The following is a 51,459-nucleotide window of genomic DNA, read 5'->3' on the forward strand; positions in this document are numbered from 1 at the left end:
TTTTACTTTAATTGGTATAACCCCAATATATTTTAAGTCTGAAACTAAAAAAGCAGCCTAAGTGGCTGCTTTTTCGTTTAATAACTTTATAGCGGTTTAGCTGGCAAGCCGTTTAGTTCGCTAACTGATTAATTAGAAAGCTTAGCCTCGACTTGCCCAAGTGCGCGTTGGTACATAAACCAAGCACATGTACCGGCAAGCACATTACCCACCATGGCACCCCAGAACAGGCCTTCAATACCAGCAAGCTGCGAACCAACCCACAAGCAAGGCAAGAAGAAGGCGAACAGGCGCAGTGCTGATATCGTTAAGGCAGTATAAGACTTACCAAGCGCATTCGAGATAGAAACCATCAGCATACAGATACCCAACGGCCCTAAACTGATAGGAACGATAAGTAAGTGGTAGTTCAAAATGGTCGAGACTTCGTCTTCGCTGGTCATGAGATTTGCCAACCCGCTAGAGAACACCCAAGTTACCAGTGCGATCACCAATTGGAATCCTAATACAAACATCACGGCAATCTTCACAAGACTACGTATGTTCCCTAGGTTCTTTTCTCCCAACATTCGGCCAATCATAGGTGGCATCGACATAGTCAGAGCAAGCACTGCAACAATCGAAAAGAACTCAAAACGTGAACCTAGCGCCCAAGCTGCAACGGCTGCTGTGCCGTAGCCTGCAAGCAGTTTGGTGGCGAGCATCGAAGAGACTGGTGGCAGTAGCTGACTGATCATCGCAGGCCCCATGATGTTTCCTATAGAACGAATACTCTTGCCGATATCAAGATCGTGCCAGTCGAATGTCATCCAATGCTTCTTAGTTACCTTAGGAGCAACGATAAAGATACCCGCACCGAACGCCAAGATGGTCGCAATCGCGGCTCCGTTGATGCCCATGTCGAGCGTGAATATGAAAATCGGGTCCAATATCAAGTTGATGATGCTGGTCGCGATCATCATCGAACCGGGCAGCATGGTATTACCATTGGCACGACACACACTGTAGAAAAAGTAGAGCAGTGCGCCTGTCCAAGAGCTTACCAGCCAATAGATCCAGTAATAATCAATGATCGGCAGTACCGTCGGTGGTGCATCGAGGAGTTGTAAAATAGGACCACGCAACAGATAGATGATGACCGAGAACAGCGCGACACTCACACTGCCCATCGCAACGACTAATCCGCCGAGCTGTTTGGCATAGCGTATCTCGTTAGCCCCAATAGCTCTCGCGATCACAGCCGTTGTCGCGATGCCTAGTCCGACTTGAATCCCGATAATGATCATCTGAATTGGTAGCGTGAAGCCTTGAACCGCGAGCGGCAGTACGCCTAACTGGCCAATAAAAGCACTGTCTACAAGTTGGAAGCTCATCAGGGAGAGCACCCCAAACAGCATTGGCCATGTCATTGTATAGAGTTGTCGCCCAAGAGAAGGCGAGGGAGTTGCGGTCGTAGAATTCATAACACTCTTATCAGTCTTGAAGGTAGGTTTGTCGTAGTGACAATCCACTCAATGAAGAATTGCGTAAAGGATAACGTAACGTTAGCTCGATACCAATAAATGTCATTAAATCTATCGATATTACCTTTGCACAGTTTCATCGGTATGTGAGCATTGTGCAATGCAACTTTATGCGTTCGCTTATTGAAATTTAAGGTGTCGTATCTTGTTTCTGAGTTTTATATTAGCGGATTGGGTCTAAAGGTTTTCCATTCGACTATTTCTAATGTTTCGCTTTATCCCGATAACTTGGTGGCGTGACTCCAACCCAACCTTTGAATGCACGATTGAAATTACTCAAGTCGCTGTAACCCACTTGCCAACTGATGTCTTGAACAGAAAGGTTGGTCTCTTCAAGTAGCTGTTTTGCTTTAGCTTCCCGAACTTGTTCTTTGGCTTGTTTAAAGAGAATGTTTTTGCTCTTCAGGTTTCTCTGCAGCGTTCGTTTTGTCATGCCGAGCATGGTCGCAAACCACTCAATATTGAACCAAGGTAGAGTCGCATAGGTGTCTATTAATATCTCGACAGCGTGATGCCAATCTTGGGTACTATTTCGTTCTGAAATGGCACGATAATCATCGGGCAGCGGAATCGAGAACGCACCGTATTGCTCTTCAAACTGAATATCAGAATCAAAGAAATGCTTAGGTAATTTACGTGCGCTGTTGTGCTTAGAGACCAACTTGGCGTGTGATGGTTGCCAGCGACTGTCAATGAACTTACGGCATAGGCTAATCACGGTCAGGGCGCGAAACCATTCTGCTTGTTCAAAACCTGAGGTCGATGGGTGATAGCAACTTCGATGACAAAGCCACCACAATCCATCGCTTTTTTCCGTCCATATGGTGACGTGATTACTTAAGGTCGATATTTCAGTAATCAAGCAGCGTACCGCTTGCTCGAGAGAAGTGCATTGTTCAATTTTTCGGTCTAGCTCAGGTGACAATTGCTCTAGAGAGGCCTTACGTCCAACCTCAATCCCTATCGAATCGCCAAACTTACGCTCAAGGCCATGAATGAAGCGAATCACGTCTTGTGTAGGAAGCCATTGATTGGATTGGGTCAGTTCAATGGGTAGACCGCACGCAACGGCGACGGTGCGCCAATCCAGTCTATGTTTGTCACAATACTGAATATATGGAGCAATGTTACTGGTCGAAGTGAGCAGTATGCTGGTGGTGTTCGATGATGCTTTCATTGTTTTGTGCCTACCATTAAATGTCATCAAGTGACCTAATTAAGTGTAGCGCATCTCCCTATACTTTTCCTAACCCAAACAGGAGAACAATTATGAAACTTAAACACATTGCCGTTCTAGTATCGTTAGCGACCCCATCATCATTTGCTCTTGCAGCAAACCCAGTTGAAGAAGCTCTGAAAGTTGAAGGTGCTCAAGTTACCTTGACCGTGAAAGAGGCGAGCACAGCATTTACCCCAAGTTTTACTGACTCAGCTCGTGAGTTATTCAATAACTTTCATTGGCAGATGGGCGGCGACCACAGCGTTTACTACAACATGCACATGAGTGAGTTTCTACCAACGGCACTGGCGGCTCCAAACGAAGAGTACAAGCCTTTAGTCAAAAATATCGACCCACGACTCGCTGCACTGAAAGTTGATACTGAAAGCAAAGGTCAGTTGACAATGGATGAGTACTTGGCGGATGAACAGTTCCGTACCCAAGGCTTTATGTTGATTCACAAAGGGGAGATCGTTTACGAAGCTTACCCAGGTATGAAGCCGACAGATACGCACGTTTGGGCATCTACAGCAAAAACGACGGTTGGCACAGTGATCGCAATGTTAGTGGAAGAGGGCAAAGTCGACCCTGAAAAAGAGATCGCTGAGTATGTTTCTGAATTGAAAGGAACGAACTGGGATGGCATCACAGTACACCAAGTTCTGAACATGTCGACCGCGCTAGACAATGAAGAGACATTAGAGTCTATCTTGAACCCAGACTCTGATGTGGTGCGTTTCTTTGCGGCATCGTTTAACTCACCTCGTGCAAAAACGGGTGAAATGGAAACTTGGATGGAAGTGGCTCAAGGTGCACAGAAACTGGAAGGTGAAAAAGCCGGTGACCATTTCCGTTACGCATCTATCAACACCATGGTGCTGACTAAGTTAGTTGAAAACGTTGAGAACAAAACTTGGACTCAAGTATTCGAAGATCGTGTTTGGTCAAAAGTGCACGCACGTCAACCAATGCAATTCAACTTGACGCCAGATGGCATGGCGATCGCGGTTGGCTTGGTTTCATCAACGGTAGAAGATATGGCTCGCTGGGGAACACTATTTACACCTAGCTGGAAAGCGGTGGCTGATGAGCCAGTGGTGTCACAAGCTGTGATTGATCGTATCCGCAACGGCGGTGATCCAAAAGCATTCGTAGGTACTAGCAAAGAGAGCAGTTCACTGCACGCATACAACGAAAAAGCAGACTACAACGCATACCAGTTTGATTTCATTTTCAACGATGGTGCGATGTCGAAAAGCGGCAACCTAGGCCAATTTATTTACATCGATCCGGCGCGTGACTTTGTGGGTGTGATGTTCTCAACCAACCCATACCACTCAGGTTTTGGTGAGAATAAAGGCCCTGCACTAATGCGTTCGGCAGCAAAACTACTTGCTGACAAGTAATCTATTTATTACCTAACAGGATGTTCCAGGCTTCAAGGAGGAAGCAAACGACTTTCGAGAGATATAATGAAAAAGTTTGCTCTATTAATCCCGTTGAGTTTAGGTCTAGCCCTTCCTGCACATGCCGATTCAGATTCCGAACGTGTTATCGATCCTGCTGATGTCACTAAAGTTTATACTCAAGCTGCATTGATGCTGAATGGTAGTTCAGATATCCAATTTCAAGGGCAAGTTTCTGGCGGTTTAGAAAACGGTCAGCAGTTTGCCCTACTGGCCGAAGGGACGTTTGTCGATGAAAGCAACACAGCGCTTCGCGATCCAGACAAATTCGGTACAGAGTACAGCAACTCTAGAATTCAGTACTTCCACGTCTTTGAAACAGGGACGAAAGCTACGCCTAAAGTGGGTCTTTCATTAGATTATATTAATACGCGCAACAGTATTAAAAATGACTTATTGTCGGTTGGCGGTGTTGTTGCGATTAATCCAGCTTATACCGGTGGATTCCTGGTATTTCCAAGAGCAGGACTGATGACTGGTAGTATGGAGATCCCTGGCGTCACTTCATCTAAAGATGATTTAACGGGATACTCGCTTGGTTTGATTACCGCGAAGCATCTCGGTGACTCTGGCGCTTATGTGTCTTTGGTTCCTGAGTGGCAAGATCTTTCTGGTGATGATATCGACATGCAAAACTTCTCATTTAAAACATCGTTAAATGTGCCGATGAACACTGCAAGAACTTGGTGGTTGAATACGCGCTATGACATTACCAAAGCGGATGTTGATGTGAAAGGTGTGTCAATGCCGAATGGTTGGCAAACCGAAGCTTGGGTTGGTGTGAGATACTACTTCTAGCGCTCTAGCCAGCTAATTTGCAAAGAACCTAAAAAAGCCAGTCAATGTGACTGGCTTTTGTCGTTTAGGTACTGCGTAAAACGTTACTTATTTATTAGCAACGTTACCTAGCTTCAACCACGTATCGATAACCGTATCCGGGTTTAGTGAAACAGAGCTGATGCCTTGCTCCATTAACCACTCTGCTAGGTCGTCATGGTCAGATGGGCCTTGGCCACAAATGCCCACGTATTTACCCGCTTTGGTTGCTGCATCGATCGCCATTTTCAGCATTGCTTTCACGGCTGGGTTACGCTCATCGAATAGGTGTGCCACGTCACCTGAATCTCGGTCTAGGCCAAGCGTCAGCTGTGTCATGTCGTTTGAGCCGATAGAGAAGCCATCGAAGTACTTCAAGAACTCATCAGCCAAGATTGCGTTCGATGGTAGCTCACACATCATGATCACTTTCAGACCTTGGTCGCCACGGCGAAGGTCGAATTTAGCCAGAATGTCGATAACCGATGCCGCTTCGCTTGGAGTGCGAACGAATGGGATCATGATTTCAACGTTCTTAAGGCCCATTTCGTTGCGAACGCGTTTGATCGCTTGAGTTTCTAGCTCGAAACAGTCTTCGAATACTGGTGAGATGTAACGAGATGCACCACGGAAGCCCAGCATTGGGTTCTCTTCATGCGGTTCAAACGTTTTACCGCCGACTAGGTTGCTGTACTCGTTCGACTTAAAGTCAGACATACGTACGATCACACGCTTAGGCCAGAATGCAGAAGCGATAGTCGCGATGCCTTCTGTTAATTTGCTTACGTAGAAATCGATAGGATCTTTGTAGCCACGAATACGTTCGTTGATTTCCGCTTTTAGCTCATCCGTTTGTGCATCGAAGTTAAGCAGCGCTTTAGGGTGAATACCGATCATCTTGTTGATGATGAATTCTAGACGAGCAAGGCCAACACCTTCGTTCGGGATTTGTGCAAAGTCGAAGGCACGATCTGGGTTACCCACGTTCATCATCACTTTAGTCGGTAGCATTGGTAGCTCATCAACCTCAGAACGTTTGATTTCAAAGTCGAGTTCGCCGTTGTAAACGTAGCCTGTTTCGCCTTCTGAACATGACACTGTCACGGTATCGCCATCGTTTAGGCTGCTTGTTGCGCTGCCACAACCAACGATTGCTGGAATGCCTAGCTCACGAGCAATGATCGCAGCGTGACAAGTACGGCCGCCACGGTTAGTGACAATCGCAGATGCTTTCTTCATAACAGGTTCCCAATCAGGGTCTGTCATGTCTGTTACCAGTACGTCGCCTTCTTGAACCAGTGACATTTGGTCTAGTGAATCAACCAAACGAACTGGGCCAGAACCGATACGTTGACCGATTGCGCGGCCTTCAACCAAGACATCCGCCTTATTGTTTAGCTCGTAACGCTCGATAACGTTTTGATCGCTTTGAGAACATACGGTTTCTGGGCGAGCCTGAACGATGTAAAGCTTGCCGTCGATGCCATCTTTCGCCCACTCAATGTCCATTGGACGTTGGTAGTGCTTCTCGATGATCATCGCTTGTTTTGCTAGCTCTTTGATCTCTTCATCGTTGAGTGAGAACTTGTTACGCTCTTGAGTGTCGGTGTCGATGATATCGACTTGCTTGCCGATTTCTTGATTGGTCGAGTAGATCATCTTGATCAACTTAGAACCAAACGTCTTTTTAACGATTGGGTAGTGACCCGCTTCTAACATTGGCTTGTGAACGTAGAACTCGTCTGGGTTCACTGCGCCCTGTACAACCATTTCACCCAAGCCCCAAGAAGAGGTGATGAATACCACTTGGTCGAAGCCAGACTCAGTATCAAGCGTGAACATCACACCTGAAGAGGCTTTGTCTGAGCGAACCATGCGCTGGATACCCGCAGACAATGAAATGCCACGGTGGTCAAAGCCTTGGTGTACACGGTAAGAGATAGCGCGGTCGTTAAACAGTGACGCGTAAACGTGCTTGGTTGCTTCGAGTACCGCGTCGATGCCTTTCACGTTAAGGAAGGTTTCTTGCTGGCCTGCGAAAGAAGCATCTGGAAGATCTTCTGCGGTTGCCGATGAACGAACCGCTACAGACAATTCTTCGTTGTCTTCAATTAGCTCACGGTAGTTCTCACGGATGTCTTGCTCTAGTGATTCTGGGAAGGGTGCATCTAGAACCCATTGTCGAATCGTTGCACCTGTCTTACGCAGGGCGTCAACGTCTTCAACATCAAGTTCATCAAGTAGTTGGTGAATGCGCTCATCAAGACCTTTGTAATCAAGAAAGTCGTTAAACGCATAAGAGGTGGTAGCAAAACCATTAGGTACAGAAACACCAGCATTGGACAGGTTAGAAACCATCTCGCCCAGTGAGGCGTTCTTACCGCCGACTTTGTCGACATCTTCCATGGATAGGCCATTGAACCATAGGGTATTATTTTGCATTTATTTCTCCAGAAACATAGCAAGCATTGTAGGGATTTAAAGGCAAACGATTACGTGTCAGTTTAAAAAAATGTAAATTATTTTTTAAAGCTGTGGGGGACGTAATAGTCAGCAGGGTTTCGTTATATATATTATGGTTCCCATCCTACTCAAAATAATTTTAAACATTAAATAAAAAATGCAAATTGATATCCAAAGTCGTGATGTATTCTATGTTTCTGATGGAACGGCCATAACATGTGAGACTTTAGGGCATGTTGTTCTAGGTCAATTCCCTTTTAAAGCCAATGAAAAAACCTTTCCGTTTGTGGAAAGTGAGGACAAACTTTCTGATTTATTAAAAGAGATTGAAATTTCGTATCGTGATACCGGATTAGAACCGCTAGTGTTCTTTTCGATTGTGATACCTGATATCAAAACCAAATTGCTAGAAGCGCCCGCGCACTGTTATGACGTGTTAGAGAGCATCGTGCAGAAAGTACAGGATGACATTCAGATGGCGCCTGTTCCTAAGTTGCAGCGCTCACGCAGTGTAAACAAGGACTCGGTGAAGTATTTCGACCGTATTGCTGCGATTGAGTACACGCTCGCGCATGATGATGGCATCACGCTAAAAGGGCTGGAAGAAGCCGACATCATCTTGTTGGGTGTTTCTCGAAGTGGCAAAACACCAACAAGTTTGTATATGGCGATGCAGTTTGGCTTACGCGTAGCAAACTACCCATTTATCCACGATGACTTGGCACGCTTAAAGCTGTTGCCAGAGTTTGAGATTTACCGACATAAGCTGTTTGGTTTGACCATTGATGCAGAAAGGCTCACTGAAATTCGTGAGAACCGCTTAGCAGGCAGCGAATACGCCAGTGACTCACAATGTTTGTATGAATTGCAAACGGTAGAGGCGATGTTCCGTCGAGAAGCGATACCTTACATCAACACCTCTTCACTATCGGTTGAAGAAATTTCGACACGAATCTTGGAGCGAACAGGTTTGAGAAGGCGTCTGCTGTAAGACAAAGCCTTAGAGAAATAGAATGGCCAGATAAAAGAAAATCGAAGCTCGCAGTTTACACCTGAGAGCTTCGATTTTTTGTTTGTGCTCGTTGTAGTCGCTTGCGAGTCAGAGCTTGCTTTCTTAATCGAGATAGCTTTCTAGCGAAGTAAAGACAGCTTTAGCGTTTCGCTTTTCTTTTCTAACCAGCGTTCAAGTGCTGGTGGCCAACTGATGCTTGGTTCTACGCAAAAGCCACGAAGCATCGAGAAATACACCGCTTGATCGATTAGAGGCAGTGATGACTCACCATTCTCTAGATCCAGTAAGAGTTCGGCATCTTTCAGTAATGGGTTAATCAGTTGAACGAACTGAGGCGTCTTTTCTAACAGTTCTTCAAAGTTAAAACCTTCGGTCTCTTTACTGGCACGCCAAGCTTCTTTGGCTCCAGAAGAGCGATATTCAGCCAAGTCGAGGTTCCACCAACGTGGGCGTCCAATCTGTTGAGTAAGAGGGAATGCGCGAGTTTGGAACACAGTCACTTGCTCAGATGGCACACGCTGCTCATCGCTTGATTTCAAGTCCATGAAGTACGCGATGATATCTAGGCTCTCTGCCATGATAGAGCCATCGTCTTTTTGTAAGACGGGCACCATCTTTTTACCGATCAGATCGATAAGGGTTTGGGCATCATCATAATCGACAGAAACAAGCTCAATGTTCAAGCCTAGCGATTGAGCAATGTAGGAGACTCTTGCACAGAAAGGGCAGTGGCCGTAAATGTAAAGCTTCATAGCTTCCCTCATTCGGGTCTTTCTTAGTATAAGATGATGCTAATGTACCAGAAACTTTCGCAGACAATAAGCCTTTGTTAACAAGAACTATTCACTGCGATTAAGTGCTCGGGGATATCAAGAGAACGATGGGAATAAGCACTTAGTGTAGAAACTCGTTGCCTAATTCTATTGTCAGTTGAGTGCGGTTTTATTGTAACGAGTAAGCGAATGAGAAAGCTAGTGGGTAAATTACAGGCATAAAAAAGGCTCTGGCTGCTTACTCTAATGCAGAAGAGTGAAGTCAGCCAAAGCCTCAATTTTGTTACCTTTAGTAGAGTGACTACTAAAAGGGCAGAGTGGTTAAACTATGCTTTTTTAAGATCTTGCGCTGGGTAAGTAAGCGTCATTGCGCCTTCTACCGTTGTAACGTGAACGTAGCCGCCACCAGCACTTAGGCCAGTTACTACCATTTCACCTAGTTCAACACCTTTTGTTGCTACAACGCGATCATCAACTGAAAACACTTTACACACCTTCAATAAATTAAATAAATACGATAGATATCGAACGCGGATTTAAACAGATGGGACCTCAATCAACTAATCCGGTTATTTGTCGTAAAGATTAAATTCAGTTATGTATAAATAATTATGTATTAAAAATCAGTTTGTTAACTTACGCTGTGACGTTATTTATCCGCTGGATACACTACACCAACTTGTTGGCGCATCTCTGTAATTAACTTCGCAACCGTTAAAGCGCGCAGTTGGGCCTGCGCTTGTGTTGCGTTGTCGCCAGCAATGCAGCTAGCAAAGGCCTGCGCTTCGTAACTCATGGAGTTTTCGCTTTGTGCTTGAGTAAGGTTTTCTACCGTGCCATCGCGGTAGCGGATCTTAACGTCAGTACATTCAGCGATGTGATCGATGATGATCGCCCCTAATTCACCTTGGATCTCGCTTGGCGCATAAGAGTCGCTGACTTTGGAGTGCGCAAGGGTCACATCAAACTCAGGGTATTGGAAGATCGCACAGCCATGAGCATCGACACCTGAATCAAGTAGCTTTGCAGAAGCCTGTGCGTTTTCAGGTTTGCCAAATAGCGCGACTGTCGCGGCAACACAGTAAAAGCCAATATCGACCAATGAGCCGTTAGAAAAAGCTGGGTTGAAGGTATTTGGGTTCTCGCCGTTTAGGTATTTTTGGTAGCGCGATGAATACTGGCAGTAGTTGATGTGTGCTTTATGTACCTTGCCAATCTTTTCTAACCCAAGTTGAACTTGCTTAAAGTTCGGTAGGAATTGAGATTTATACGCCTCAAACAGCACCACACCGTTTTTCTCAGCGACTTCGAACATGCGTGTTGCTTCATCAATATTTGATGCAACCGGCTTTTCACAGATAACATGCTTGCCGTGTTCCATCATGAAGATAGATTGCTCGCAATGCAGTGAGTTAGGGGAAGCGATGTACACGGCTTCTACAGTGTTGTCATTGGCCAATGCGTCGAGTGAGTCATACGTGGTTTCAACGTCAAATTCTTGGGCGAACTGTGCCGCGCTGTCTAGATTTCGAGAGTAAACCGCAGCAAGTTGCATCGATTGAGATTCGTGCGCAGCTTGAACAAACTTTTGTGTAATCCAATTGGTTCCAATTACAGCAAACTTAATCATATAGGTATCCAGTCGTTAGTCGTCGTTAGTATATTGATTCTGCAGAGATAGTAGCACTCAACGGCTGGCAATGTGCCTGAGATTTACGGAACAATTTCCCTAAACATAGTGCCTAATATTAATGTTCAGCCTTTACAGAGCGTCTGAGTTGACCAGTGTAACGGTGCACAACTAAGCCATTTTTGCTAAGGTGCTATTGAATTCAAACAAGGTGATGATATGCAAATCCGGACGGCCAAGGTAACTGATATTAACGCGATCTTAGCGCTCTCTGAGCAGATAAACCGTCAACATCATCTTGGTGCGCCTATGGTATTTGCACCAGCGTCACAAGGCTTGGCCGACAGTGAAGAGTATTGGTTAGGTTTGATGCTTGACCCACTTGGCGCTTTCTTGGTTGCAGTAGACGACAAGCAAGTCGTTGGCTTTTTAGCGGGTAAGGTAACGCAGAACAAAGGCGTCAGTTTTATTCAGCCGCACAAGGTGGCAAGGGTCAATACGATTGTGGTGAACGATCAGGTTCAGAGCAAAGGTGCTGGTCGAGCGTTAATGAAGTCTTTTAATCAATGGGCGCAGGCGAGAGGAGCGATAGAACTTAGGTTGGAGGTAATGGAGTTTAACCAACAAGCTCAGGGTTTCTATGAGTCGTTAGGAATGGAAACTCAGTCACGAACCATGTCCATGCGTTTTGAGGAGATCTAAAGGTGCGTCTGTTTCTGCCTTTATCACTGTGTTTACTGTTTGTGGCTTCGAACGCGAATGCTGAGCAAGTCGTGGTCGAGAAAATAGTCTCTGACGCGACCGCTATCGAAACCATCGTATTCGAGTCTGCACCGGCTCATTCTCAACGTGTCTCAACGTCTTCATCTAACTCAACCTCTTCCACGAGCTCAAACTCCGAGCATGTGATTATTGTGGATGATGTTCTTAACAGTAGCCCTGATGAAAAGGTAGCTCAGTTTTCTCAAGGGTCATCGAAACGTCCACCTCAAAGTTCCTCTCGACAGTTTTACAACGTACCGGATAGCGCATCTGAGATAGATTCGCTGTCGCAAGTGGTTACGTTAGTTAAAGTCGATAAATCGAAACGTAGGATGTATCTGCTAAAAGGTGAAGAGGTGATTCAGGAGTTTCGTATTGCGCTAGGCAAACAACCGAAAGGGCATAAACGCTTTGAAGGGGACAACCGAACGACGGAAGGGGAATACCAGCTCGATTATGTGATGGAAGAGTCGGACTTTTATCGCTCAGTACATATTAACTATCCGCAACCTTCGGATATGCAATGGGCAGAGCAAAATGATGTAGATCCTGGAGGAAACATCAAAATCCATGGCATCAAAAACGGCGAGCGTCGTTCGCCGAGCTTTATTCAAAGTTTTGATTGGACGGATGGCTGTATCGCGTTAACCAATCAAGATATGGATGAGTTTCTCCAACTTGTAAAAATGGGTACCCCTATCCATATCGAATGGTAGTCATTGGTACCCAGTTTTCTTAATCACTTTCCGCAGTCAATTAGCGCAATCAATTCGCGAAACCAATTCGTAAAAGCAACGTCCAAAATTAAACGCTAAAGCCGTTACAGTAAGACTCGACCTGCACTGAATATTGCAATCACAATCAGCAATGCAATGGTGACTGGCTTAAACTTCGCTCCACCAAACCTCTCAAACAATTTTGAACCGACATAGCCGCCAAACATGCTGCTTGGTAAGAGTGCTAGAGTAAGCCAGACCACATCACGATCGACTAACCCTGCGATAGAGGCCGTAACAAAGGCGCTGGAATCAGCTAGTACAAAGAACGCAATCAGGCCGGCTCTGGCAATGTGTGGTGCGACAGGACCTGCCAATGCATGCGTGCCAACCGGAGGGCCTGACATTGAAGCTGCGCCATTCATAACCCCCGCAAGACTGCCTAGAATATAGGGAGCAAATCTAGGTTCGCTTTTGTATTGGAACCCTTTGTAGATCATGATTGCTGACGCAAAAATGAAGGCACTGATGATCAAGATGATCGTGTTTTGGCTAACGGATTTAAGCAACAGCAAGCCGATGGGCGTGAAGGCCAAACAAGGGATAAATACCTTTGAAACCCATCGCCAATTTACGTGATGTTTAACCTTCGGCAGCAATTGGATATTGCCTAACAGGTCGATCAGCATGAAAACAGGAACCAGTTCAATAACAGGTACGAATAACGCACTCAATGGCAATGCCACTAAGGTGAAACCAAAACCTGAGAAGCCACGAACAATAGCGGCGAAAATGAAGATTGCACCCAAAATTGGGAAGGTTGGACTAAAAATGAGATCCATAAATTAAGTAACCAATGAAGCTGTCTAAATAGAGCGAGCTAATGAAACCAAGTGAGTAGCGGAATGTACTCCTACTCACTTGTGTTTGCTACCTAATTTTAAGGTTTCCCGAGAGTTAATTTTAAAGTCTCTCGGGGTTGTTTTTGCGGTATTTGTTTGGTCAATTTATAGAGGTAAATTGATTCGGAAAATCAGTGAATACGGCATCTACTTTTGAGATGAATTTGAAGTGAGACGGATCGTTTACTGTGTAGCACCATGTTTGGATGTTTGCTTCACTGAGTGTATCAAGATCGCTCTGATTCACATGCTCGTAGTTCATGTGACAGCTGAACGCTTTAACCTCGTCAATCAACATCAAGTCGGCTTGAGTCAGTTGCTCTGTGATCACACCTACGCGGTATCTCGGCAGGTGACGAGCCATTTCAGAAACGACTTGATGGCTGAAACTTGAAAGCAGCACTCTGTCGGTGTCTAGATTTGAACGAATCAACTCGGTATGCAGCAAATCAACGACATGAGGCGCTTGATGTCGACTGTCGACTTTGATCTCTAAATTCACGCTGAGATCATGCTGTTCAGCAAGCGCGAGCAACTCTTCCAACGTTAATATTCTTTCACCTGCGAACTGCTCAGACTTCCAACTGCCAAAATCAAGCTGACGCAGTTCTGCAAGGGTGTGTTCGTCGACACGCCCCTTGCCATCGCTGCAACGCTCAAGGGTGTGGTCGTGACAAACCACAAGTTGATCATCCTGAGTTGGCTGAATATCTACTTCAATCCATTTCAAGCCGAGTTTAGCGGCTTGTTCAATGCTTGCTTTGGTATTTTCTGGGTGAGTACCTGCTACACCCCGATGACCTACGATGATAGACGACATAATTAATCCTTCTTAAAGACGCACCGTAAAAACGCATTAAATATCAGTGTACTCGATTAAGCGAGAGCCGTCGTTATGCTTGTCGTCTCTTCGCGTGACTCTTGTGAAGTAAAGTTATTCGGCTGAATACGCTTCCCACGACTGTCAAAAATATGCAGGTTGGATTTATTAATGCTTACTCCGAGCGGCAGTACTTGGCATAGTGTCGTTTCTGGCGTGACGGCGATAAAGGGTTGGTCGTTCACCAGGCCATGAACCAATTGATTCGGCCCCAATGGCTCAACCACACTGATACGCAGTTCGAGAGGCAAGGTGTTCATTTTTAATTCGGAACAAACCTCAGAGTGTTCAGGGCGAATGCCAAGCGTGATAGTCGCGTTCTTAACGTGCGCGTACTCTGGCAGGTACATTTGTTGATCACCGATTTCAAGATAGCCATCATCGAGCGTGGCAGTTAGGAAGTTCATCGCGGGGCTGCCAATAAAGCTTGCCACAAAGGTACTGGCAGGCTGGTGGTAAACTTCTCTTGGTGTGCCGACTTGTTCTATCTGACCTTTGTTGAGAACCACGATTCTATCTGCCAGTGTCATGGCTTCGACTTGGTCATGAGTCACGTAAACACTGGTTACGCCTAGCTCGCGTTGTAGCTTTTTGATTTCTAACCTCATGTGAGCGCGCAATGAGGCATCTAGGTTAGACAAAGGTTCGTCAAACAAGAACAGCTGTGGGTCGCGAACGATCGCTCGCCCCATAGCAACACGTTGACGTTGACCACCAGAAAGTTTGGCTGGCTTGCGGTCTAGATATTCTTCGATCTTCAGTGTTTTGGCGACTTTCTCAATTTTATCTTCAATAAGGTGCTGACTGACACCTCGGTTCTTTAAGCCATAAGCGAGGTTCTTATACACCGTCATGTGAGGGTAGAGCGCGTAATTTTGAAAGACCATTGCGATATCTCGTTGAGCTGGCTTTTCGTTATCAACACGGCGGCCGCCCAAGTGAATCTCACCGCCAGAGATGCTTTCCAACCCCGCTATTGAACGTAGGATAGAAGACTTGCCGCAACCCGATGGGCCAACCAACACAAGAAATTCACCCTTTTCGATATCAAGCGAGACATCTTTCACTGCACGATGACCGTTCTCATAAGTCTTTACCAAGTTTTTGATGCCTAACATGGTAGGTGCTTTGTGCGTATGGTTGTGAGTGGCTTGGGTGTGCCCTAACGTTTGTTTTAACTTTGGCATCGGGGTGTCCTCTGTATTTTTGTGGATAGCTTGGTGAGAATGCAGGTGAGACATCTTGTACTCAGCGAGTGATTGAATGCGGTTATCGTTCATTTGATTTTTGTCGTTATTATTTTTCACTTTCTACTAGCCCTTTTACAAACCAACGTTGAAATACAACCACCACTAAAACGGGTGGCAACATAGCTAAAATCACCATGGCAAAAACATAGTCGTAGCGCGGTAAACTGGTTTCATTGATGTTGTTGAGTACTTGTTTGATGCCCATCACGATGGTGTTGTAGCCTTCGTCCGTGGTCATCATGATTGGCCACAGATATTGGTTCCAACCCACCACAAACATGATGATGAAGATTGCGGCAATCATGGTTTTAGACAGTGGCAATAAGATGTCGACAAAGAATCGAAATGGACCTGCGTTATCTAGCTGAGCGGCTTCTAACAATTCATCGGGGATGGTTTTGAAGAACTGCCTAAAAAAGAACGTCGCGGTGGCTGAGGCGATCAAAGGCAGAATTAAACCTGTGTAGCTATTAAGCAGCCCAAGCCCAGCGACAACCTCATAGGAAGGGATGATGCGCACTTCTAATGGCAGCAAAAGCGTCACGAAGATCAACCAGAACCAAGCTGTAGCATAAGGCAGTCTGAAGTAGACCAAAGCATACGCAGCCATCATCGAAATGATGATCTTACCGATCGCAAAACCTAGCCCCATGATCATCGAGTTGGCGATCATTTTGCTGGCGGTGACTTCGCCACTGAAGCCCATGCTTTTGTTCCAAGCTTCGCTATAAATGGCCGTAAAGTTATCGCCTGGTACCCATTGCAGGCCTTCGCTGACAATGGTGTTCGGGTTATGCGTCGAGCTGGCGAAGATTAGCCAGATAGGGACCAACATGAACAGCATCCCAGCAATTAGAATTAGGTGGTCATAGACCTTATTACTTTTCATAAATAACTCCTGTCGCGTTAAATCCTAGCGGGGATGGGCTAGTAATGGACACGCTTTTCAACAACGCGAAACTGGATAAATGTAAGAGTGAGGACCAGCAGTAACAGCACAACAGATTGTGCGGAGCTGCCGCCTAAATCTGCGCCAACAAAACCATCTCGATACACCTTGTACACCAACGACGTTGTGCCGCCCCCCGGGCCTCCATTGGTCATGGTGTCGATTACGCCAAAGGTTTCAAAGAACGAGTAGGTGAGGTTGATGACCAGTAGGAAAAATCCAGTTGGCGCGAGTAGTGGGAAAGTGATGGTCCAGAAACGTTTCGAGTCGCTGACACAATCGAGCATTGCCGCTTCTTTTACGGCGTAAGAGATCGATTGAAGTCCAGCTAGAAAGTAGATGAAATTCACCGAAACCTGTTTCCACACCGAAACCAAAATCAGAGCAAACGTGGCATCCACAGGGTCGGTTTGGAAGCTAAAGTCCCAACCTATAACCGCAAATATCTCGGTAAACACGCCAATGTGTGGGTTAAACAAGAAAGCACCGATTACGCCTGCAATCGCAGGAGCAACCGCGTAAACCCAAGTAAGAGTGACCTTGTAAGCGCCTTGTCCGTGAATGATGTTGTCGGCTTTAACCGCGAGCAGCAGCGCTAAGGCAAGCGATAAGAAAGAGACCACGATTGCGAACATTAATGTGAAGCCAATCGAGTTCAAATACTCGCTCGATTCGAACAGCATTTGATAGTTTTCGAACCACACGAATATCGATGAGGTGCCCCAAGGGTCTTCTAGCATGAAGGACAGGTAAACTGCCTTTGCCGCTGGGTAGATAAAGAAAACCGCAATGATGAGTATCTGAGGCGCCAAAAATAGGTAAGGCAGCGGAGAGTGAAAGAATTGCTGACGTCGTTCCACAGGGTAATCCCCAAAAATTAGTGACTGTTATCACTGTTAGTTACGGTGAGCACTAGCGCTATAGCAAAGGAATGCATCCAGTTGAGTTGTAGTTTTTGGAGCAAGAAATGGCGCTAGTGAAGAATCTCCTCACTCCTTGCCATTACGTTTTTAATGACGCAGTGACAAGTGGTGAGGAGCAATGAACGGCTTTGGTTTGTTAAGCCTTTAGCTCAGTAATCTACTTTGGTTAAAAAGCCAAATTAGTTCATCGTACGAGCGAAGCGTTTCAGCAGTTTGCTGCTCTCATCTTCGACTTTATCTAGGCTATTCTCGACGCTAGAGCGGTCAGCGAAGATATTGTCGAACTCACGATGCATCACTTCACGAATTTGAGGGTAGTAACCTAAGCGGTAGCCCTTAGTCCATTCGCCCGATTTTAGGCTTAGCTGCTTAACGCCCACTTCTGCATCTGGTTGTTCGTTGTAGTAGCCAGACTCTTTCGCTAGCTCATAGGCAGCCGTTGTTACAGGTACATAACCAGTGGTTTTGTGCCAGTAGACTTGAGTTTCAGGCTTAGTCAGGTAATCAAAGAACGCTGCGACACCTTTGTCTTGTTGTTGGTCATGGCCATTGAGTGCAAACAGAGCTGCGCCGCCAATGAAGGTTAAGCCTGCGTCTGGGTTAACCGATTTCCAGTATGGAAGGTATGTGGTGCCGAGTTCGAAAGGTACGCGGTTACGTAAGCCACCGAATGAGCCTGAAGAACCCATCCACATCGCCACTTCTTGGCGCTCGAAAGGGGTTTGGTTTGCATCCCAGTCGCTGCCGTAATACTTGTAGTAACCTAGATCTGACCACTCTTTCATCTTGCTAACGTGCATCATCATGTCTTTGGTGTTGAACATGATCTTAGTGGACAAGCCATCGTAGCCGTTGTGTTGATCTGCGACTGGCAGGTTGTGGCGAGACTTAAAGTTCTCGAACATGATCCACGGCGTCAGAGATTGAGAAAACGCGATGTGTCCTTCAGCCTTCAGTTTCTTAGCGACCACTTCTAGTTCTTCATAAGTTTTAGGCGCGTCTGCACCCACTTCCGCGAGAAGATCTTTGTTGTAGTAAAGAACCGGTGTCGAACTGTTGAAAGGCATACCAACCATCTTGCCTTGGTTGTCGGCATAGAAGTTACGAACGCCCGCTAGGTAGTCGTTTGAATTAAAGTTGTAACCCGACTCAACCAGAATATCCTGTACCGGTTTCGCGACGTCTTTCGCGTTCATGATGGTTGCTGCGCCTGCATCGAAGACTTGCAGAATATTGGGTGCTTCACCTGCTCGGTATGCCGCGATACCGGCTGTTAAGGTCTCTGTGTATGAACCTTTGTAGATTGGCGTGATCTCGTAATCATCTTGTGACGCATTAAAGTCGGTCGCAATTTTGTTTACTGTTTCTCCAAGCTGGCCGCCCATTGCGTGCCACCAAGTGACTTGAGTCGTTGCGAACGCTGGCATTGCCGCTGTCGCAGAAAGAACGCCTGCCAAAATTAGCTTATTCATCTTCGTTTCCTTTTGGATGAAATCGATGTCGAGGTATTGGATTAGAGTGTTAACGAGACGGTAGGGGTGTCGTTTGAAGCTATCTTGAACAGGGCGTATTTCACTTAAGTGGCTAAACCGTTTCACTGATATGAAAGATTCATTTCGATTTCATTTAAGAGAAAAGTTATTGATGGTTTTAATATTTATTGCGTGCGGTTTTTAAGAGGTATGTTGTTCAATACTCGCTCAATATTTGTTCCATAAAAAAGCCTCTCGAAGGAGAGGCTTTGAATAAGCTAGAGCTTGTTATAATCGGCTTTGTTCTAGTGTGCGATATCGAGTTGGTTGTCTTTCACGCCGTTAATACGGAACCAACCTGCAATACTGAATCGCTCTGTGTTGGTTGGCAGTACCTCGTGTGGGAACTGTTCAGACAAGAATACCAACAGTCGACCACCCTTTGGTGGAATGGTCGCGATGTGATTGTCTTTTAAATCGTAAACCACGAGCTCCCCTGCGTCTTCCTCAGACCATTCGTCATTCATGTAGAATACTGTGGTCAGGCGGCGGTTTTCGTTGCCTTTGAAGCAGTCTAAGTGCTTCTGGTAAAAGTCACCTTTTTCGTATTTAGCAAAGTGCGCTTCGTATTCGAACAGACCTAAAAAGAACGCTTGGTTTGCCTCTAAACGAATTTGTTCCATTTTGTCTAGGAACAGAGATGCTGGTTCGCCCATATCACGGCGTACCCACTGAATTTTGTCACTACGAATCGTTGCTTCTCGTGCTACGTCATCGTTACGGCCGATCCTAGCCTTTTTCCAGTTCTCTGGAATGCAATCCCTCAATGCCACCACTTCTTCGTGAGTTAAGAAGTCATCCCAAACAAAGTAACCTTGGGTAGAAAGAGCATCGATCAATTGGTTCATGTATAGCACTCAGACAATAAATTAGAGGCGCATATATAGTCCGAATAACTTAGGTCACCAAATCACATGTTTTGTCGTTACGATAAATGTCTTTCGTTTGCTCGTAGAAATAGGGAAGGGGCTCTTCAGAAACGAAAGTGAGCCAGTATAAAAGGCTCACTTTCGTTTGATTATCGGCCGGTCGTTCCTGTCGCCAGTGCTTTGATTTTTACGACTTCGAATGGTCTGATGCCAGTATCTTTGCCGTTATTTAAAGCTGCGGTTCGGTTCAGCTGATTGACAGTTACATAAACATAACCATCAGGACCAAATGACATGCCATCAGGCCAAGTTTGGTTCTCTGACAGCGTCGCAATAATTCGGTACCCTTTTGGTGTGGACACACCAATTGCATTGTTCTCAATATCCGTAACATAAACGTTCTGAGCACTGTCTACAGTAATACCATCTGAATAAGGTTTGTCTGCGTATCTTTTAATATTGTCTGCGACAGTCTTTCCATCGTTATCGAACTCACTCGCTTTCACTCGATAAATAGTGCGTCCGTTGACAGCTCCGAAATAGACCCATTCGTAAGATGGATCGATCGTGATTGGGTTTAACGCAAAACCAGTTTTACTGTCGGCCTTCATAGATGGGTGGTTTTCTGCCACTCGAACCGCTTCTCCCGTCTTTAGGTCAACCGTTACAAAGGCTGGAATGGCTTCACTTTTTAGATCGTTCTGGGTCATATCAGCAATGATAATACGTTGTCTTTTTTGGTCTAGAGCAAAGTCTTGTAGGAAGCTTGTCGGTTTTAGAACAGAGGCGGGTATTTTTATCGTTTTTACTAATGCTTCATTGCGAGTATCCCAGCCCGTTATTGTATGAGTTGCCAGATCGAGAATCCACGCGATTCCGTTATCATCGGTACGAATGGCAATGACAGCCTTAAATTGAGAGTTTTCACCTTGTGCATATTTCATCGTCGGGTATGGCGTTTGATTTCCAGCCACGCTTAACTCGATGACTTTAGTCGTTGGATGATCGAGCGGATGAACGCTTAACAATAAACGCCCATCTGGTGTAACCGAAGGGTTACCTGGGCGTTCAGTCATGGTCGCGACCACGGTAGCTTGTTTTGGAGTGATCTTTGCCTCTGCATGTGCATAAGTAGACAAAATTGCGCTCGCTAGTACGGTGTAGATTATTGATTTTTTCATTTTCTTTCCCTTGATAATTTACGCAAATGTTACCAATGGGTTAACAATCATCAACAGCCTTGTATTTGTTACACTTTCAAAAGAAATTTGATAATTAGCTTCAACCTATTCATATCAATGCGTATTGATAATCAGTTAAATTGAATTTAGTTCTTAAAAATCATAATGATGAAGGGGTTGTAATGTTGTGATTACCTTTTTCGAGTAACAGGTTCATTTTTTGTTATCAGTGTTAGTAATTTTGAACTCACAAAACCACATTTCGTTGATCTTTGCTATATTCTGGTTAGACCACTTGTTGCTGAACTGTTAATTTGTTCTGAACGGCAGGAATAACGAATAGGAATACGGTTTTGCAACTTCATACCATCAAAGGCTATATCCAAGACATGTATCTCGTAGAGTACCCTGACAGGTTGTTGTTACTTGATGGTGCGTGTCGAGCCGACATCCCGCATTTGAAGGATTTCATTGAAACCGAGCTTATGCGTGATTTTGCTGATTTACATACGGTTGTGGTTACGCACATGCATCCCGATCATGCAGGGGCAGCGCATACGCTCAGAAAGCTGACTAATTGTCATTTGGTGGCAGCAAACAGAGACAAAGATTGGTATCACGGCATCGATGGCATTTTGATGCACCTGACCGACTTAGCGCTTGCTAGGTGGATGGCGAACCGCTTAGGCAAGCCTAAAGCAAACCTATGGTATTCAAGAAAGTTAAAGCCGGACTACAAGCTGTCTGATGGGGATAGTATTCCAGGGTTTGATGATTGGTTGGTTCTTGAAACACCGGGCCATACCGACCGTGATCTCTCGGTCTATTGCCCATCACACAGCGTGGCTTATGTTGCCGATTTAATGGTCGAGGTTAAGAAGAAGCTGATTCCGCCGTTTCCTATCTTTCACCCTAATAAGTATCGAGCGTCTGTATCGCGCATTTATGACATGCAGCTCGATACCTTGCTGGTGGCGCATGGTGGGCAAGTCGATTTCAGTCAGAAGGCTTTTGAACACCTGCTGATGAGTGCCCCAAGAAGGCCTGTTACACATTGGCGAGTGACGAAAATCAAAACCAAGAAATTACTTTTATCGATTGGGCGATTTGGTTTTCAATCTCATGGTAAATCGAAGAAATAGATCAGAAGTCTGAATGCAAAGTCGTGTATTCAGAGCTGAAAGTAGAAATAGAAAAATAGATAGCAATAAGGCCAGTCATGAGACTGGCCTTATATCGTTGTGAGTAGCTTTAGTTATAACCTGTGGAGCGGTTACGATGACTCGGATTAGTGAGTCAGCAGGAATTCACCCGCAGGGTCAACAATCACTTTGTCACTCATGCCTTGACGTCCAAGCAACATCATGTAAGTCATGTCTTGACGGTTGCTTAGCGTGATATCGATCGGCCATTGTTGGCCACCGATTCTTAGCATGGTTTCAATCACGCAACGGTGTTCAACTTCGCCGTTAGATGATTTAATTTTCTTACTTGTTTTCAGTTTCGCCTTGCAGCGCACCGTCTCTTCTAGGTGATAAACGTCTGGGTGAAGGTCGAACTCTACGAATTTCTCACCATTTGATTTAACACATAGTAGATTGTCTACGTGTAGAGAAGAGGTTTTAGCCCCTGTATCAACACGTGTATGTAGTCCAGTTATCCCTAACTCTGGTAAGCAAAGTGCTTCGGTATTCCCTATGATCATTTTATTGTTCATTTTCTTTCCAATCATGAGTTATCGGTATTCAATCAGCCCTTGCCACGAGTACGGTTAGCGTTTGGTTTTGCATTCTTCTCGATGAATTCGAAAATCATGTCTGCTACATCTTTACCCGTTGCTTTCTCGATGCCTTCTAGGCCTGGAGAAGAGTTTACTTCCATTACCACTGGGCCGTTCTTAGATTGTAGAATATCTACACCACATAGGTTTAATCCCATGATTTTCGCTGCATTGATTGCTGTTGCGCGCTCTTCTTTGGTTAGTTTAACCAGCTGAGCAGTGCCGCCACGGTGCAGGTTAGAGCGGAATTCACCTTCACCAGCTTGACGCTTCATTGCAGCAATTACTTTGTTGCCAACAACAAAACAACGGATGTCTGCGCCATTTGCTTCTTCAATGAACTCTTGAACCAAGATGTTCGCTTTTAGGCCCATGAACGCTTCGATAACGCTTTCTGCTGCTTTGTTTGTTTCAGCTAAAACTACACCGATACCTTGAGTACCTTCAAGTAGCTTGATCACAAGTGGCGCGCCACCTACGTTTTTGATCAGGTCTTGAATTTTGTCTGGGCGGCTAGCGAAACCTGTTTTTGGTAAGCCAATACCTTTACGAGACAACAGTTGTAGTGAGCGCAGTTTGTCGCGAGAGCGACTGATTGCTACTGACTCATTGATACAAAAAGTGCCCATCATTTCGAATTGGCGAACAACCGCAGTTCCGTAAAAGGTAATGGAAGCGCCAATACGTGGAATAACAGCATCGTATTGAGGTAGCTCTTCACCCATGTAGCGAATCTTCGGATTGTTACTCGCGATATCTATATCACAGTGCAACGTGTCGATAACATCGACCTGATGACCACGTGCTTCTCCAGCCTGCTTTAGACGAGCGGTAGAGTATAGATTTTCGTTGCGAGAAAGAATTGCGATACGCATGGCGTTTCCTTAGTTAATACCTGATTGGTAACTGCAAATAAATTAGTTGTTAGCTGAGCTTTCAGTTTTTTCTGAGGCTCCTTGCTTGCTTCGGGGCGAACCTTAAGGCTTTTCGTTCAACTAAGAAAACGAATTAAATTTGTCGAGTCGACAACGGAAATTTATCGATTGTGTGAGCTATTGGTACAGCAGGCTTGAGAGGGGAATTGGAATGGAAAAGCGAGTTGAGACCTAACTCATATTGGGGGTAGGAGCATATTAGGTTGTACCCAACTCGCGTTTACTCGGTGCTAAAAAGTGTACTAATAACGCCAGTTACATAGATCTAAAAGTGTTCGTAGTGCTTCTCTTTCGAGCTTACTGCAGGTGCTTTTTAGCTTGTTAAGATAGTATTTTCTCATGGTCATTACTCTCTCTGGTTAGGCTTTATTTACAACCTATGGTTTGTTGCTGACCCGTTCATTATGGATAATTAAGAGGAACTAAAAAACAGATGTTATTTTTATTGGTTGTTCCTGTTTTGGTCGCATTACACTACTTTTTGATGAATGTGTTTTATAATGGGCTTAATTAGGAAGAGCTATCTTTAAAAGGTTCATTATTTGTCTAATCTAAACATGATGCGTTACTACACGCGGCTAGAGTCGTTCGAGCCAAACATTTCTCATTCAGTCACCCTAGCCGAAGTAGCGGATATGCTGTTTACAAGCTTGCGTCACGCTCGAACCTTACTTGGTAAGATGCATCAAGCTGAATGGGTGGTGTGGGAGCCAAAAGTTGGCAGGAATCAACGCTCTAACTTAACACTGCGTTTTAGCAATTCAGAGTTGGCGCAGCATGTTGCAAGTAAACTGATAGAGCAGGGCAAGTACGAAAAAGCACTTTCCATATTGGATAATGACCGCGCTGTGTTTGGTTCTTTACTGCAAGAAACTTCCGGCGCGACCATGCGTGAAGGGCTGCTGCACGTTCAATTAACCTATAAGCGTAAGTTTGAGGATTTGTTTCCGCACCATATACACCGCAGTAGCGAACGATTTTTGATAAGACAGGTTTTTAGCTGCCTAGTGACGTGTAATGGTAAAGGTGAGTTAAAGCCTGAATTAGCTCACCATTGGGAATATGACACAGAGCAACTGGTTTGGACTTTCTATCTGCGCCCCGGTCTGACTTTTCATGATGGGCAGCCAGTAGATGCCAAGCAGCTGGTTGCTTTGTTTACTGCTCTACAAGCTCTGCCTTTCTATCAAGCTGAGTTAGATCATGTCGCTTCCATCTACAGTGAGCAGCCATTAAGGATCAGTTTTAAATTAACCCAAGCGGACACAGGTTTTGCGGGGTTGCTTGCTGGTGTTAAGTATTCGATTCAACCCGCCGAGCAAGTGATGCGTGAACCATTACCATTGAGCTCAATGTCTCATGCTGTGATCGGTACTGGCCCTTTCAGAGTGGTTGAAACCAATAGTGAGCGCATCAAGCTCTCGGCATTCGAACACTTTTACGGGTGTCGCTCTTTAACCGATGAAGTGACTATTTGGCAGTTTGAAGAGTCGATGACAGGTAGTGCTCGATTCGATGATAGCCAGATGCAGGTGTCACCTTATGAAGACTCCGCCTGTTTTCACCAATTAGGGAAAAGCGACACTGAGCTAGTCTCGGCTGAAACTGACGGGCTTCGTAGTCGAATCGAAGATGGTTGTTTGTTTGTTCTGTTCAATCAAAACTCAGCAGTGAATCCGTTAAGCGACGAGCAACGTAAGTACCTATCAGCCCTTGCAAACCCTCAGGCTATTTTGGCGAAACTGGAGCAAAACCAAGGATTATTCAGTGTCTCTTTGGCTCAGAACATATTGCCAAGTTGGCAGAAATTGTATCGAACGCCTTCGAAAGAGGCACAACTGCCGGAAAAGATGAGTATTGCGGTTTACGACTATTATGCGTTGTATCGATGTGCGATTTGCGTATCCGATATACTCAAACGATATGGTGTGGAAGTTGAGGTGAACACCTACAGTTTTCGAGAGTTGGCGCTGCTTTCTCAGCGGGGCGATTTAAAAGAAGATTTGGTATTGTGTAACCTGAATCTCGATGATAATGCGCCATCTTCGCTGTTCTCGTGGTTGATGAATGACCCTGTATTGCATTCCGCGCTCGGAGAGATGAACAGCGATTGGCTCAAGCAGCGCTTGGATAGTCATAAAGCATCCGTGGAACTGCCTAATTACTTGGCAGAGCTAGAACCTATCGCGTCTACTCTGATCTCAGATTATTGGTTAGTGCCTATGTTCCATCACTTACAGACCGTTCGTTTCCAAGGGATTCTTAAAAACGTAGCCATCACCAACTGGGGATGGCCAGACTTCAAGAATGTATGGTCTGCTGATTAACCATTCTGACTAGCTAAATAACTAAGTTAACTCGTTGCCAAAGTTGGTTTTTCCAAAATCGATTTTGACACGCTTACGTCTAGATAAATTAAAAATTACACTCTGTGGTTTACTTTTTGGTTTTGGTATGTAAACTAGTCAGTGTAGTTTTTGGGTTGGGTCTTTCCCAACGGTTGAAGAGATACCAATGAAAAAATATCTATTACCGATTTTAGGAGTACTTGCCGTGGTCGCTATCGTAAGCACAGGTTCACAATCAAACGACAATCTAGATAAGCTTCCAAAGAAGTTTGCTAACAGTGAGTTGGAATACAAATCGGGTATGTCTGATATTTTTTCAATCTTGAAAGCATACGTGACTGTGGAAAGAAACGAGCCAGTGCCGCGCGCTGCATTGCCTTTGATTCCAATGACAGCTGAGCAATTGATCGAAGAACAAGACGACGTTGCTTACCGCTTAGGTCACTCAAGCGTGATGATGAAGCTAGATGGCAAGCTAGTGATGACTGACCCTGTGTTCAGTGATCGAGCATCACCAGTGCAATGGATGGGGCCAAAGCGCTTTCACCCAACCCCAATCTCACTGCAAGATCTACCTGACATCGATGTGGTAGTGATCAGCCATGATCACTACGACCATTTAGACAAAGGTGCCGTGAAGGTATTAGCCGACAAAGTAGGGACGTTCTTAGTGCCATTAAGAGTGGGCGCACTGTTGGAAAAGTGGGGCGTGGATAAAGAGAAGATCATCGAATTGAACTGGTGGGAATCGGCAACGGCCTCAGACATTGAGTTCACGTTGACACCGACACAGCATTTCTCTGGTCGTGGCTTGCTTGATCGTGACCAAACACTGTGGGGCAGTTGGGTTATTAACGCTTCAGACAAGAAAGTCTTCTTTAGCGGTGATTCTGGTTACTTCAATGGCTTTAAAGAGATTGGCGACCGTTTTGGGCCGTTTGATTTAACCATGGTTGAAACGGGTGCGTATAACTCACTTTGGGCGGATATTCATATGTTCCCAGAACAGAGTGTTCAGGCACACATTGATCTGCAAGGTAAGGTGATGATGCCAATCCACAACAGTACCTTCGACCTTTCTATGCATGATTGGCAAGACCCAATGGAACAAGCACTGGCGATAAGCAAAGAGCGAGATGTACAAATGGTAAGCCCGGTGATGGGTGAACGTTTGGTGATCTCAGAGCCTGTACCTGTTCAGGCATGGTGGAAACTAGCATCGAATTAGAGCTGTCATCCAAATAGACATAGCTAAACCACTAAGCTGTACAACCCAACTTATACACGAAACGCCACCGATCTTACGATTCGGTGGCGTTTTTTAGTTTTATTTTTAAGATCAGCTTTCTAAGTTCTGCGCCATTTTCTTCGCAATTTTTCTGAATTGTTCTAACTCGTCTTCGGCCATGCCTTTGGTCATTCTCTTCAGCATGTCTCGATCGATATCCGAGACCTTACTCATGATCTCTTGACCCTTATCAGTCAGAACCAATAACTGGCTGCGCTTGTCTTCCGGGTTCGGAGACTTCTTCACAAGTTCCTGATTGATCAAGGCATTAATGAGCCGAGTGACCTGTGCTTTATCACGATCTAGGAAGTGTGCGATATCGATAGCGGTACATGGAGACTTCTTAGTAATGATCTTCATGACACGAATGTTCATAGGTGCGATCTCTGAGTCTAAGCTCTCAATCTGTTCGCTCATTTGACGTTTCAAAGAGTGCACTAGACGAAAGATTGATTCTAGCGATGTGTTATCAGACATAAACTATCCTTAGAAACATAGTTGACATTATCAACCACTGTATTTATAGTTGACATTATCAACTTAATTGTTCGTAAATTCAAGACAGGAAATAGATATGACGATTCAAGCAACTCTAACGCCAACTCTTCCTGAGCAAAAAGGCACACCGGTTTTATACAAAGTTTTGGTCATGATGAGCTTAATGCTGACGATTGGCGGCAGTTTAACGGCTGTGATGACTTACATGAATGTCGGATTCGGCGAGGAATTTATTGGCAACTGGCTTTCTTCGTTAGCCCTTGTTGTCGTGATCATGATGCCAATGGGCACGGTGATGATGGCTTTAGTCACCAAAGCCGTTGCTAGAGTGTTCACAACTTATAGCGAGAAAGTTCGCAACCTGATCGTAGGACTGATCATGGCATTCATAATGGAGTCCATGATGGCATTTGTAACAGCGGCAAATAACATTGGATTTTCGGATACATCGGCGTTTACCAGTGGATGGTTTAATGGATTTATTGCCGCACTTCCCATTGGCCTTGCGATCATGGTCGTGATGTCGATGACGGTTAAACCTAAGCTCGAACGATTCATGAAGAGCTAACCAAAACACTTTTTAAGCATTTTAGGAGGTCCACATGAAAGCATTCACAGGCAAACACAATAACTACCGTATCACTATCGAAGAAGTGAACATCAAAGAAGATCGTGAACTTCAAACCATGCAGTTTGAAATTGAAGACAGAGAAGATATGTTCGCGATTGTTGAGAAGATCAAACATGACAGCGGCTTAGACGAGCAATCAGCAGCGCGACTAGGAGTGAGCATTCGCTTGTTAGGCCCATTGATGATGCAAAATAGAAAACACCCTCTGTTTGTTGATTTCATGCCTCACTTCAGAAACTTCATGCAGAATTTGAAGAAGACGTTGAAAGGGCAGTAAAGCCTGAACATCAGTAATACATCGAAAAGTCAGTAATCAAATTACTGGCTTTTTTACATTTAAATCAAAATAGTTTCAGTTGTTTGCGTCTAGAATATGCGAAAATTGATGGCTGAATTTTCGGTGTAGCACCGTTGTTGAATTGTCTATTCAAGCTTTAAGAAATCCGATATTATACTGGTCATAAAACTAAAGGTGGTATTATATGACAAATGTATTTAAACAAGCAGCTGAAGAACTGTTGAGTCGTCGTGTTGCTGGCACCAAAGCACCAAGATTGGACGAACAGTACCGTCCGAATAACTTGGAAGATGCGCTAAAGATCCAATCTTCAATGATCGATTTGAAAAGCGATAAAGTCGGCGGTTGGAAGTGCTTACTTCCTCTGGCTGAAGACAAGTTTGTTGTTGCGCCAATCTTCTCGGGCAGCGTTCAACAAGGCGAAGTTTGTGAACTGTTTGCTGATAACGGCGTAGTACGCGTTGAGCCTGAAATCGCATTTACGCTTGCTAAGAGCCTGCCTGCAAGCCAAGAAGGCTACAGCGAAGAGCAAATCAACGAAGCGATTGGTTCTTGCCACATGGCACTTGAGTTAATGCAGTCTCGTTTTGCGGATGACAGCGGCGCTGAGTTCTATGAAAAGCTGGCCGATGGCCTAGTAAACCAAGGTCTATTTATTGGCTCTGAGATTGATCGCGAAAAAGCGTTCACTTCTGCAGAGATCAGTATTGAAGTGACTCAAGGCGAGCAAGTTCAAGCATTCGACGGTAAGCACCCGAATACACTGCCACCAAGCCCAATTTACTGGCTGATTAACTACATGACACGTCGTGGTGTTGATTTCCAAGCGGGTGAAGCCATTATCACGGGCTCTTACTGCGGTATCGTGGAGATCGGCTTCGATAAGCCGACGACTTTCCACTACGAAGGCATTGGTGAATACCAAGTGACGTTCAAACAAAAAAGCTAAACTAGTAAGCGCACTAAATAAGCAAAAGTGAGTTTCTGTGTAAACGCTATCTATTCTCAAAAGGCTATTTACTGGTGAGTAAATAGCCTTTTCTATTATGTGATGTTCAATGGTGTGCTTATTACTTTGTATTAAATTGGGCGTTTAGACGTCTAGACGTTGACAAGTCCTAAGTGTGACATTAGTCTGCTCTCCTTCCTGTTCTATAGTGTTGTCGTTCCATGTCCAATTCAAAAAATTCTAATGCGGTAATTGCCCCTTCGGCAGTGGCACTTATCCCTCTGATTGTGTTCCTTGCGCTGTTTATTGGCGTAGGTACCTACCTGTCGTTGCAAGGCGTCGATTTTGCTTTCTATCAGCTTCCAGCTCCGATTGCGGCTCTACCTGCTGTGATGTTGGCGCTGCTGTTGAGCAAAGATAAATTGAACCGTGCTATCGAACAGTTCTTAAGTGGAGTAGGTCACAAAGACATTATCGCAATGTGTATGATCTACCTATTGGCAGGTGCTTTCGCGGCGGTTGCTAAGGCTTCTGGTGGTGTTGATGCGACGGTAAATCTTGGTCTATCTGCGATTCCGACAAGCATGATCCTACCGGGTATCTTCCTTATTTCGGCTTTCATTGCGACGGCAATGGGTACTTCTATGGGTACTATCGCTGCGGTTGCTCCTGTTGCACTAGGCATTGCTGACTCAGCTGGCATGAGTATTCCTCTAACCGCTGGCGTAGTGCTAAGTGGCGCTATGTTTGGTGACAACCTTTCTATCATCTCTGATACCACGATTGCCGCGACACGCTCGCAAGGCTGTGAGATGAGAGATAAGTTTAAAGAGAACATCCGCATTGCACTTCCTGCTGCACTTATCGCGATTGTTATCTTTGCTTTCAACAGCACGGCAACTCAGGTTCCTGAAACAGGTCCAATCGAGTGGCTAAAAGTCCTTCCGTACATCACTATCTTGATTCTTGCGGTATCGGGCATGAATGTCTTTGTCGTGTTGGCGATTGGTATCTTGCTGGCGGGTGGCGTGAGCCTAGGTTCTGTTGAGAACTACGGTATGACTGATTACGCTCAAGATATCTATGCAGGCTTCGGCAACATGCAGGAGATTTTCTTATTGTCGATGCTAATTGGCGGTTTGAGTGAGCTAATGCGTCGTCAAGGTGGATTGGCGTTCCTGACTAACTTAGTAAGTGGTGTGATTCGTGCGTTTGGCTCTTCACACTCTAAGCAAGCGAATGGTCGTGCGAGTGAGCTAGGCATTGCTGGCTTGGTATCTATGGTGAACCTATGTACTGCAAACAACACGGTAGCGATTATTGTGTCTGGTAGTGTGGCTCGTCAATTGGCGGAAGAGAACAATGTGTCTCCACGTCGTTCTGCAAGCTTGTTGGATATCTTCTCTTGTGTGATTCAAGGCGTGTTGCCTTACGGTGCGCAGGTATTGCTGTTAGGTTCGGTATTTAACCTATCGCCTTTGGATATTGTAGCTAACTCTTACTACTGTTTTGCTCTTGCAATCGTGGCTGTGGTTGCTGTGTTTATTAAACACCCAGCACGTCAAGTGGCTCAAGCTTAGTAGCAATTGTCCAAGTTGAGTGATCTCAGACTCTAATAAGAAGGCTCCGAAAGGGGCCTTTTTTGCGCCTGAAAGAATTGTTTGGAAGCTAATTCTGATTTGAATGTAGACAAAACCGCCCATGTGGACGGTTTTGAGTCTGACTAAAGTTGGCTTTCAAGTTCGCTGGCTGTCGCGACATTGCAGTAGCCAAAGCTCAGTGCTGCCATGAATGCGGCATGGACATGCGCAGCTGGAACCTTAATACCGTTGAATTCCATGTCTAAGGTAGTGCAAGCATCATGCGCTACGTGGCATTCATAGCCTAAATCGGTAGCCGCTCGAGTCACAGCATCGATACACATGTGGCTCATTGCGCCAACGATGATCAGTTTCTCAATGCCTTGATCTTTTAGCACTTTGTTCAGTTCGGTGTCCCTAAAGCTATTGATTTGATGCTTTACGATAACAGGTTCGCCTTCTAGCGGAGTCACGCTGCTGTGGATTTGAGCACCGTCTGATTCTGGCAAGAAGAACGGAGCATCATTCGTCGGAAACTCATGACGTACATGAACCACAGGAAGTTGCTTGTCTCTGAAAGCGGATAATAACTGTGCACCTTTTTCGGCTGCTTTCTCTGTTTCAGACAGCGACCATTTTGCACCTTCGTATGAAGGGAAATAGTCATTTTGAAAGTCGATAAGTAGTAGTGCAGTGTTCTTCATATTCTATACCTTTGTATTTAGTGTGTTGCGGTGTAGGGGTATTATGAATACTCTGTAGTTTTTATCGCACGTCAAAAATGACAGACTCTATGGCAATAGTGACAAAATCAGTTGTGGTCGAAATCATCGACTACCCAGGCTCTCTGCAAAGTGCAGTGTTTGGCGTGAAAGAGTTTCTGCAGATGGCAAATTCTCTTGAACCTTCGGCTGAGAAGACTCAATTCAACGTTCAGATCCAAGCACATGACAGTGTTAGCGTGTCGAACGCCGATATCATTATACTCCCACCGAATTTAGATGGTTGTTACTATCTAGAGCCGAGTGACACCTTTCTTGAGTACCTGATTGAGTCTCACCAAAGGGGGGCGATACTTTGCTCAGCTTGTGCAGGCGTGTTCATTTTGGCAAAAACAGGTTTGTTAGAAGGGCGAACCGTGACCACGCACTGGCAAGCGCAGCAGAAGTTTACGGAGCTTTACCCACAGATCGCAGTCGATATCGACAAAATCTTGATTGATGATGCGGATGTGATGACCGCTGGTGGTTTGATGTCGTGGATGGATCTCGCTTTGTTTATCCTGACCAAATACACAACGCCGACCAACACTCGTAATCTAGGTAAATATTTGGTGCTTGATACGGGGTTGAGAGAGCAACGTTACTATCAGAGTTTTGTGCCGAACTTTGCTCACGGCAATGACAAGATTGTATCGGTGCAGCGTTTTATTCAGAAGCATCATCATCTCCCTTTGTCGCTTGATCAATTGGCAGAAGAAGCCTTCATGACACGAAGAACCTTTATTCGTCAATTTACCAAGGCGACCAGTTTTACGCCTATCAATTATATCCAACATGTGCGTGTTCAAAGTGCATGTGAGTTATTGGAAAGCTCCCATAAGCCGGTTGAGCAGATTAGCTACCTAGTTGGTTATGAGGACGTGAACAGCTTCCGTAAGGTCTTTATGAAAATCATCGGGTTAACACCATCAAGATTTCGTTCTAGATTTCTTTCTGAGGAATGATTTACCATAGATTGATATTCAATACTTATCACTCGCACTGATTCAATGGTTCACTTACTGAATATGTGACGTGATATTGAAATGATCTTTTCTCGAACATAAATGGAATTTTGATGCTCGCTATTCCCTTGCCATTTGTTGCTGCTCTTTTGTTATTTATCACGGCCGTTTTGCTTCGATATAGTTACCCACAAACAAGTCAAAAACCATTTTGGTTTGTCATGTTGTGTGCATTTATGATTACTGTCGTTGGGCTACGTTGGACGTTTGATATTGCACTGTTCCGTTTCTTACAACCGGTTCTAGGGGCAAGTGTACCGGTGGCTGCGTGGCTCTGCTTTGCGGGAGCTCATCGAAGTAAACCTTTGTCTCTTTTGCATTGCTTAGGCCCAGTCGTTGTTCTGGTTGGCTCCTTTTCTTATTCGTATATTTGGGATGGAACGATTGATCTATTGTTGATCTCGCTATATCTCAGCTATGGCTGCTTGTTGTTGAAATCATCGTTTAACTTCCCAGAGCACGTCAGGCTGAGTGATGTATCGAATGTTTTGTATGCTGAGCGTACGGCAGGTATCGCCTTACTGTTTTCGGCTCTCGTGGATAGCATTATGTCGTATGATATTTTGCTGCTTAACGCACAACACACCGACTTAATTCTGTCTATTGGTTACCTAGTTCTTATTCCCGCAATTGTTGGGGCTGTAGTCGTTGTGAGTACTAGCACGGCACCAATTCAGGAACAAAACCAACAGCAGAGTGAACTGACAACGTCAAACCATTATCCTGAAGCAATTGATGTATCTGCGGCATCGTCGACAAGCTTAAAAGTGGATGAAGAAGTCACGCAGATCGTCGCTAAGTTTGATGCGTTAATGAAGGATTATCAGGTGTTCAAAGATCCAGATTTGTCCCTGAATCGAGTGGCGAGAAAGCTAGGTATCCCAGCTCGAAAAATATCGTCTGCGGTTAATCAAACTCACCACCAGAACATTTCAAAGGTGATTAACGCCTATCGAATTGAGCACGCTAAGACTCTCCTGATGCAAAGTGATGAAGCGATAACTGACATCTTCCTTAGTTCAGGCTTTCAGACCAAGTCCAATTTCAATCGCGAGTTTTCAAGGATAACTGGGCAAACTCCGAGTGAGTATCGAAGTTCGCCGCAAGTGTTAGATTGAGTGTGTTTACTTTTCAGTTTATCAATTCAGAAAGCTAATGATGTCGTTTAAGATCAATTGATGTAGCTGGTCGCGTGATGTACCAACGCCATCTTTACAAATAATGCCATCGCCTGGCACTTCTTCTTCAAGCATCGGTACTGCCCCAGGTTTGCAGCTTTGAATGAAGCTGAAATGGGTAGCGCTTTCATAGACCTTATAACGTCTTAAATTAAGAGGCATGTGCTCAGCAATGTAGCCAGACTCTAATGCTTGAGGTAGGTCCCCAATATCAATCCCAGCCGCCAATATTAAGGTTGGCACTGTAATGTCATTTAAGTTGCCGACTGAGAAACTGCGAGCAAGCCCCAGATCAAGGCTAACTACACGTTGAATTCGAGGGTCTGAAAGGTTTTTATTGCTTGGTTCTGAGGGTTGGGCTTGTGATAGCCCTAATTCATCAGACAGCCCACAGGTACGCGGGTTAGGGTATATAAGACACTCGGCTTCAAAGGTCGCTCTATCTATTTTCGCTCCTGCCAATTGCATCACTGTCCAGCCTCCTAACGAGTGTCCGATTGCAGCGATATTGTTGGCGTTAACAGTTTGCTTCCATTGAACTTCGCTTAACAGGTAATCGATGGTTCGAGTGATATCTCGCGGCCTTTCCCACCACTTGGCGGCTTGCTCTGGAGATTGGTCGAAAGAGGTGGTTCCCGGATGGTCAGTGGCCGCTACGATGTAGCCACGACTCGCAAGTTCGGTCGCCAACCAGTTTTGGTTTCGCCAGTTTCCTCGGTAGCCGTGTGATAGAAGTACTACTGGAAAAGTGCCTGATTGAATCTCAGCATCTTTGATGACTTGCGTACCGACGAAGGCTGGGTTATCGCCAATCAAGGTTGTGTCTGATACATCTTGTGTGGGATACCAAATGGCAGTGTTTAGCGGGCGATTAGGATTGTCAGTTAAGGTTACTTGAGTGAATCCGACACCGGAAGCGATGGATGGAGCACAAAGGAAAAGTAGGGATGTGAACAGTAAATGTATCCATTTCATGGTTTAACTCCAATTGAGGTGATTGGAGCCAATATGCGCTAAAGCCAGTGAGGGCGAGACCTCAAACACGATCGAGGACGCCCTAAATCGTGTTTGAGTACAAATTTAGCTATTTTGGATGTGCCTAATTCAGCTTATTAGTCACGAACTCTTTGTTTCTGACCATCAGCCACATCAGGCCGCCTAGCGTACCGACGGATAATTGAATAAAGCCTAGGTTTTCAATTAGTGACTCTGGGCGTATTGAAACCAACACCATGCCAAGCGAGCCACAAATCATGCTGAAGAACTGTATCAGTGCGACGGCAGAGCCCGTGTCATGATCTTGCTGATTCAACATCAAGTTGGTGCCCGGTACTCGCATGATGATCGCCATTAATGTCGCTGGTGCAGCGATGAACATGAAGAACCAAGGGGACAGGTCGCCAATGGTTAGGGTGAAGATTCCCGCAAGCGCTAATAAAGCAAAACATCCTGAGATGACCTTTTGAACCGGCATTCGGTAGGACAACTTCATGTAAATTGTTGGACCAAATGAGGCGCACAGTGCATTGAATGCGAACGCGTAACTAAACTGTTGTTCGGTCAATCCAAAGTGATCGATGTAGATATAAGAACCCGCCGCAAGAAAGCCCATCAACGCCATCGGTATGATAGAGAAAATGACCAGCAGCTTGACGAACGAGCGGTTTTTCATGACCACGCCCATTCTTCCCCATGATCGGAATATAGAACCTTGGTATTTGTTTTCGAGTGTTTCTCGGTAGCAGCAAGCTAATACTGACGCAAATGCACCAAAAATGGCGAGCGTGACAAACATCATTCGCCAAGAAGCAATTTTCAGTAGAAAGGCACCAAATACAGGCGCAACCATTGGCGCGATGATCACCAGTGACATGATAGTCGCCATGATCTTTTCACGTTCTCGGCCGTCATAAAGATCTTTGACAATGGCGGTAGCGATAACGGTGATAGCACTGCCAGCAAAAGCTTGGAATACACGAGCACTAATCAACTGTTCGATGCTATTGGTCATCGCGCACAATATGCTCGCGACCATATAGCTCGCTAATCCAATTAATAGGATCGGCTTACGACCAAATTTTTCGCTGAGCGGCCCCCAGAACAAAAGACCGATGGCGTAAGTAACGAAGTAGCTGCTCAGGGTTAGGTTAACCATTGATCGGTCAGTATTAAACACCTCGACCATCTGCGGAAGCGCAGGTAAGTAAAGGTCGATGGTCAATGGAGGGAAAGCACTTATTATGACGAGAAAAAATAGCATACCGGTCTTTCCCAGTACTGGTTGTGGTCTCTTCAAGGTCGCTCTCCGTTGTCCAAGGTAGGTTTCTAATTGATGTGATATTGATATACAGAAGGTTAAGGCACGTCAGACAAGAAGGATAGAGTTGTTCAAGAATATGGTGAAAGTATCGATGAACTTATCTCTATGAGTCCGAATCTACGAAGTCGGTCTGTATACTGAATTGTATTACAAAACATTATTACTTTTATAGCTAACGAGTTCAATCAGTTAGTAGCAGGGTAGCTTGTGATCGCCAACGACACATTGTAATGATTATCGAGTTGGCTTGTTATCTTTTCTTTGGGCGCTTTTCGACTAAACCGTTACGCTCTAAACCGCGTCTAACACTGCTGCATAGCTTACCAAAGCGGCGCAGTTCCTCGAAGTTGGGGCCTTGGCCAATGGAAATACTGTGCTCCCAATACATTAACTCACTGTCGACCATCTCTAGTAGTTTCTTAGAGCAACCCGAGCAATTTCCTTTTGGACCACAGATAAACGTCTCTGACTCGTAAAGTGGGAGTTCGTTTTTAACTTCTTCAATTAAGTTAAGCATTGCCGAGTTTAAGTCTGGCTTTTTGGATGTAAGTGGCTTCAAGCTCGGTGCTTGAGTCGCAATTAATGGGGAAGTCAGTTTGTTAGGTTGTAAATTCAAAGCAGCTGATGACATATCAAAGGCCTCAAGGAGAGAAGAAGGTGGGCATGCTACTCTTCACAACAAAGTGAATCTTGATGTAGTGCAATAAGCGTGGAGATATACCCAAAAGAGGTAGGAGCCACAAGCGGTTGTGACTCCTTATCAAAGCTCGGTACTAATGAGAGATTTTAGAATTCGGCGTCGAACTGGAATTCCATCCACTCTTTGGTGACTGGGTGGTGCAGCGCAAGTCTTTCTGCGTGTAAGTGCAATCGGTCGGCTTTATTGCCATACAAGCCGTCACCGACGATAGGCATGTTAAGGCCTTCTTGGTGTGAACAGTGAACACGCAACTGGTGTGTACGCCCTGTTTTAGGATGCAGGTAAACCTTAGTGGTTTGCCCGTTTCGCTCAATCACTTCCCATTTGGTTTCTGCTGGCTTGCCGTGTTCGAAGCAGACAATTTGACGAGGGCGGTCATACAAATCACCACGCAATGGCAGTCGAACATAGCCTTCATTTTCTGTTAGAACGCCTTCAATCATTGCCACGTAACGCTTTTCGACTTCACGAGTAATGAACTGCTTCTGTAAGCTCTTGTTCGCACGTCGTGTGAGAGCGAAGATTAGAATACCAGAGGTCGCCATGTCTAAGCGATGAATCACAAATGGGCCTTCAACATCGGGATGCATTTCTTGAACACGTGTGTAGGCGGAATCTTTGATGGTTTTACCCGGCACGGATAGAAAACCTGCTGGCTTGTGTACTACCACGATGTGCTCATCTTGGAACAGAATATCCAGCTCTTTGCCTTCTGCTGGGTTCTCTAGCAATGGGTTTGGATCGACTTCTAGGCCTTTCATCATATGGCCTAAAATCGGCACACATTTACTCTGACAAGAAGCGTAGTATTTCTTGTGCTTGCGGATTTCCGACTTTGGAGAGCGGCCCCACCAAAATTCAGCCAATGCCAGTGGCGTGTAACCATGTAAGTACGCGTATTGCAGCAATTTAGGCGCAGCGCATTCGCCAGAGCCTGCTGGTGGTATCTTGTTTGGCGTGTTTTCAAAGATTTGGTTAAGGTCTTCAACGCTTCCTTCCGCATTTTGGAAAGCGTATTGTGAAAACAACTTGTGTTGAAGCTGATGAGAAATGTGTGCTCTTTGCTCTTTTAGCTCAGCCAGTTGAGTGTTGAAAACATCCACTTTAGCCTGCAACACTTGCAGAGTCTGTTCCCAGTTGAGCTTTAGGTACTTCTGCTGGTTCTTGTCGGCAACACTGGCTTTGTTTAGCTCGTTATTTAGCTGTTCGAAAGCTTGCTCATCAAGGTTTACTTTACCTTGTTCACGTTTTTCTTTACGCGTTTTTCGGCCTTCAATAATCAATAGACGTTGAGCTTCAATCTCTTGCTCGGCTTGCGCTTTTTGCTGTGCCAGTTGCTCGCACAATTCAAGGTATTCAGTATTTGCTTGCAGCGCTTTAAACTCAGCGTTGACAGCCATCATGTCGGCTGTGTCTTGATGGAAAAAGCTGTCGCTGCTGAGCATGTCGAACACGGGCGGTACAAAGTGAGGCAGTAGGTTTTGGTCGGCGATTTTCCCTGAAAAAGCAGAGAAGTACCCCAATTCACCTTCAGGGCTTTTCACCAGTAACACACCAAACATTTTGCCGCGACCAGCGTCAGAATCCAGTCCGAAGTCATGCTGCCAATCGGTTTGAGTTTCTAGATACTGTTGAAGCTGATGAGAGGCTATTTCACACAGTGGGTGCGGTTCGTAGTAGAACGGGAATGTGAAACGCTCAGGCAACGAATATGACTCGATCGGCTGTTGAAAACGAGTGAAGCAATGCTCAGGAGTATGGCTGTTTTCTGAGTCGTGCGTTGGTTTTGATGAGTGCATAGTCGTATTAATACTTATATCGTGGTGATAAATGGTTGTGAGTCTACTGTGTATGTTTAAAGGCTTTAAACACAGTACAAGGCGGCGATTCTACTCTTTATCGAAATACGCCTCAAATAAGAAATGGTTCTATTACAGGATAGCTAAGCGAGATGGTTAACACTGAACCCATGAGTTATGGCTTGAACGCCATTAATTGATGAGTAACTTCTCGTTTTTAATCATAGAAGACAATTTAACAAACCAAGGGTGGTAGCCTTGCCGCCCTCTTATTAAAACTAAGGTAACGTTATGATTCCACTCAATACTTCGATTGTCTCCGGTGTCGCTATTTCAGAGATCGACGGACAAATGAAAATGCTACTAATGAAGCGTGTGAAGGGCGAGTTTTGGTGCCATGTCGCGGGCTCGATTGAAGCGGGTGAAACAGGCTGGCAGGCTATCGTGCGCGAGTTTGAAGAAGAGACCCAAATTAAAGTGGAAGCTTTGTATAACGCGCAGTTTCTGGAGCAGTTTTACGAGGCGCACGTGAATGTGATTCAGCTAATCCCTGTGTTTGCAGTACTATGCCCGCCCAACCAAGCGATTGAACTGAATGACGAGCATACCGAGTATCGTTGGTGCAATTTAGAAGAGGCAAAAGCGTTGGCACCATTCCCTAACCAACATGCCGTCTACGATCATATTTGGTCATACTTTGTCGGTAAGCCAGTCAATCCGCTTTATCGAGTCAAATTGAGCTAGCGTTGGCTGTTTAAGAGCTAAGATTTACCAAGATATGGGGTTAGAAAAGCACTCACTTGCGCTTGGCATAACCCCACATCCACCTTCACGTCGTGCGATTCAAGGATCGCCACACCACGACCATTATTGCGAGGGTCTGGGTCTAGCATCGCTACTACCACGTGTTTTACACCTGCTTTAACCAATGTATTGGCGCAAGCGGGAGTTCTGCCGACAAATGAACATGGCTCTAAAGTTACGTAAGCGGTAACCCCTTCCATTTCTCCGTCCAATCCGTCGTCATAGCTATTGAGCGCTTCAACCTCGGCGTGGTTACCGCCGACCTTCTGTGTATACCCAACAGACACCACCTTATCGTTCTTTACCAAAACGCAGCCTACTGGCGGGTTTGGTTGGCAATCGGGTAGGGCTTGGCGCGAAGCTTCGAGTGCTTGCAGCATGTATTGTTGGTTCATGGTCGTTACTCAGTATGACGAGAGAGCGTAGCAGCTAGTCGCCACGCGCGGTTGATGAGTTGGTTAGTTACTAACTAACTTACTAAGTTAATAAGTGGGGCATGTTCGATCTGATTGGGATTTTAGTCAATGGTTTTAGCTTTGAATTCGAAAGCTAGTTCGCTGTGACTGATCGTTAACTTGGACCACTGGGTCAGCCAGTTCTTGGATTGTACTCTTTGATCAAAGATATCTCGGTTACGCTTTGGGTTGGGTGTGATTTGCAAATCAAACAAACTCTCTAAACCAAAAGACGAAATACACTCGATGTCTCCATTGAGGCTTTGCTTTACGGCGACTGCGGTTTCTTTCTCTGGCCAATAACTCATCGCATCCAATGAGCCTTGGTAACGTTCATCCCTATTTCTAGTGTGCATGTAGGCTTGATTGCGAACTTGCCAATTCAGTTCGGGTAACCGTTGTTTAAGCTGAGCCTCGTATCTAAGATCCGATTCGTAAGAGGTATCAATGGGATCAAAGTAGATCACATCAATATCATTGAATGGAGTCGGGGAGGCATAACCATGCTGGTGATCCCAAACGAGGTTTCTCACAAAGCCCGCAGCGACATAACACTGCGGCAAATCCAACTGAGCGACACAGTCTAAAACCTTCATTCGTAAGGGATCTTGTTTGATCAACGTGACGATACGTTTGGCTAGCGGATGTATCATTATGATGTCGGAACATCAGTGACTTGGTAATGACGTGTCACGTTCTGGGAGATTTCACCCCATTCAGAGGCTTTTACTCGCTGTTGGTGCATTTCGAATGCTTCTCGGCTAGTGAATTCTTCATACACTTCAAAGCGATTAGGTTGAAGCGTGCTTTGACTGACTCGAAACACAATACAACCAGGTTCTTCTAGTGTCAGTTCTTTGTGCACAACCAAGGCATGTGTCACTGCTTCTAGGTCGTTGTCTGGCACTAGAATATGCCCTTGCAGAATTACTTTACTCATAATTACGTCCATTTAATTACGTCTATTTAATTTGGTCCATTACGGCTTTTTTCTATCAAAAGCTCTATCCGTTACAAACATAATCCCATTTTGATGTTGTAACGTATAGGCTAATGTGGCGATTATTAGTTCACATTGAATGTATTTTTTAGTTACACCGTAACTTTAAAGGTGATGTAATCAACAAATGATAAGACACTGGAACTAAATCAGCTTTGGTCCGGTCTATTAAATTAGTATCATTGAACTGTATTGATACTGAAATGAATTTGTCATCTGAGAGAACTAACCTTAATTTTGAACAGCGGCTCATAGGATTGAATTGAGCCATAGTTGATATCTAGGTCATACTTTGATGTAAATGGTACTAAAAACTCTATATATTTTGTGATTTGTATCATTGAACTGGGCATCAAACACCGTTAGATTCGAATGGTTGGCAATAAAAATAGCTCATGAAGAGCAGTTAAAGAAAAGGAAATATCCCTTATGAAAAAAATGAGAAGAGCACAGCTTCATCGCGTTCGTATCCAATACTGGAAAGACACGTCAAAAGAAGCATCAAAGAAATAAGCTTTAATCGTAGAGCTTTAAAAGCTGAAAAGCTTAATCAAATGTAAAACGCAACAAACTGATTTCATTAGCACTCTCAAGGACCTTCATCTGGTCGGCGACTAACGAAATCATCCCCAAAGAGCTGGCAGGCATTAACAACAATGCAATTCAATGTCAGCTCATTAATACCTCCTCTAAGTTTATCTTCGTTTGTTAAACCTGTTACCCCAAACTAAAGCTTGTTCCTTGTTCCTTGTTCCTTGTTCCTTGTTATCGCATCCCTGTACTCGTTAACGTCTTGATAATAAAAAAGCTCCCGATTTCTCAGAAGCTTTGATTTAGATTTTGATATCTGGTGTGGTTACCTGCTCGGGAGAGATAACACCAACGTCAGGAGCGAATGCGTTAACGTTGGAACAGCGTCTTTAAGCTCACATCGTCCGTTCTATTTAGCTTTAGGCTCAGTAGATAGCCACCAACACCGATCAGTGCGTAAATACCTAAAGATAAAATCGGCGCTTCTGCAATCGCACTTAATGGGTTGCTTGCTATGAGTACATTCATTGGTAATGACGCGATGAGAGATAGGAAGTCATTGATGCCATAGAACCCAAACACTGCGACAGAGAGGAACTTAATCGCATAGCTTGAGATGAAAATGACAAGCAATGGAGAGTTTACCAGCTGCGAAATCGCTAGAGTGACGGTTGCCAGTGGCAATAAAACCAGTGCAACTAACATCATTCGTCCAAAAAACACGACCCAGTTGCTCAGCACATAAAACAGAGATTGTTGTTCAACCAATAGCGCCAGTTGTTGTTCACTTGAGACGTTCAATATCCAGAATAGAAAATCTGCGAACAGTACTAACAATGCACAGATAGCCGGAATCACCACTAAACCGAAGCCGAGTTTCACACCGTGAGTCATTGCGTTAGATACCGGCATACTTCTCCAAAACATCGAACTGCCTTCTTGGCGCTCTTTACGCAGCGTTTTAGGGATGTAAAGCGTTGATAGGATCAGTGAAATAAGGCCCGCGCCAAAGTAGATCACTGAGTTGAGGTCTTGTGCGAACTCTCTGTGGATGTCGCTCACGTCACCGTTCACTTGCATTTCGAAGAAAAACTCATGCTGCGCTGCGCCATTGAAGAACAGACTAACGAACAGTAAGAAACCACATAACGCGACAAACAGAGGCAATCGAGTGTTAATTTTGTGCTCGATGAGTTCTTTTTCTAGCATGTAAAAACTTGGATGCATTATGCCTTCTCCGTCTGTGTTGCAAGGAATAGATCTGCGAGACCAACGTTATAGATGTTACCCAGTGATTCAACTTGCGCTTTGTATTGACCTTCCAATAACCACTTAGTAGTGCCTAGCCCTGATTGTGAGGTCAGTGGGTTGAGTTTCTGAATCTCGCTTGAATGGTTGTTTGCGACTTCAATAATGAAATAGTCGCTTTCGATGTCTTCCATGCTCTTTTGCAGCACACAATGGCCTTGTTTTAAAATCAGAACATCCGTTAATAAATGTTCAATCTCTGAAACCTCATGGCTTGCAATGATCATGGCGCGTTCGCCGTCGTGGAACCACTCAAGTAGATGGCGATAAAAAGTATCGCGGTACAGTAAATCTAGGCCAAGTGTAGGCTCATCTAAGATCAACACTTGAGTGTCAGTCGCGATGATGATCGCAAGGTGAAGTTGTACTTTCATCCCTTTAGAAAGCTGCTTGATAGTAGAAGACAACTTAATGTTGGTGCTGCTTAATGTCTGTTCTGCTTTTTGCTTGTTGAAGCTAGGGTGCACACCTTGTGTGTATCGAAGCAGTTGTTTAACCGTCATCCACTCTGGTAACACGTTAACATCTGAAATGTACGACAAGTGCAGCATGAGTTCTGCATGCTGGTGGATAGGGTGGTAGCCATTAACCTCTATCTCACCTTGATAGTTGTGTCCACCAAGCAGTGATTTGATCAGAGTCGATTTACCCGCGCCATTGTGGCCAAGCAGACCAAGTACTTGCCCTGGCTTTAACTCAAAGCTGATGTTTTCGACACCCACTTGGTTTGAATAGGTTTTGGTTACGTTTTTCACGGAAAGTAAAGTACTCATGACTTGTCCTTTATATGTTGTGCTAGCTGTTTCACGAGTTCTTCGACACTCATATCAATGATGCCTAGCGTCTCAGCGATGGCTGGGATCTGTGTGTTGATGAATGATTGGTGTGCAGACTCTTTCAATTTTTGAAGTGCCCCTTCGGCCACATACATGCCTTGGCCGCGTTTTTTCTCTACCAAGTCTTCATCCACCAGTAACTGATAGCTTTTCATGACAGTAAGGTGGTTGATCTTGAGATCGGCAGCAACCGCACGCACAGAGGGTAATGCTTGTTGCTCTAACCAAACACCTTGAAGAATTTGGTCACTGATCTTTGCGGCAAGTTGCCTAAAGATCGGTTGGTCGTCTTTCCATTCGGTCATAATTAAAACTGCATGGTGATATACATGTGTATAACACTAACCTTTTTATTCGAATTGGCAAGGGTTTTATGAAAATGGATCGGATATTTTTATATTTGGATAAAGCATGTTTGGCGGGGAGGGTACTTGAAGCCTACGTCCTTGTGGGCTCTCAAGCAGCTGTATGAGCGATGATTATTTGAATAGGAAATGGTTGCTGATCAAGATTTCTATTAGGCTGGGCCTATTGCTCCTTTGAGTCATTAGGCCGGCTATATAGGTAACCTTGATGTAAGTTGTAGCCTAACTGACACAAGATATATTGCTGCCTACGCGTCTCGACACCTTCATAAATCATTGTGATATTTGATAGGCGTCCAATCTCCGAGATATTGAGCAATACACCCTGATGATGCTCTCCTGACTCGATATCCTTAACAAAGCAACGATCCAGTTTTAGATAGGCCGGAGAGATAACATTGATGATTTCGATGTTGTTATTGCCCGTACCAAAGTCATCCAGAGCGATAGTGATACCAAGCTTTTTGATATCCTTAATGTTATCGATAACCTCACACCCATAGCCAATGTTCGAATATTCAGTAATCTCTACGACAAACTCATTCGCTTCCATCGCGGCTAAATGCTCTCTGAGCCTTGCGAAGTTCGACCCTACCAAAGCACTCGGACACACGTTGACACCATAGATCTCATGGCTGTTGTTTAACTTCGCTTTTCTGACTGTCTCGATGAGTAAAATAGTATGAAAGGTGAGTAAATTGGTGCGTCTCATGGTGTTGATGAAGCTTAAAACGCCAACGTTACGCACACGAGATAACAACTCGTAGTAGAGAACGCAGTTGTCTTCGGTGTTGATGATCGGCTCTTCTTCAAAGGAGATGTGTTTCCAACGAAACAGGTAGATCACGAAACCCAGAATATAGGAGCGATAAAGCAGGGTGGCGAGTATCAGAGAAAGCGCAATCCATAGTGCAACAATGTCGTCACTGTAGAAGGTGATGGTTGCACCCGTTGGTAGGGAGGTTTGATAGATAGATTTACTCTCTTCGCCAAGGTTTAAGATGTGGTAACCATTCTTCTGGATGGAAATCGAATCGACTAATAGAGGCAATAGTGAGTTCTTGTATCGAGCTTCGATAGATCGTTTAGATATTCGAGCAACCATCTCAATATCGTGCTCGGTATCCATGAAGCGTGAATAGGCAAAGTCAGCACTATCGTAGAAGTCGTCTAATTGATTGAGCTCTATCATCTTAGAACGTGTTTTAGAGATATAGCAGGAGTCATAAGGTGTGGTCATGACGACAGAATCAAGGTTGAGCGAGTGCCTTAGCGAGTGCACAGCCCCGTGGCTATCGCAACCGTAGTCCATGACTTCTGCGGCAATGTGTTTGGTGTTCTCACTGTATTCATTCGCAATCTTCGTCGTATAAAGGATTTGGGAAAAGTAGACAACGAATAGGAAAAAGGAAGAGATGGTGAACACGGCTATCAGAGCCTTAATCAGCTCTCGATGATAGGTGTTGAACATCAGTTTCAACATCTCGAACTGGCTGGGCTTGAACTGGTTGATGTCGTACTTAGGTGCGATACGGTTGGTTGAGCTTTTATCGAGATCGATAAAGTAACCTACCTTATAAAGGTTAGAGATAAATTCGCTATTATTATCTACCTTCGCTTTCTTACATAAGCTTCGATATTTCTTTCTTATAGAAGCAATAATATTTTTTAACGCGTATAAGCTAAACTCTTCGTCAAAGTGTAATTTAAAAGATTCTTCAACATCTCGTGCAGATTGAGGGTTTGATATTGACGAGTGTTCAATAAGGTATTTGAAAACAAAACTCTCTTTACTATTAAGAGTTTCCTCTGATATCTTATTACTGTCTCTTTTTATGTATATTTTTTCTTCATTGTAGATTAGTTGCAAGCTCTCATTATTGTTATTTATATTGAAAGAACAGTGCATAGCTTAACTCCTAAGCGATAGTTATTATATTTGTGTGATGGATATGTGATGGCTGGGATTTTCATTCAACACAAGAGTTCGATCTAAATAATATAACCAAAATGTCACCATTTTATCTCAAGATGTTGATACTAATCGCAGAATTTGGGCTTTAATGAAAGGTTATGGAGATGTTCACCCAAAAGTTGAATTTATAAATGAAAGCCAATGATTTACAAGGGGTAAGGGGGATTTATCCATTTGTTTTGGTATTTATCCATTTCACAGCTTCTACGCGGTAGGTTTAGCGACTGGATTTAGAGGTTTCTAATGTAGCTTCTGATGGTATTCATTCGGTTTATCGATGCGTGAGATTGATCAGAATTTTTCATGATAAAATTAAATTATGTCATTTTATGTGATATTAATATAATTTATGTGGCGTATTGTTTTGGTGATTTAATTAAAGTAATCAATGATAGAATTAATTATATTTGTTGAATGATTGACTTTAATTTATTCTGTTACGAAATTTAAATAATTAAACTTTAAGGTGGGATATTTAAAATAGGGAAAGGATGATTTTTATCATGATGTGTTGATTAAAGAATTTTAATTGAATTATTATTGACATATGTATCAAATATGTGTCTATGTAAATATTAATCGGCTAGTGATGAAAATAAGATATGAATGAGGTTGGTGTTATACCATGAGCACTGCCTAAAAGTATAAGCAGCAGCAAGTTAGATCAATTAGTGTTATTTTTGAGCAAATGTTAGCGTAACCACATGATATTCAAAGATCTGTTGCGGTGGCTTTGTGTTAACTATGGAAGCGTGCAATCGTTGAGTATTTAACATGCACCATCAAGCACCACGATCTGTGGTTCTTTTTCTGGCTGATAAAGCACCTGACAAAAGTCTCCTTCTGGCGAATAGGTGTAGTTTTCGGTGTCGAAAGAGATGGCGGCTACTCTTTCTGCATTGCTGCCAGAGTCTACTTCTTTGTTGATGACATGAAGCTCTGTTGCGTCGATATTGAGCAGTCTTCTTAGTGAGTCAACATAGGCGATTGGGTAACCATGACAAACGTAGTAGGTCTCAATCTCCGTCTTTTCAACATAGTTGCACTCATCCTCAACGCCAGCAATCGCTGACTTCGCGTAGATCATATCGATACCCGTGCGAAGGTTACCAGCCACATCATGTATTTTACTCGCCCGAGCACTTCCTTGAACGTCTAAGAACTTGACCATAGCTGTCGCCGAAACGATCGCTAAAATTAATACAGAGATGATGAGTTCTAAAAGAGTGAAGCCGTTTTGTCTGTTCATGGTTACCGATTATTTACTCTGCTAAAGGGACGGAATGAGGGTAATCTAAATACCAAAGTCATTACAATTAGTGGGTATAATGGTTTGGTGTTTTATTGTGTGAATTTCTAAGTAATTTTCTTTATAAACAATAGCTTAATTATTTCCTCTTACTGTTAAACGCTATGTAAGCATATGTAAGCGTACACACCCACAGCAGCCGATTGTTTAGGAAGTATTCAAACGACTTAATTTATTGATAAATAAGTCTTTAATTGTAGGATTGTCGACCATTCAAAAACTGACTTTCGACTTCATTTGAGGGAATTGGTTTACTAAATAAAAATCCCTGAAGATACTGGTATCCACAATCGATTAAGAACGCTTTTTGCGTTTCGGTTTCGACACCTTCAGCAACCACTTTTAGCCCCAATTTTTCACAGATAGCATGGGTGGCTTGGACAATCGCTTTGCTCCCTTTGTGTGAACCGTGGACGAAGCTTTTATCGAGTTTCACGGTGCTAATCGGTAAGTCATGCAACATCGACAGTGACGAGTAGCCTGTGCCAAAGTCATCAAGGTGAAGCTCTACGCCCAATTTAGAAATATCGCTTAACGCTTGCCTGACTTCACCATGCTTGAAGATCATGGAAGATTCGGTGATCTCAAGGGCGATGCTTTGAGGTTGGATATTGTAGAAGTTCAACATTACTAATAGCTGCTCGGCAAAGGTCGCGTGCATCTGAATACTCGAAATATTGATACTCATCATCAACTCACTATCAAACTCACGTTGTCATATCGATAGCTGTTTGAGTGCAGAGTTCAGAACCCATTTCCCGAGCGGTACAATCTGCCCCGTCTCCTCCGCTAAGCTAATAAACTCATCAGGGCCTATGTTACCTAGCTCTTTGTCTGACCATCGAAGCAAGGCTTCAAACCCTTTCACCTTGTCGCTGTTGGTGTTCATGATCGGTTGATAGTGAAGGTTGAGATCGTCGTTTTCTATGGCGCGTGCCAGTCGATGGCGGATCTCTACTTTGCGATGCAGGGTTTGTGCTAAGTCTGGGGTAAACGTTTGGAAGCGGTTTCGACCATTCGCTTTTGCAAGATGCATCGCCATACCCGCTTGCTTTAGCAATGTTTCTTGGTCAACCGCGTTATCAGGGAAATGCGCGGTACCTATGCTGCAACCGACAGATAAACTGCCGATGCCTCTGATATGGAAACTTCGGTTTAAGGCATCAATGATGCGAGAGCAAAGTAGTGGGATATTTTGATTTCGGCAGGTGTGGGCAATCACAATGAATTCGTCGCCACCAAATCGCCCTATCATGCATTTCTCATCAACCAACTGTTTAAGGCGTTCACCAACCTGTTTGAGTAGTTGGTCTCCGACAGTGTGCCCATAAGTGTCATTAACTAATTTGAAGCCATCAAGGTCGACAAACATCAATTCAAACGGTGAGCGATAGGCAATGCTGGTTTCTAGAAGGTTGCTGATCCCACGGCGATTATAAAGCTCCGTTAAACAGTCGTGTTCTGCGTTGTATCTGGCTTTTATCAGCTTCTCTTTTTGCTTTGTTGTACAGGTTAGGTTTAGCAGCAGTTCGCTTTTATCAAAGAGCCACTTTCCTTGCACATCAAAATGGTGTGCTCTGAAGGAGGAAACCTTGATAAACCAAGGCGCACCGGTTGTTGGTTCTCTATTCTGTAAACGTGTATGTACAAAAGTGATTACTATGTTTTGCGTACGGTAAATGTAGGGCTCTGATTCCAACATTGATGATCTATGACCAGTATATATACTGCCTTCGCTTTTAATAAATACTGGTGATAGGAATGTCGAAAACCAAAGTGCTCATTGTTGAAGATGACCAAGAGATAGCTCGTCTAACGACGCTTTACCTCGAAGCTGAAGGTTACAATGTTAGCGTTGTTCATGAAGGGAACTTGGCACTTGAAGCGATCCGTAGTATTGAACCTGATTTAGTGCTGTTGGACTTGATGCTTCCAGGGATGAGCGGCGCGCAAATTTGCCGTCAAGCCCGTGAGTTTTACAATGGAATGATTTTAGTGCTAACGGCTTCCGCCGATGAAATGAGCGAGGTCAGCTTGTTTAAATTTGGTGCGGACGATTACGTTGCCAAACCGATTCGTGGCCATGCCTTGTTAGCGCGAATTGAAGCGTTATTGCGTCGAGCGACTCCCGTAAAAACTGCGCAAGAAACTACGGCTGAAAAACAGTGCGATATTGTAATCAACAGCTCTGCTCAAAGTGCCACGCTCTACGGCCAAAACCTCAAGCTTACTTCTGCTGAATTTGAAATCTTAAACCTTCTCGTTAATAACATCTGTCAGGTCGTGACTCGAGACCAGTGCTGTCAGTTATTTAGAGGGATAGATTACGTGTTCAACGACCGCTCGATTGATATGCGCGTGTCTGGGTTACGCCGAAAGCTGCGCATTCACGCAAAAGACAAACAGTTGATTCGTACGGTTCGCAACAAGGGGTACATGCTGGTTGCGTAAGTTCATTGCTACGAAGCTTCGCTCGGTTTCGATGTTTGCTCGCTTATACCTTGGGATTGTGACTGGGATGTCGGCAACGATATTTTTGTTCTTGAACCTTGGTGAGGGGCACATGCGACGCACCGAGATCGAAACCTTCCTCAATGATGGCATCTACTTTGCGGAGCAGTATGTTCGTCAACACAATCAAGAAAACTCACTCTATAAAGAGCTCGATAGAACAGGCTACCAACAATTTTATATCTTCAATTTACGCCTGTTGGAGAATTGGTCGGGCGAGGCGCCTTGCCAACAATGTGAGTTATACACAACCTTAAACGGTGTGCCGATATATCTAAGTGATGACAACCTCTATTCGACCGTGTTTCAGCTACCAAACTCTAAATTCAGTTTTGGGTTCAGTGAGGTAGGGGACTTTTTCTCTCCTGACATTGAATGGTACGAAGACTCAGAACGACACTTTTTGTTAGGGCTGTTGTTGGCTGTGATTGTGGCGATTGGAGCAAGTGTTTACTTACCTGTGAGGCGTTTTCAAGAAAGAATAGAGTTGCTCGTCGAGAAGCAGAAACAGTTTGGTAAGGGCAAGCTTAGTACTCGATCTGACATGGACGACATCCATCCTGTTTCTGATTTGGCCAGCAGTTTTAACTTCATGGCTGAAGAGATTGAAAGCAAAGTAAAACAAAGTCATATTTTCGCTCAAGCTATCCCACACGAAGTACGAACTCCGCTAAGTCGTATTCAACTGGCGACCGATATCCTAAGAAGGGGAGCCCCCGATAATCATCAGGTTCTTTTCGATGACATTGATACCTACATTGAGGATATCAACGAGCTCACGTCAGAAATCATCATGCTGTCGAAGTTGAATGTCATGGATAACTCTTTCTTTGAGCTCGTTAAAGTGACCTCCGATCTTCGTGAGTATTGCCTAGACCGAATTCGTTACTCGAAACTAGACAATGCCACCTTTGAATCTAAGGTACAGCTAGAGTGCAAGATTAAGTGTGATTGCTCAATGGCACGCTTGGTGTTCGATAACGTTCTCAAGAATGCGGGTAATTACACACAAGACAAAGTGTGGATGACGCTGGATGAGAACTCAGAAAACTGGCTGGTGGTGATTGAAGACAATGGTTCTGGAATACCAGAGAATAGGCGTGATGAGGTATTCCTTCCGTTCTCTCGACTAGACTCAAGCAGAACGTCGACCAACGGTGGATTGGGGTTGGGCCTCGCGATTGCTCTATCGGCGGCTAAAAAACTTTCTTGGGATATCAAAATCGACGACAGCAACCATGGTGGTGCCAAGTTCAGTATCGTGATTCCTAAGATCGCATAAGCTGTAGCTTTAAGAACTCTTCAGGCTCGTCAAATAACAAAGCCACGGACTAATACCGTGGCTTTTTCATATTCCGATTTACAAGCTAGTGACTTCTTAGTACTACTGCTTAGAGCTTAGAGCTTAG

General features: G+C 44.5%; 47 protein-coding genes and 1 pseudogene. 17 read left to right on the forward strand and 31 right to left on the reverse strand.

Annotated features, from left to right (window positions below; genetic code table 11):
- Positions 1 to 128: 128 nt before the first annotated feature.
- Together AB4503_RS06990 and AB4503_RS06995 are read right to left on the reverse strand one after the other, a co-directional pair.
- Positions 129 to 1,463, reverse strand: coding sequence for an MATE family efflux transporter (locus tag AB4503_RS06990; protein WP_372114076.1), 1,335 nt, complete (start codon positions 1,461 to 1,463; stop codon positions 129 to 131).
- Positions 1,464 to 1,725: 262 nt separating this feature from the next.
- On the reverse strand, positions 1,726 to 2,700 hold the full coding sequence (locus AB4503_RS06995) for a helix-turn-helix domain-containing protein (protein ID WP_372114078.1): 975 nt from the start codon (positions 2,698 to 2,700) through the stop codon (positions 1,726 to 1,728).
- A gap of 92 nt (positions 2,701 to 2,792) precedes the next feature.
- On the opposite strand from AB4503_RS06995, the gene AB4503_RS07000 reads away from it, so the two are divergent.
- Together AB4503_RS07000 and AB4503_RS07005 are read left to right on the forward strand one after the other, a co-directional pair.
- A complete protein-coding gene (locus tag AB4503_RS07000; RefSeq protein ID WP_017060556.1) occupies positions 2,793 to 4,148 on the forward strand; it encodes a serine hydrolase in 1,356 nt (451 codons plus the stop codon).
- A 66-nt stretch (positions 4,149 to 4,214) separates the two neighbouring features.
- Complete coding sequence (locus AB4503_RS07005; RefSeq protein WP_017064910.1) at positions 4,215 to 5,006, forward strand: hypothetical protein; 792 nt, start codon at positions 4,215 to 4,217, stop codon at positions 5,004 to 5,006.
- 87 nt (positions 5,007 to 5,093) lie between these two features.
- On the opposite strand, the gene ppsA is transcribed toward AB4503_RS07005, so the two are convergent.
- Positions 5,094 to 7,466 (reverse strand): phosphoenolpyruvate synthase, encoded by a 2,373-nt coding sequence (ppsA, locus tag AB4503_RS07010; RefSeq protein ID WP_372114080.1) that lies wholly within the window; start codon positions 7,464 to 7,466, stop codon positions 5,094 to 5,096.
- 178 nt (positions 7,467 to 7,644) lie between these two features.
- On the opposite strand from ppsA, the gene AB4503_RS07015 reads away from it, so the two are divergent.
- The gene (locus tag AB4503_RS07015; protein WP_017060559.1) at positions 7,645 to 8,478 is read left to right on the forward strand and encodes a pyruvate, water dikinase regulatory protein; all 834 of its coding nucleotides are present in this window, start codon (positions 7,645 to 7,647) and stop codon (positions 8,476 to 8,478) included.
- A 140-nt stretch (positions 8,479 to 8,618) separates the two neighbouring features.
- Here AB4503_RS07015 and grxB read toward each other — a convergent pair whose 3' ends face one another.
- The 3 genes from grxB to AB4503_RS07030 form a co-directional block, all read right to left on the reverse strand.
- The gene (gene grxB, locus AB4503_RS07020) at positions 8,619 to 9,251 is read right to left on the reverse strand and encodes a glutaredoxin 2 (RefSeq protein ID WP_017067268.1); all 633 of its coding nucleotides are present in this window, start codon (positions 9,249 to 9,251) and stop codon (positions 8,619 to 8,621) included.
- A 347-nt stretch (positions 9,252 to 9,598) separates the two neighbouring features.
- The gene (locus AB4503_RS07025) at positions 9,599 to 9,757 is read right to left on the reverse strand and encodes a hypothetical protein (protein ID WP_004733064.1); all 159 of its coding nucleotides are present in this window, start codon (positions 9,755 to 9,757) and stop codon (positions 9,599 to 9,601) included.
- 164 nt (positions 9,758 to 9,921) lie between these two features.
- The gene (locus AB4503_RS07030) at positions 9,922 to 10,902 is read right to left on the reverse strand and encodes a Gfo/Idh/MocA family protein (RefSeq protein ID WP_017060561.1); all 981 of its coding nucleotides are present in this window, start codon (positions 10,900 to 10,902) and stop codon (positions 9,922 to 9,924) included.
- A 219-nt stretch (positions 10,903 to 11,121) separates the two neighbouring features.
- On the opposite strand from AB4503_RS07030, the gene AB4503_RS07035 reads away from it, so the two are divergent.
- Positions 11,122 to 11,604, forward strand: a complete 483-nt coding sequence (locus tag AB4503_RS07035; RefSeq protein ID WP_017064907.1) for a GNAT family N-acetyltransferase — start codon at positions 11,122 to 11,124, stop codon at positions 11,602 to 11,604.
- A 2-nt stretch (positions 11,605 to 11,606) separates the two neighbouring features.
- Positions 11,607 to 12,380, forward strand: a complete 774-nt coding sequence (locus AB4503_RS07040) for a murein L,D-transpeptidase family protein (protein WP_372114082.1) — start codon at positions 11,607 to 11,609, stop codon at positions 12,378 to 12,380.
- A 104-nt stretch (positions 12,381 to 12,484) separates the two neighbouring features.
- On the opposite strand, the gene AB4503_RS07045 is transcribed toward AB4503_RS07040, so the two are convergent.
- From AB4503_RS07045 to AB4503_RS07080, 8 genes are all read right to left on the reverse strand, one after another.
- Positions 12,485 to 13,222 (reverse strand): sulfite exporter TauE/SafE family protein, encoded by a 738-nt coding sequence (locus AB4503_RS07045; RefSeq protein ID WP_372114084.1) that lies wholly within the window; start codon positions 13,220 to 13,222, stop codon positions 12,485 to 12,487.
- A gap of 160 nt (positions 13,223 to 13,382) precedes the next feature.
- On the reverse strand, positions 13,383 to 14,102 hold the full coding sequence (locus tag AB4503_RS07050; protein ID WP_372114085.1) for a glycerophosphodiester phosphodiesterase family protein: 720 nt from the start codon (positions 14,100 to 14,102) through the stop codon (positions 13,383 to 13,385).
- Between the two features lie 56 nt (positions 14,103 to 14,158).
- Positions 14,159 to 15,469 carry a sn-glycerol-3-phosphate ABC transporter ATP-binding protein UgpC gene (gene ugpC / locus AB4503_RS07055; protein WP_372114087.1) on the reverse strand — a complete coding sequence of 437 codons (1,311 nt, stop codon included), beginning with the start codon at positions 15,467 to 15,469 and terminating at the stop codon, positions 14,159 to 14,161.
- Positions 15,459 to 16,301: a sn-glycerol-3-phosphate ABC transporter permease UgpE gene (gene ugpE / locus AB4503_RS07060; RefSeq protein WP_017071585.1), complete on the reverse strand. Its 843-nt coding sequence runs from the start codon at positions 16,299 to 16,301 to the stop codon at positions 15,459 to 15,461. Before ugpE ends, ugpC begins: the two co-directional genes overlap by 11 nt.
- Positions 16,302 to 16,339: 38 nt before the next feature.
- A complete protein-coding gene (locus AB4503_RS07065; protein WP_017064901.1) occupies positions 16,340 to 17,221 on the reverse strand; it encodes an ABC transporter permease subunit in 882 nt (293 codons plus the stop codon).
- 242 nt (positions 17,222 to 17,463) lie between these two features.
- Complete coding sequence (locus AB4503_RS07070) at positions 17,464 to 18,756, reverse strand: extracellular solute-binding protein (protein ID WP_372114089.1); 1,293 nt, start codon at positions 18,754 to 18,756, stop codon at positions 17,464 to 17,466.
- Between the two features lie 305 nt (positions 18,757 to 19,061).
- Positions 19,062 to 19,664, reverse strand: a complete 603-nt coding sequence (locus AB4503_RS07075) for a 2OG-Fe(II) oxygenase (RefSeq protein WP_009846307.1) — start codon at positions 19,662 to 19,664, stop codon at positions 19,062 to 19,064.
- Positions 19,665 to 19,834: 170 nt separating this feature from the next.
- Entirely contained in the window at positions 19,835 to 20,866 is a 1,032-nt protein-coding gene (locus AB4503_RS07080; protein ID WP_372114091.1) for an L-dopachrome tautomerase-related protein, read from the reverse strand.
- A gap of 353 nt (positions 20,867 to 21,219) precedes the next feature.
- Between AB4503_RS07080 and AB4503_RS07085 the strand changes: the two genes are divergently transcribed.
- Positions 21,220 to 22,008, forward strand: a complete 789-nt coding sequence (locus AB4503_RS07085) for an MBL fold metallo-hydrolase (RefSeq protein WP_372114093.1) — start codon at positions 21,220 to 21,222, stop codon at positions 22,006 to 22,008.
- Between the two features lie 146 nt (positions 22,009 to 22,154).
- Here the strand turns inward: AB4503_RS07085 and AB4503_RS07090 are convergent, their stop codons facing one another.
- Complete coding sequence (locus tag AB4503_RS07090; RefSeq protein WP_004740039.1) at positions 22,155 to 22,583, reverse strand: RimK/LysX family protein; 429 nt, start codon at positions 22,581 to 22,583, stop codon at positions 22,155 to 22,157.
- A 32-nt stretch (positions 22,584 to 22,615) separates the two neighbouring features.
- The gene (rimK, locus tag AB4503_RS07095) at positions 22,616 to 23,521 is read right to left on the reverse strand and encodes a 30S ribosomal protein S6--L-glutamate ligase (protein WP_004740040.1); all 906 of its coding nucleotides are present in this window, start codon (positions 23,519 to 23,521) and stop codon (positions 22,616 to 22,618) included.
- 602 nt (positions 23,522 to 24,123) lie between these two features.
- On the opposite strand from rimK, the gene AB4503_RS07100 reads away from it, so the two are divergent.
- Complete coding sequence (locus AB4503_RS07100; protein WP_372114095.1) at positions 24,124 to 25,908, forward strand: SgrR family transcriptional regulator; 1,785 nt, start codon at positions 24,124 to 24,126, stop codon at positions 25,906 to 25,908.
- A 187-nt stretch (positions 25,909 to 26,095) separates the two neighbouring features.
- Positions 26,096 to 27,157 carry an MBL fold metallo-hydrolase gene (locus AB4503_RS07105; RefSeq protein WP_029236464.1) on the forward strand — a complete coding sequence of 354 codons (1,062 nt, stop codon included), beginning with the start codon at positions 26,096 to 26,098 and terminating at the stop codon, positions 27,155 to 27,157.
- A 111-nt stretch (positions 27,158 to 27,268) separates the two neighbouring features.
- Here AB4503_RS07105 and AB4503_RS07110 read toward each other — a convergent pair whose 3' ends face one another.
- Entirely contained in the window at positions 27,269 to 27,694 is a 426-nt protein-coding gene (locus tag AB4503_RS07110; RefSeq protein ID WP_017060573.1) for a MarR family winged helix-turn-helix transcriptional regulator, read from the reverse strand.
- 97 nt (positions 27,695 to 27,791) lie between these two features.
- Between AB4503_RS07110 and AB4503_RS07115 the strand changes: the two genes are divergently transcribed.
- The 4 genes from AB4503_RS07115 (at position 27,792) to AB4503_RS07130 (ending at position 31,173) form a co-directional block, all read left to right on the forward strand.
- The gene (locus AB4503_RS07115; RefSeq protein WP_017081271.1) at positions 27,792 to 28,283 is read left to right on the forward strand and encodes a DUF2798 domain-containing protein; all 492 of its coding nucleotides are present in this window, start codon (positions 27,792 to 27,794) and stop codon (positions 28,281 to 28,283) included.
- 34 nt (positions 28,284 to 28,317) lie between these two features.
- Positions 28,318 to 28,623, forward strand: a complete 306-nt coding sequence (locus AB4503_RS07120) for a DUF3861 domain-containing protein (RefSeq protein ID WP_372114098.1) — start codon at positions 28,318 to 28,320, stop codon at positions 28,621 to 28,623.
- Between the two features lie 205 nt (positions 28,624 to 28,828).
- Positions 28,829 to 29,593: a hydratase gene (locus AB4503_RS07125; protein WP_372114099.1), complete on the forward strand. Its 765-nt coding sequence runs from the start codon at positions 28,829 to 28,831 to the stop codon at positions 29,591 to 29,593.
- A 221-nt stretch (positions 29,594 to 29,814) separates the two neighbouring features.
- Positions 29,815 to 31,173 (forward strand): Na+/H+ antiporter NhaC family protein, encoded by a 1,359-nt coding sequence (locus AB4503_RS07130; protein ID WP_372114101.1) that lies wholly within the window; start codon positions 29,815 to 29,817, stop codon positions 31,171 to 31,173.
- Between the two features lie 143 nt (positions 31,174 to 31,316).
- Here AB4503_RS07130 and AB4503_RS07135 read toward each other — a convergent pair whose 3' ends face one another.
- A complete protein-coding gene (locus tag AB4503_RS07135) occupies positions 31,317 to 31,877 on the reverse strand; it encodes a cysteine hydrolase family protein (RefSeq protein ID WP_102450148.1) in 561 nt (186 codons plus the stop codon).
- A gap of 89 nt (positions 31,878 to 31,966) precedes the next feature.
- Here AB4503_RS07135 and AB4503_RS07140 point away from each other — a divergent pair, with 89 nt between their 5' ends.
- Positions 31,967 to 32,899 carry a GlxA family transcriptional regulator gene (locus AB4503_RS07140; RefSeq protein WP_061023154.1) on the forward strand — a complete coding sequence of 311 codons (933 nt, stop codon included), beginning with the start codon at positions 31,967 to 31,969 and terminating at the stop codon, positions 32,897 to 32,899.
- A gap of 110 nt (positions 32,900 to 33,009) precedes the next feature.
- Positions 33,010 to 34,077 (forward strand): AraC family transcriptional regulator, encoded by a 1,068-nt coding sequence (locus tag AB4503_RS07145; protein ID WP_108110929.1) that lies wholly within the window; start codon positions 33,010 to 33,012, stop codon positions 34,075 to 34,077.
- Positions 34,078 to 34,098: 21 nt separating this feature from the next.
- Here the strand turns inward: AB4503_RS07145 and AB4503_RS07150 are convergent, their stop codons facing one another.
- From AB4503_RS07150 to AB4503_RS07165, 4 genes are all read right to left on the reverse strand, one after another.
- Positions 34,099 to 35,112 carry an alpha/beta fold hydrolase gene (locus AB4503_RS07150; protein ID WP_017088691.1) on the reverse strand — a complete coding sequence of 338 codons (1,014 nt, stop codon included), beginning with the start codon at positions 35,110 to 35,112 and terminating at the stop codon, positions 34,099 to 34,101.
- 124 nt (positions 35,113 to 35,236) lie between these two features.
- Complete coding sequence (locus AB4503_RS07155) at positions 35,237 to 36,397, reverse strand: multidrug effflux MFS transporter (protein ID WP_102495205.1); 1,161 nt, start codon at positions 36,395 to 36,397, stop codon at positions 35,237 to 35,239.
- Positions 36,398 to 36,707: 310 nt separating this feature from the next.
- Positions 36,708 to 37,088 carry a hypothetical protein gene (locus AB4503_RS07160; RefSeq protein WP_017064884.1) on the reverse strand — a complete coding sequence of 127 codons (381 nt, stop codon included), beginning with the start codon at positions 37,086 to 37,088 and terminating at the stop codon, positions 36,708 to 36,710.
- A gap of 155 nt (positions 37,089 to 37,243) precedes the next feature.
- Positions 37,244 to 38,956: a pseudouridine synthase gene (locus AB4503_RS07165; protein WP_372114104.1), complete on the reverse strand. Its 1,713-nt coding sequence runs from the start codon at positions 38,954 to 38,956 to the stop codon at positions 37,244 to 37,246.
- Positions 38,957 to 39,247: 291 nt separating this feature from the next.
- Between AB4503_RS07165 and AB4503_RS07170 the strand changes: the two genes are divergently transcribed.
- On the forward strand, positions 39,248 to 39,700 hold the full coding sequence (locus AB4503_RS07170) for an NUDIX pyrophosphatase (protein ID WP_017069219.1): 453 nt from the start codon (positions 39,248 to 39,250) through the stop codon (positions 39,698 to 39,700).
- A gap of 17 nt (positions 39,701 to 39,717) precedes the next feature.
- Here AB4503_RS07170 and AB4503_RS07175 read toward each other — a convergent pair whose 3' ends face one another.
- The 9 genes and pseudogenes from AB4503_RS07175 to AB4503_RS07215 form a co-directional block, all read right to left on the reverse strand.
- Positions 39,718 to 40,155: a bifunctional diaminohydroxyphosphoribosylaminopyrimidine deaminase/5-amino-6-(5-phosphoribosylamino)uracil reductase RibD gene (locus AB4503_RS07175; RefSeq protein WP_372114106.1), complete on the reverse strand. Its 438-nt coding sequence runs from the start codon at positions 40,153 to 40,155 to the stop codon at positions 39,718 to 39,720.
- Between the two features lie 122 nt (positions 40,156 to 40,277).
- A complete protein-coding gene (locus AB4503_RS07180; protein ID WP_372114108.1) occupies positions 40,278 to 40,868 on the reverse strand; it encodes a nucleotidyltransferase family protein in 591 nt (196 codons plus the stop codon).
- Positions 40,868 to 41,155: a putative quinol monooxygenase gene (locus tag AB4503_RS07185; RefSeq protein ID WP_017060584.1), complete on the reverse strand. Its 288-nt coding sequence runs from the start codon at positions 41,153 to 41,155 to the stop codon at positions 40,868 to 40,870. Before AB4503_RS07185 ends, AB4503_RS07180 begins: the two co-directional genes overlap by 1 nt.
- Positions 41,156 to 42,115: 960 nt before the next feature.
- A complete protein-coding gene (locus tag AB4503_RS07190) occupies positions 42,116 to 42,973 on the reverse strand; it encodes a hypothetical protein (protein ID WP_017060585.1) in 858 nt (285 codons plus the stop codon).
- Entirely contained in the window at positions 42,973 to 43,827 is an 855-nt protein-coding gene (locus AB4503_RS07195; RefSeq protein WP_102504203.1) for an ABC transporter ATP-binding protein, read from the reverse strand. Before AB4503_RS07195 ends, AB4503_RS07190 begins: the two co-directional genes overlap by 1 nt.
- Positions 43,824 to 44,195: a GntR family transcriptional regulator gene (locus AB4503_RS07200; RefSeq protein WP_004729948.1), complete on the reverse strand. Its 372-nt coding sequence runs from the start codon at positions 44,193 to 44,195 to the stop codon at positions 43,824 to 43,826. The genes AB4503_RS07195 and AB4503_RS07200 overlap by 4 nt, the downstream gene beginning before the upstream one ends.
- Positions 44,196 to 44,418: 223 nt before the next feature.
- A complete protein-coding gene (locus AB4503_RS07205) occupies positions 44,419 to 46,164 on the reverse strand; it encodes an EAL domain-containing protein (protein ID WP_372114110.1) in 1,746 nt (581 codons plus the stop codon).
- An 835-nt stretch (positions 46,165 to 46,999) separates the two neighbouring features.
- Positions 47,000 to 47,479: a type II secretion system protein gene (locus tag AB4503_RS07210; protein ID WP_017060589.1), complete on the reverse strand. Its 480-nt coding sequence runs from the start codon at positions 47,477 to 47,479 to the stop codon at positions 47,000 to 47,002.
- 250 nt (positions 47,480 to 47,729) lie between these two features.
- Positions 47,730 to 49,118 (reverse strand): annotated as a pseudogene (locus tag AB4503_RS07215) (putative bifunctional diguanylate cyclase/phosphodiesterase); the annotation flags it as partial.
- A gap of 182 nt (positions 49,119 to 49,300) precedes the next feature.
- Here AB4503_RS07215 and AB4503_RS07220 point away from each other — a divergent pair.
- Positions 49,301 to 49,990, forward strand: a complete 690-nt coding sequence (locus AB4503_RS07220; protein WP_372114112.1) for a response regulator transcription factor — start codon at positions 49,301 to 49,303, stop codon at positions 49,988 to 49,990.
- The gene (locus AB4503_RS07225) at positions 49,983 to 51,332 is read left to right on the forward strand and encodes a sensor histidine kinase (RefSeq protein WP_372114114.1); all 1,350 of its coding nucleotides are present in this window, start codon (positions 49,983 to 49,985) and stop codon (positions 51,330 to 51,332) included. Before AB4503_RS07220 ends, AB4503_RS07225 begins: the two co-directional genes overlap by 8 nt.
- Positions 51,333 to 51,459 lie beyond the last annotated feature (127 nt).

It is taken from the genome of Vibrio sp. 10N.222.55.B11 (assembly GCF_041473705.1).
Classification (GTDB): Bacteria; Pseudomonadota; Gammaproteobacteria; order Enterobacterales; family Vibrionaceae; genus Vibrio; species Vibrio crassostreae_C.

Coding starts and splice junctions, on each gene's coding strand:
- AB4503_RS07170 (WP_017069219.1), top strand. CDS start 39,248: ATGATTCCACTCAATACTTCGATTGTCTCCGGTGTCGCTATTTCAGAG.
- AB4503_RS07005 (WP_017064910.1), top strand. CDS start 4,215: ATGAAAAAGTTTGCTCTATTAATCCCGTTGAGTTTAGGTCTAGCCCTT.
- AB4503_RS07180 (WP_372114108.1), bottom strand. CDS start 40,868: ATGATACATCCGCTAGCCAAACGTATCGTCACGTTGATCAAACAAGAT.
- AB4503_RS07105 (WP_029236464.1), top strand. CDS start 26,096: ATGAAAAAATATCTATTACCGATTTTAGGAGTACTTGCCGTGGTCGCT.
- AB4503_RS07160 (WP_017064884.1), bottom strand. CDS start 37,088: ATGTCATCAGCTGCTTTGAATTTACAACCTAACAAACTGACTTCCCCA.
- grxB (WP_017067268.1), bottom strand. CDS start 9,251: ATGAAGCTTTACATTTACGGCCACTGCCCTTTCTGTGCAAGAGTCTCC.
- AB4503_RS07150 (WP_017088691.1), bottom strand. CDS start 35,112: ATGAAATGGATACATTTACTGTTCACATCCCTACTTTTCCTTTGTGCT.
- AB4503_RS07175 (WP_372114106.1), bottom strand. CDS start 40,155: ATGAACCAACAATACATGCTGCAAGCACTCGAAGCTTCGCGCCAAGCC.
- AB4503_RS07200 (WP_004729948.1), bottom strand. CDS start 44,195: ATGACCGAATGGAAAGACGACCAACCGATCTTTAGGCAACTTGCCGCA.
- ugpE (WP_017071585.1), bottom strand. CDS start 16,301: ATGAAAAGTAATAAGGTCTATGACCACCTAATTCTAATTGCTGGGATG.
- AB4503_RS06995 (WP_372114078.1), bottom strand. CDS start 2,700: ATGAAAGCATCATCGAACACCACCAGCATACTGCTCACTTCGACCAGT.
- AB4503_RS07205 (WP_372114110.1), bottom strand. CDS start 46,164: ATGCACTGTTCTTTCAATATAAATAACAATAATGAGAGCTTGCAACTA.
- AB4503_RS07090 (WP_004740039.1), bottom strand. CDS start 22,583: ATGAACAATAAAATGATCATAGGGAATACCGAAGCACTTTGCTTACCA.
- AB4503_RS07000 (WP_017060556.1), top strand. CDS start 2,793: ATGAAACTTAAACACATTGCCGTTCTAGTATCGTTAGCGACCCCATCA.
- AB4503_RS07185 (WP_017060584.1), bottom strand. CDS start 41,155: ATGAGTAAAGTAATTCTGCAAGGGCATATTCTAGTGCCAGACAACGAC.
- AB4503_RS07130 (WP_372114101.1), top strand. CDS start 29,815: ATGTCCAATTCAAAAAATTCTAATGCGGTAATTGCCCCTTCGGCAGTG.
- AB4503_RS07140 (WP_061023154.1), top strand. CDS start 31,967: ATGGCAATAGTGACAAAATCAGTTGTGGTCGAAATCATCGACTACCCA.
- AB4503_RS07015 (WP_017060559.1), top strand. CDS start 7,645: ATGCAAATTGATATCCAAAGTCGTGATGTATTCTATGTTTCTGATGGA.
- AB4503_RS07155 (WP_102495205.1), bottom strand. CDS start 36,397: ATGCTATTTTTTCTCGTCATAATAAGTGCTTTCCCTCCATTGACCATC.
- AB4503_RS07030 (WP_017060561.1), bottom strand. CDS start 10,902: ATGATTAAGTTTGCTGTAATTGGAACCAATTGGATTACACAAAAGTTT.
- AB4503_RS07135 (WP_102450148.1), bottom strand. CDS start 31,877: ATGAAGAACACTGCACTACTACTTATCGACTTTCAAAATGACTATTTC.
- AB4503_RS07080 (WP_372114091.1), bottom strand. CDS start 20,866: ATGAAAAAATCAATAATCTACACCGTACTAGCGAGCGCAATTTTGTCT.
- rimK (WP_004740040.1), bottom strand. CDS start 23,521: ATGCGTATCGCAATTCTTTCTCGCAACGAAAATCTATACTCTACCGCT.
- AB4503_RS07115 (WP_017081271.1), top strand. CDS start 27,792: ATGACGATTCAAGCAACTCTAACGCCAACTCTTCCTGAGCAAAAAGGC.
- AB4503_RS07210 (WP_017060589.1), bottom strand. CDS start 47,479: ATGAACAGACAAAACGGCTTCACTCTTTTAGAACTCATCATCTCTGTA.
- AB4503_RS07220 (WP_372114112.1), top strand. CDS start 49,301: ATGTCGAAAACCAAAGTGCTCATTGTTGAAGATGACCAAGAGATAGCT.
- AB4503_RS07070 (WP_372114089.1), bottom strand. CDS start 18,756: ATGAATAAGCTAATTTTGGCAGGCGTTCTTTCTGCGACAGCGGCAATG.
- AB4503_RS07120 (WP_372114098.1), top strand. CDS start 28,318: ATGAAAGCATTCACAGGCAAACACAATAACTACCGTATCACTATCGAA.
- ppsA (WP_372114080.1), bottom strand. CDS start 7,466: ATGCAAAATAATACCCTATGGTTCAATGGCCTATCCATGGAAGATGTC.
- AB4503_RS07190 (WP_017060585.1), bottom strand. CDS start 42,973: ATGCATCCAAGTTTTTACATGCTAGAAAAAGAACTCATCGAGCACAAA.
- AB4503_RS07125 (WP_372114099.1), top strand. CDS start 28,829: ATGACAAATGTATTTAAACAAGCAGCTGAAGAACTGTTGAGTCGTCGT.
- AB4503_RS07045 (WP_372114084.1), bottom strand. CDS start 13,222: ATGGATCTCATTTTTAGTCCAACCTTCCCAATTTTGGGTGCAATCTTC.
- AB4503_RS07195 (WP_102504203.1), bottom strand. CDS start 43,827: ATGAGTACTTTACTTTCCGTGAAAAACGTAACCAAAACCTATTCAAAC.
- AB4503_RS07110 (WP_017060573.1), bottom strand. CDS start 27,694: ATGTCTGATAACACATCGCTAGAATCAATCTTTCGTCTAGTGCACTCT.
- AB4503_RS07050 (WP_372114085.1), bottom strand. CDS start 14,102: ATGTCGTCTATCATCGTAGGTCATCGGGGTGTAGCAGGTACTCACCCA.
- AB4503_RS07075 (WP_009846307.1), bottom strand. CDS start 19,664: ATGAACCAATTGATCGATGCTCTTTCTACCCAAGGTTACTTTGTTTGG.
- AB4503_RS07035 (WP_017064907.1), top strand. CDS start 11,122: ATGCAAATCCGGACGGCCAAGGTAACTGATATTAACGCGATCTTAGCG.
- AB4503_RS06990 (WP_372114076.1), bottom strand. CDS start 1,463: ATGAATTCTACGACCGCAACTCCCTCGCCTTCTCTTGGGCGACAACTC.
- AB4503_RS07165 (WP_372114104.1), bottom strand. CDS start 38,956: ATGCACTCATCAAAACCAACGCACGACTCAGAAAACAGCCATACTCCT.